Origin of the sequence: Fontibacillus panacisegetis, assembly GCF_900102215.1 — a bacterium.
Classification (GTDB): domain Bacteria; phylum Bacillota; class Bacilli; order Paenibacillales; family Paenibacillaceae; genus Fontibacillus; species Fontibacillus panacisegetis.
Map to the genome: position 1 here is coordinate 1 of NZ_FNBG01000005.1, position 54,131 is coordinate 54,131.

Genomic DNA, 54,131 nt, shown 5'->3' on the forward strand with positions numbered 1-54,131 from the left:
CCTGATTTGTACATCTGGATGACCGCCTCCTCCAGCCATCCATCCCGTCTTTGGTACGGCTCAAAGACTTGCGTCTGGAACAGACCTTGGCGGTCACGGGGAACCTCTAGATCCTCCAGATTGCCGTATTTCGTGTGCAGGTTTCGAGTGTAGTATCCGTTGCGGCTATTACGTGTACCCGCTTCCTCGCTCGACATGAAGGCCCCAATTTCAGCACGCATGATCGATTCTAGATTGTCCTTAACGAAGTCAGTGACAAGTTTTTCAAATAGATTATTAAGCATATTTTCGGGTATAATAGTCATCGAGTAGGGTTCCTTTCTTGGTGGACTTTGACAATCCCGAGAATACCCTACTTTTTTGTGCCTTGACTAGGCTCCAAATCTTGGTACACAACTTATTTTACGCCATCCATGCTTGCCAATATGAGTTAAAGGAGTGGTCATTGTGGCGGCTCTTTTTTTTATGAACAACAACAGTTGTGGTAAGTTTTGACTGTTCTCGTATTAATGCGAATAAGCATGGAAAAAGGAACGTTAATAAATTAAGGTCTTGAAAACGAGAGTATATATTGATTTGCAGTTTTAACTCTATCTTCCGCAATAATTAGTGCTTTTTCTTCAAAATGCGTTATTTATTCCGTAAATACCGTAATATCGCTATGGGAATCGACAGTTTTGGTGTCGAGGCTATTTCGTGGATACAGTGGACGAAACAGGAAAGTCATCACCGAATACATTCGGAATTAACTAACAGAAGATAAGAACTACGAACAAATCACCATGAAAGAACTGTTCGACCCGTTAACGGGTGAGTCGGTAGGAAAGGGTAAATAAAGAAGCCCCTTTAAGGGCTGGGCCCGGAACAGCTTTGCGGTTGGAAGACTTTCAGTGCGCCTTCTTAGGCGGCTTGCTAGTACCATGCCCTCGGAGCCGATCTGGGGGTTATTTGAATTGGGGTGATGGGATGGAATGGACTGTAGTGTGCTTGCAGCCTTAAGCGATATGGCTCTTGGGTGGGCAAGTCGTGCCAGATCAGTACGACAAGATATTGTACAAGAGTCCACTAGTGAGGCTATGCGTCGAGCAGACGTTGAATACATCAAGCGAGGTGTTGATGATTTCCGTGTTGATGTGCGGATGCAGGGGCAAAAAGTGACGGCCTAGCCGAACGTGTGACGCGAGTCGAGGAATTTGCTAAACAAGCGCACAAGCGACTCGATAGATTGGAAGAATAGAATGATAGGGGGTGATTAAATTGAGGTACGACACACGTAACAGAGCCAACTTGGATAAACTGGCTCCTAACACTCGCAAGGCTGCTTATGCTTGGTATGAGTATTGCATCAAGATCGGAGCTGACATTCTCATTTACGAGACGATCCGGACGATTGAGACGCAAAAGAAATACTTAGCTGACGGTAAGAGTAAAACACTGAAAAGTTACCACCTTGTAGGGCAGGCTTTGGACTTTGTTCCCGTGACTGCTGCCGGATCTGCGGACTATAACGGGTACGGAAATGCTGCAATTAAGAAAGCCATATCTGAAGCGAAACGGCTTGGCTTTGAGTGGGGCGGCGACTGGAAAACTTTTGTGGATAAACCTCATTTGCAGTTTAATTACGAGGGCTATGGCACTGACAAGGTGCTAGATGTTGTTAAGGAATCAGATACCGAGGAGGATGAGGATAAAATGAAGCTGACTACATCTCAAAAAACCATATTGGTTGCAGCTCTTAAGGGACTGCTGGAGCAGAAGGTCATAACGGACACATCATGGATTGAGAAAGCTGAGAAGGGAACGCTGACTGTATCCGAACTTACTTGGCTTAATACTATTATTCTAACTCGTAAGGAGACTAAATAACGATGAATAAGAAAAGATGGCGGAACTATGCGTTGTGGATTAGTATCGTATCTCAGGTTTTGTTGTTGCTGCAGTTGATCGGCAGTACCACCGGAGCATTTACACTCACCGACCTGATGCGTGAGGACATCCTTACTATCGTAAATGTGTTCCTTGGATTGTTGGCTACGCTTGGGATCATCTCTAATCCGACAAAGCCAGATAGTTCAGGATACAATCTTTAAATTTGGGAATATTGTTTACAGATAGTTCCAAATTGATTTAAATATCCATAACATATACGGACGCACCTTTGTGCAATCCGATAGCATCGGTAAAAAAATCCCACTAACCTCTAAGGTCGATGGGATTTTTGTTTTTCACCATTTAACCACTAAGATGATTGTATTCACTATGCCGCTCGCATGAACGACGCATAGGGTGAAGCTGCTCATCACATAATACTACTTGAGAACCAGTGAATTACCGATTCTCACGACATGAGGAGGTGTATGTGATGAACAAGCAGAATAATGCGAAGCATAAATCCAAGCAAGTAAGAAAGAAATTAGGCGTTCCAAATCCTGATGCAGAATTTGCGGCAGAAACAGGCGCTGCTGTAGCTGGTGCAGATGCAAAAGCCTCTAAAGGAGCGACCCAAAAGGCGAAGCAATAGGCAGAATGAGCAAAAGACCACCGAGAAATAACCTTAGTGGTCTTTTGTCGTCAATATAGTTGTTTATGTAAATGTAATTAATATCGAACCATTTCAATATCTATCAGTTTGATATCGGTATGAAGCTGGTTATTTTTCTGATATGTTCGAGTTACTTCTAAATAGATGGTTACACCATTTAAACTATCAACAACCTTGCATTTACCATCCAATCCTTGTAATAATACTTCTTCCTCGATCCATTCCCAGACCATTTCCCCATCTGAGAAACCATAACCTTTTTTTGAAAACATTTTTTCAAATTCTTTAGCTCTGTCCAATGTATATCGCTCCTTTGTTCTGTTAAAAAGGATGTTGCTACCTTATTTAAGATGTAAACATTAGTCTATCAAAACTAGGAAAAGATAACTACCCTTCTTATACATTTGGTACACTGGTTTTACTTTTTTATTAACAAGATCATTGAAATAACATCCTTAGTGGTCTTTATTTCTTATTGCATATAAAACATTCGTCAGCGTATAATACAAACAAACGTTCGTATTATTTGAGGTGATGAAATGTTGAATGATTTGGAAAGGAAGTTGTTAAGGGTCTTATATAATTTTAGTACTCAAAAACGGAGGATGCCTTTTAAACCAGAGTTAGAAAGACTGACTGGGCGAAGGTACGCTGATATAGATAAGGCCTTAAATGAACTCGTCCAGCAGCAGTATATATTTTGGCCGGATCGACCTCATCTGCAAACTATAGTGATCTTGGAAGGCTGGGAAAGAGATCAGCCTTTAAAACCTAAGACGCAGCTATCTAGCAACCTGGATTATTGGACAAAGTACTAAGGAGACAAAGGCAAATATGTGGACATTAATAATCAATGAAGTTCACATATGTAGATTAATAGAAATAAACTGGATCAGGAACATGAGTTAATCCCATACAATGACTTTCAAATTTGCTAACCAAAGCATCAAAATAGACAACAACTAAATTTATATAAATAGCTATAATTACAGAGGAAAATAAACTTAATCTATGACGAAGGTTTGCAAATATCTTGTATGGGATTATGAAGCCACCAAATATGAAATGCCTGAATCTTATTGGGATTAACATCAACCCTGGCATTATCACTTTGAATTACTGAAGGAAGATTAATAGGGTTGAAAAAAAAGTAACAGCGCGTTAATATGATGTATCCAAATTTTTAAGGGGGATTCACATGAAGGATATATTAACGTTTGCGGTCTTACTTATCTTTATTGTCATGTCTCCTGGTATTGATTTTGCTTTAATAACAAAGCGAACACTCACTGGAGGAAAAAGGGATGGGATCAAAATTGCTTTAGGAATAACAAGCGGAGTGCTTATTCACACAACCGCTGCCGCCCTAGGACTTTCGTTAATTTTGATGAAGTCAGCACTCGCATTTGAAGTGATAAGGTATGCAGGTGCTATCTATCTAATATATATGGGAGCACTATCCTTCATAAAGAGAGGAAAGCAAACCACAAAAGACGATCACGATCTAAATATAGTGAACACAAAGAAATCAGCTTTTTTCAAGGACTTGTTTCAAATACCTTGAATCCCAAAGTGGCAATATTTTTCCTAACATTTTTACCGCAATTTGTTGTATCTGATTATGATCCAAAACTACAGTTCTTACTAATGGGATTGTGCTATGCAGCGCTTTCTATAGTTTGGTTTACTACCATTGTATTGTTACTTAGTGTCGTTAGAAAATGGTTATTGTCTCCTAGAGTTCAGAATGCTATTGAAAAGGTAACAGGAGTTGTCCTGATTGGCTTTGGACTGAATATGATCTTTAAGGTTCAAAGAACAGGGCATTGAAATAGAAGAGCTAGTAAACTGGACATGGTTCAACCGACATGAGGCGGGAAAAGCTATGAAGGTAGTTCAAAAGGTTTAGAACTACAGTTGAAAGTGAGAGATGAGCGCCAGCTCCACCAAATTTTACGGCTAGTGCGGATTGAGGTATATTGTACGATATGCTAAGATAACAATAGAAGCAAGGAGGCTGCGCCACAGCCTCCCCGGTACAACACTTGGATGGGAAACCTCCAGAGATTGATCAGAGATATAACCCGCACCTTGGCGCTAACCTGGGCGGGTTATTTTCGTTTGTTCAGATAGGTGAGCAGAGCAAGGACAAACATCCCTAGCATCAGCACTTCTTGAAACGAAAATTGCATAGGCATCACCTCCAATCCGGAGGCAATACTTTTCCACCCAAGTTCAGTTGTACATGTTAAATTATACCACATAGGTAAGTGCTTTCGAATCCTTGCATTTTTTTTATTTCGAATATGTAGAAGATGCTTCGCTCCCTATAAGCAGCAGTTCATCATGTGCCTACTACTTATAGGGATGAAAGCTAATCATTATTTTCTTTTCTTACGTTTTTTAACGCTCGACACATGACACATAACATCTTTGACACAGTATTTGTAAATGTGATTAGGCACAGGTACACAATGATGTTGTTTGATAATTTCGATAGGGTGGATAACATTAACTACTTGGGGATGGTAATAGTTTTCGTAAAACGTTTGAGGTGGGTCGACGATTTCTTGCTCCGGACATGTTGGACAAAAAGCCATTTGAACTCATCTCCTCTATACTGGATTTACCGCATTATATGCTTGGAGAAATAACCTGACTGTTCATTTGTCCATGCTGTTGCAAAAGCCTTTGTTTATATTATAGATCAGTTAGTTAATCATCCATTTTTATTGTTTAATTTATAGTCATTTGGGGAGGAAACAGGAACATGAAAGCCATCACGATTATTCAACCCTTCGCGACATTGGTAGCACTTGAAGAGAAACAATTGGAGACACGTAGTTGGTCTACTAAGCATCGTGGACCGCTTGCTATACATGCTGGTAAGAAAATAGACAAAAAAATTTGTCAGCAGGAGCCTTATAAATCTGTTCTAGCGAAGCACGGTTATACTGCAAATAACTTGCCGACCGGAGCTGTTGTGGCTATATGCCAGTTGGTGGATTGTCATAAAGTTTTAGTCGATAAGGAAGATCACGCAATATTAGAAGACAATACGGTGGTAAGCGGGCATGAGTATTTGTTTGGTGATTATAGCCTTGGACGCTATGCGTGGAGATTAATCGATATGAATAGACTTCAGGAACCGATCATGGTGAAGGGAATGCAGGGACTTTGGAATTTCAGCAATGGAATCAAGTGAAACGCGGAAAGAATCTTAGGGCTTTTGTCTAAAAAAATGAGCATAATAAACATCCGTTCACAGACAGATGTCTATTATGCAGCTTCATAGTTATTTTGAGCCTTTGTTTTCCGTTTTTTCATACGCGATGAGCGTAATTTTGTTACCCGTAATTCGATTGATAGTTGCTTCAGCTTCCTGAATCACTGTTACTGCTTGCTCGTCATTATTAAGTGAAGCGAGCTTGTAGTTGTCAGTAAGAATATTCATGCTGCTCTCCTCCTGTAGATGAAGTGTTTGGTTTGATTTTAGCTTTGCCAAAATAGTGATTTAAAATTATACAATACGAAATGATTTGTCTCTTGCGTGATTGTGAAGAAATATGATACAATCAACTTCGCAGGATTTTTTCAAAAGTATCGTTTGAATACAAATGATTTTGGGAAGATTTTGTTAAGTAAAAGGCACTTTTTGTATATGCCGGGGTGGCGGAATAGGCAGACGCACAGGACTTAAAATCCTGCGGTACGTGAGTACCGTACGGGTTCGACCCCCGTCCTCGGCACTAGAACAACAAGGGTTTCAGCTCTAATGAGCTGAAACCCTTGTTTGTTTTTAAGCTGGTTTGCTAACATTTTGCTAACGGTGCCTCTTTTTTGGTGTGGATTCGAGGTTTCCGGTACGCTCGGAATGATGCTTAAATCGACTTCACGACGAATAGTTCTAGCTCATGCTTTACGTTCGAGAATTCTGTCACGCTCCATTCTCAGTCGCAGGATTTCTGCTCTAATGACTTCTTTACGACAAGGTAAAGTATTCTTGTTGCTATGCTCCAATGCAAGCTTTACGTGGAGTATGGCAATGCTCAGCAGCTCAGATTGGATGGCTGCATCATCTAATGCTCTCCATACTGTGCGCTTCATTGAGTCGCTTCCTTTGGCTTTTTGGAAAATAGATCGTTGATCTTTTGTGCTGTATCTTTTTTAGTCTCCATGTCGATGTGTGTATAGGTATTGGCTGTAATGCTAATGGTTGAATGCCCAAGCCATACCTGAATTTCTTTCAGGCTTACTCCATGCTTAATCAAATAGCTGGCTGTTGAGTGCCTGAGATCGTGGAATCTGATATGCGGCAATTCATTCTTTGCGAGTATGTCCTTAAATTTGTGGTTCAGGTATTCTGTCTTCATGGGACTGCCATCAGGCCAGCAGCATACAAGACCGCTATCGACGTAATCTTTGCCGTATTGCTGTTTGTATTTTTTTCTCTGTTTTTTGAGATGTAATAAGTAATCTTCGAGTTTTTCCATTAAAGGCAGAATGCGCTGGCTACTCTCGCTTTTTGGTTTTTTTATGACAACTTTTTTGCCGATCTTTACACGAACTTCTCTAATTGATATAGTCTTATCTTCGAAATTGATGCAATCCCACTTTAATCCAAGTACCTCGGAACGTCGAAGTCCATAATGAGCTGCGAGATATACTGCCGATTCTATCGGTGTACCCAAGCAAACCTCAAATAGCTTTTCAAGCTGTTCGACAGTGTAGTAGCTGGCATCGAACTTCTCCTGCTTCGGAAGTACGATTCGATCAGCGGGATTAAAGAAGATCAAGTTCATTCGTAATGCGAATTTTAATGCACTTCTGATATTAGCGTGGTGTCTTCTTAATGTTTTAGCGGATAATCCTTTTTTGCCAGTCGATGGATCATCTTGAAACTTTGTCTCATAATATTTTTGCAGATGCATGGGTTGTAATTCTTGTAGGAGTATATCATTCTTACTCATGAAGTATGGGATGATATGCTTTGTTACGATCATCTCATAACCTTCCCAAGTCGTTTCCTCGACCTCGCTTTTAATAACGTTATTAAGCCAATTCAGCATAAATTCAGTGAATTTGAGTTTTGGCTGTGGCATAACGAAACTGTTGTTGTCTATCTTCGTAAGTGTTTCTCGCAGAAACTTTTCTGCATCTGATTTCTTCTCGCACTTGGTATTAATCCACTTTGGCTTTCGCTTACCGGACTCGTCCTTCATTTCAACAATGATGTACCAGTATTTATTGCGTTTAAGTAAACTGCCTTTCATGTGCTTCAACCTCCAATGATTTATTTGGATATGAAAAAGACAGGAGCGTAATTGCCCCTGCCTGCGAAACTGCTATTTGATTACATGTATTTAGATAAGTCCATTCTTGCTTTGCTTAGAATAAATTCTTTAACACTTAGTATGGGGATTCTGTACGTATGTCCAATTTTTATCGACTTAATTTCGCCAGATTTCAGTAGTCTATAGGCAGAGTTTCTGCCAATTAATAATATGTCTAAGAGCTCTTCGACAGTAATAACTTCTGGATAATCTTGCAGCATCAATGCTAATCACCTCCTGTTCGTGGTAATAATATATATTTGTCTGTTACGACAGTACGGTTCTGAAATCGTTATCCCGTACCTTATGTTATTTGTTCATGCCTTTTATTGTTGTTTTTCACCTTTCTCGGTTATTGTCTGTATGTCATGGACTTCAAAAACATATCAAGTTATAGTGAAAATACGGATTCCCAAAAATCCCAAGTATCCCGGAATTCCCAAAAGAATTTGAGCTCCAGTTATTGCTGTAAAATGTATACGATAATATGCTTGCAAACATAAATCTTATTTGATTATCTCAATGTAAGAGGATAAATTATTTATTACTCACGACGACAAAAGGGTGACATTATGGTTAATGACGTAGGTATCTATTGCTCTGAGAAGTACGTGCATTATATCAATCGAAAAAAGAACCGAGAAGCATTCAGAAGAGTTGAAGAGAATATGGCTGAAATGAATGCTATCTTCTCGGAAATGAGCGAGGATTTTCTTATTGAAGATTACAAGATGATGAAAGTAGTACGCAAAAGGATTAATCAAGCAAGAAATGAAATAGAGGATATTGATGAATCGAAGTCGGAGGTAAAGAAGGGTAAAGGAACAGCACAAGGTGTATTTTTTTGTAACTTCTTCGTTGTACCAACAAACCGTCTTCGTGTTTATGATTTACAACAGGATAAGCTAAAAGAAATCGGTTTAAGTATTAAAGTCTTCACTCGGATCAACAAGAAGTTATATAAATGTGTCGAGCTGGACTTATTGAATGAAACCTTAGCTAACTCAAAGTGGATTGACCCTAATTATCTTGATTATGATTTCTTTCTCTACAGAGAGAATATATACCCTTATTTATTACGGGCTATTAGACTTGCTACTCGGTTGTTGGATGACGATGATGCAAAAGTTATATTCAATGATGAAATTGGTTGGGTAGATAACTTTTATGGAAGAGACGATTCGGGCTATTTGCGATATATAAAAGATTTTAGAGGTTATAAATGGATGGAATCAGAAGATATGCCAATTGAGATTGATCCTCTGAAATTCAATGCGGTTATCTTTTTAAAAGCTGTTCAAGGGCTTATTCATAAATCTGAATTTCTTGAAATGGATAATAGCTCAAAGCTTCAAGAAGGCTTTATAGGATGGGAAAATGAAACAACATGGGCTATAAAATTCAGTTTGGTTAAGTCACATGTAGCAAGCGAAGTAAAGAGAGCAGGGCGGAATTTCAAAATTGACTCTAAAATTTACGCGTTCCTGTATAAACAAGGCATACTATTTATTGATGGGGATGTTAAAGGCGATTTTCGACCTGACAAGAAATTTGGGAATGGTAACAAAAGGGCTTTTGTTTTGGATAAAATGCGATTCCATGAGTTTATAGAGGAGAACCAACATATTATAGAATAAATAAATGAAGTACATGACAGCAATAGCCTGCTGAAATGTGCTTTTTTATTTTTCTTGTAACAGTACCTTGACTTAGATAATAATACCCCTCCGCCAACTAGATGTTGTCATGTAGGCTTTGGGGGTGTTGGAGGTGCTGTTCATTCATGGTGGATATGATGTATCTGGTATATGCAATGACTAGGAGAGAACATGATAAAGCCTTTACATTAATGCAAACATACTTAAAAAAATACTTCAATACGGGCCAACTCCGTAAAGATAAGTATGATAAAAATGCCCGTATCACAAATGCATTCTCTGAGTTTGGTTTTCAAGAAATTCGACTGCGAGCTGCGTCTTGGGGCCACTATTCTATAGAGGTGCGTTTACGTCCCAAACTTACTATTGATAAAGATGGATACTATTGCGTAACAAAAGTATCTGAATTTGAAGGGGTTCGTAATGTCTTTAATTATGTATTACAGGATATTCTCTCCTTGAAAGTCCCCGATTTTTTTGATTGGACAGCTAAAAGAATAGAAGCTGCTGTGGATATAAAGCTACCAGAACAGTTAATTCCCAAATATTTATCCTTATTTAAAAAGGGATTCATTCCAGATTACTTCTGGAATAATCATAAAACCAAGGCATACTTCTCTTCCATTACTAACTGTTACTTGATGTCAGAGAATAAAACGGTCAATTGGTATAATCGTTATGAGACACTTTTAATCAAAGAGAAGGAATCAAGCAAGAAATTCAGAGATTTTACAATGACAAAGGGAATACTCCGATTTGAAACACAAGTTCGAGATGGAAAAGAAACTGTGAAGGAATTATTAAGCCAAGAAAGATTGAAAAATGAAGTCATAAAGTTTTACAAACTGATCGTTGGAAAAGGTGATTACCATACCTTAAAAAGGGCAGAGCAAATAATAAATCAAAGGGTAAGCAATTTTCAGAAGCGTCGAACACTCATTTCTTTGCTTAAATTTATCGAACATTGCGGTGGAATCACTAAAGCAAAAGAAGCTTATAATAATGCTGGCAATGCTAAGAAATCTGCAGATAAATTTGGTAAGCTTCTTAAGAAACTTAGGGATTTGAATATTAATCCTGTGCTAATTCCTGAGGATTGGGAAATTAACTTTATTGAAAATCTTTACGCAAAAATTGAGGAGGGATTTGAATGAAATGAAGCCCGCCAAATTAATTCGCGGGCTTCAAATGAGCTAATTCTGGTTATTCTTCTTCTCTATACTTATCATTCAAATCTTGTGTAGTTTCGACCACATCGAAATTGTTTTCAATCGTTTGGTTCACTGCATCTACAGCAGACTCTACTACACGTTCCCAAAAATCATTCATCGTTTAATTCCTCCAATTACTTTATTTTGATTAATGTTTCCAAGATTTAAGTCCGCTGAGTGTTCCGTATCCAATACCTAATAAATAACCTATGGCTGTTCCTGCACCAGGGAATATTGCTGTGCCAAGTGCTGCTCCTGCTCCTCCTCCGATTAGTGCGCCCGCTGCGGTCAGCGCTGTCTTCCCGGCAGTTTCAATTACTTTATCCATAATTCTCACCTCCTCTCAGGGATTAACGCAAAATAAACGGGAAGAGCGTTGCTCTCCCCGTTGCATTGATGATTCTATTTTGTTTGCTGCTTAGTCTTTGAGGGTGAATTAAACATTCGAACAAACTTAAAGAGGTATCCGATCAAGTAAAACGGTGTTACCGCCCAACCAACAAATACAGACAAGATTATTTTGTAAACGATGTAATTAGAAATTGTCGTAAATACGGTGATGTTACGTTGTAGCTTGCTTATGAATTTCCAACCAAACGGTATAGAAAGAAAAACGTATATTTCAATCATGGCTCTATATCCTCCAATACAATCTGAATTAGGCTTTTTGAAGAATAGTAGCTTCTTGTTTTTTGAAGGATAGAGTTGCTGAATTAACGGCATTTTGAATAATAGGGTTGGCATTATAGGCATGTATGTATTCTTTGATACCGGAATTATGCCGATTAGTGATCATACTCTTTTTCTTGAATTTTGAAATGACAGAATAAGTCTGCTTTTTCTCGTCAAGCCAGATTGTATGCACAGTCTTATTTTTAAATACAAAGCGAACACGTCCCATCCCTTTTTCAACTGTGAAATCAGGATGGGCGAAAGTACCCAATCGCTCGTATAACTGTTCATTTGTAATCAGTGCCGACATAGGATGATTTGCGAAGTTTAACTTCAATAATCTCACTCCGGCTATTCCGTTTACAATCATATAGGCCAAAGCCCATCCAATAATAAAACCAATAAACAAACCAAATCCCATACCCCCGATTATCATAAAAGAAATGCATGATACAGGAATTATGCTGTAGTACCATTTTCTATAGCCCTTCATAGGATTCTCTAAGACTATAAGTTCTTGGACAAATGTATGTTTCTCTGAAACGCTGTTCGTCATTATAGTGCCTCCAATATGGTTGATATGCTATTTTTCAATAACTAAATGACTAAAAGCCCTTTAAGTTTCTTTCTTGTTTTCAATAATCATATTTGTGTTGTCCATCAATACTTCCAGTAGACACTGCTTAATGGTTTCAGGGGTTATAGTTAAAGCTGACGGATGGCAACCGCTTCTCACACCTCCCTTCGGATCATATAAAGTCAATAAGTCAACTAAGGTGATCTCCAGAGCAGCAGAGATTTGTTCTAGTATTTTGATCGTAGGGTTCTTTTCTCCACGTTCGATCTGCCCAATGTAAGATGTGTTTACCCCTGCACTTAGTGCAAGCTGCTCCTGACTGAAACCATTTTTCAATCGCAAAATCCTGATATTTTCCCCAATAGATTCGATGCTGTTCATTTCCCTTCACCCCTAATCAAACGATAGATTTTTTTGGTAGGAGGCTCAACAGGATATAGTGTGGATTTCAATGCTTATAGTAGAGAATTGATACGGAGTGTGGTTAAACCGTGGATAAAAGCATTTAAGAGGAGTCTTTTTACATCTCATTATCTGAGGGACAAACAAATAAAAGCTGTTAGTGAATTTTAGAAATGGCCATGCTCTTTCAAACTGTAGAAGCGATTGCCGCCGATGATTACATGATCAAGGACTTCTATTCCTATGATTTCCCCAGCGGCTATGAGCCGTTTTGTTAAATTAATGTCCTCCATGGATGGCTCCGGGTCTCCACTCGGGTGGTTGTGAGCACAAATGAGCGAGGCGCTACAGCGTCTTATAGCTGCATGGAATACTTCTCTGGGATGGACGATTGCGGCGTTCAGAGAGCCTATTGAGATGGTTTCTTTGAAGATGAGGCGGTTCTTGGTATTGAGGAAGAGGCAGATGAAGTGTTCTTTTTGCTCATGACAAAGTTCTGCTTCGAGGAGTTTAAAAACATCTTGGGGTGTGCGAATAATACAGTTTTTTTGATCTTGGATGGTGATAGATTTAGCTAATTGGATCAGTGCGTATATTTGTAGTGCTTTCTTTTTACCAATACCTTTTATAGATGTTAATTGTTGCTCAGATGCATTTATAAGTTCTGCTCTAGTTGGAAAAATATCTAGTAAATTACCAATTTCATCGTTATCATGCTTATCTCTTAATATTTGAGCCAATAACTTAATGATATCTTCTTTTTGCTCACTACACATTCAAGCATTCCCTCTCCTTAGGTTAATAATATATTAAATAGTTAATGCAAAGTTATAATATAGATTTAAAATCCATGAATATACTCTTGGGAAAGATACGATTGTAAATTTTTTCTTGTCGATCTTTCTGTTTATTAGTATTATTGAACTAGTTTTTATCAAAGGAACGTAGAAAAAGGAGCTGGATTCTCTATGGATATAACTATGTTGATTATCAGTATCGCATCAATGATTGCAACAATCATATCGACAATATTTGCGATCAAAGCTAAAAATGAAGCGAGACTAATATTAACTCAAATCAAAAATACCGAGATCAATTCTGATCTTCAAAAACACGACATAAAAAATAGTGGAAAAATTGATGTTGAAAATAGTGGGAAAAATAATGGTATAATGGCTGGTATTGTCACAGGAGGAATTGATAAGCGTGATAGATAAAAAACGCAATTTCACAATTACCAATACAGGAGAAAACAACGGACTTATGACAGGGGATGTGTATGGTGGTATTACATACATACAACCAGAGAATACCGTCAGTACTTTTTCTTTAATTCCATCCTTAATTGAAAAGTTAGCCGAACTAGCAAATGTTGATGATGAAGACATGGAACGGTCTTACAAATTGAATCCGATTGACTTGATGAGTTATACCATTGAAGAAAAGATAAAATACAATGATGTCATAAAGTATAAAGAGTTAATTAGGGAATATAGCTTATATGGAAGTATTTGTGAGCAAGCATTTAATATAATTGACAATAACAATGTAGGGATAAAAAGAAAGGTTTTAAGAAGCGTTTCTGTTCTTTACAGAGAATGCAAAGGTGGGATTTTACTTGAAAATAGAGCGAGTACACAACCTGAAATGGACATTGTCAGATTAAATGCGGATAGAATTTTAGATTTTGTCAAGAGGGACTTAGAAAGTCGAATTACTAGAAATGATAATTTATTTGTTGAAGAAATTGATGAAGCACTAATGAGAATAATTTGTTATGCTTTTGTGGAATGTAAGATATTGGAGAAACCGCAGGTGGTTTGAAAATGATAATAAATATAGATAGAGAACCGAAATATTCACTGTATTACATTGGTGGAATAATTTTAGATTTATTAAAAAAACATGACTCCTTATCTATTGACGAGCTTTATGAAAAGACTAAATCTATCATAGATAGTAATCTGTATATTGATTTTATTTATTATTCATTAGATTGGTTATATATGCTTTCTCTAATAAATATTGAGCAAGATAAGGTGAAAATATGCTAATTCATAGGCTAATCGTAAGAAAAACGAAACCCGAAATTGAGATTATTAGGGATATTTCCTTCAATCATAAAGGGTTAAGTCTTATTGTTGATAACACAAGTGATTCAGCAAAAGACAGCGGTAATAACGTCGGTAAAACCACAGTTGTTAAAATAATTGACTTATGCCTTGGAGCTAAATCGGTTAGAAGTTTATATTTTGATGTAGACACAAAAAGTGAGAATCATGAAATAAGAGAATTCCTAATGGAGCATAAAGTTGAAGCTGAGTTAATTCTAGTTGATCCGAATAAAAAAAAGAAAAGCAGTATTGTTAGACAATTATTTAATAGAGGAAAAAGAATCATTGATTCTATTGAATTCACCCAAGAAGAATTCTGGGGAAAACTGAAGCTTTTATTGTTTGATTTAGATGAGCACAACCCCACTTTAAGACAGTTGATCCCTAAGTTCGTTAGAGTTGATAATATAACCTCTGAAAATATGATTAAATATCTTGGAAATACAACATCTAACGATACATATGATTCAATCTATCTGTTCCTCTTTAGAATAATAAAAAATGATTTACTCAGTAAAAAAGACACTCTTTCAGCAAATCTAAAAGAAGTAGAAACAAAAATTAGACTTTTACAACATGACGAGAATATCAGTTCGCTCGATATTTTAGAGCAACGAAAACAACTTATAGATAGCGATTTAGTAGAACTTTCAACAAAAAGAAAAAACCTTGATTATATGGAGACCTATAAGGAGGAATTGAAAAATAAAAGAAATATTATTAATTCAATTAATGAAGTAGAAGCTGAAATGCAGATGTTACAATTTGAAATAAAACAAATAACTGTAAATATAGAAAAATTAGAGAATGAAAAAAGCAATATAAATCATAGTCAAATAAGTTATATTTATAATGAAGCCAAAGCCTATATTGGCACAGTTAATAAAACATTTGAAGACTTACTCCTATTTCATAATAAGATGATTCAAAATAGAATAGATTTTGTAAAGGATCAATTAACAATCAAAGAAAAGCGCTATACTGAACTGGAATACGGAAGAGATACACTGTTAGAACAGAATAAAAACTTAACAATTGATTTACTTGATGAAGGACTACTTGAAGAGTTGAATTCTATAAACCAAAAAATAGAAGCACTTGTCCTAGAAAAAGGTGCTATAAACCAAACTATAAAAATATTAACAAGTGCTGAAACCTTAAAAGATAATTTGACTAATGATATCAAACAAATTAGCCAACAGATGGATTCAAATAATATCAATGATATTATAGGTAAGTTTAACGTATATTTTTCGGATTACTGTGAAAAATTGTATGGTGAAAAATATTTATTTGTATACAATAGCAAATGGAAGGAACAGAATAAATTCCCTGTTTCGCTGGATTTATTTAAGGGGAATGTAGGAACCGGAATGAAAAAGGGCATAATTGTAGCCTTTGATTTAGCTTATATAAAGTTTGCAGAAGAAATGAGCATTGTTTCTCCAAGATTTGTAATACATGATAAGTTAGAGAATACCCATATCAATCAATTGAGAACAATATTTGAATTATCTAGAGATATCAATGGCCAGTATATTGTTCCTATTCTTAGAGAAAGGGTCGACAAAATCGAATCCGCGCTAATTGAAGAGTGTAAAGTACTAGAGCTTAGTAAGGATGAAAAGTTCTTTAAAGTATAGTGTTTAAACTGGTTCAAAGATCTACATGCTTAATTTAGAGAAAAACCCTTAATACTTAAGGGTTTTTCGTTTGTTTAGGGTAAGTTGAAGTATGGAAAGACGAGTGAAATCAAGGTTTTTAAAAAATGTTTTCTTGAATGTTTTTTTGGTGAAAACTGCTTTTATATCAGGCTTTATTGCTTGAAAAAACAAGCTTTTACAGATGAGAAAAGCCGATCTTAGAGGGTCGGTCTTCTTTGTTTTGGTATAGTTGTTCTAATTTAATTTAAAATAAATTAAATTATCGCTGAAATAAATAATTTTTTAATCCCGTTACTCAAATTACATACAACAAGCATATCAGCCATTCCTCGCTCGACAAATACACTGTTAACTCTTTTATTTTAGAATTTGCTCTGAATAATATTTATTAAGCAAATCTTCATCTAGATCGTTAATTTCATTTCCCATATAAACTGTTTTATTTGTTTTAGCATGTCTACAAATGTCAAATAAATCAAGTTTCATAACCCGCTTTGAATAAAATGACTTTAATATTTCTATTTGAGGAGGTGATTTAAGAAAATCAATTATTTTATTTACCGTTATACTGCCATGATATACATCGAATTTTTGAGTGAAGTGCTGTTTAAAAGCTCCTTCATTAATCAACATCAATGAAGGAGGAGTCCTACTTAAAAACATATTAAATGAAGACTCATCAATTATGTATACTCCATTAACCTCTAGTGGTCTACCTATCATAGAAGTTGTTATTAAAATGCGATGATAATTTTCAATTTGAAAATCATTATCTAAAGTTAATTGCTCTTTAATAAGAGTAGGATTGTTACTGAAAAAGTCAGCTATTCTATTAATTTGCGCTGTCTCTTTATAGAGTTTAAATAAATGATTAGCATGTTGTCTTGTAGTGTATGGCTGAACATGGGCTTTACATTCGACAAAAAATATATCATTCTCCATAACAAAAGCCACATCACATTCATATTCAGTATCGTTTACTCTTTTGTACAAAGATGAATATTTTATTTTATTTATTTTAAATCCAGCTTTCAATCTATCTTCAAACCCTTTTCCCTTAAAATTCAGTTTACTATTTCTGGTTAAAAAGTTTGAAGAAAGTGCTCTTGCCGGGTCAGCATATATCATTAGCGAAGGTATTAGTACAAACTGATCATCCACTTTAATTAACGGGCAATCCAAGATATCTTGCGATTTGTTATTAAATGTAAATATATTAAAAATACTTTCAAATTCTATGTTTGAAAAACCATTTTTTAAATATAATTCTTTCCACATTTTCTTTGTTTTACTAATGCAATAATTTTTAATTCTATATCCATTTCTTCTAGCATGTGTAGCAAGAAATCTTTTGCATTCATTAATGAGTAATTGATATGCCTTAATCCATTTTGAAAGTTTAATATTTTCCACCTTTTCTTCCAAGGTTGGTGTACCGAAATACAACGTAGAGAATAGATACGTTAACTTTTCTAGCTCATCAGACAATTCATAATCTGATTCCTTATTCAATACTTTTCCCACAGCACTCATTTGCCAACCTTCACGCAAGTTAACAAACCTTTCATTTGAAATGATATTATTCAACTCAAATTCATTGTCTGAAATCTCAAATGTTATTTTGTTGTGAATTTCACCTAGAATATTTACTTTAGAATACTTCCAGTACTCAATCATATCGTTTATTTCGTTCCAGTATGTACTAAAGAATATATGTTTACTTGATATATCAAGATATTGAGCTTCAATAAATTTATTACTTCCGCAAAATTCATAGTTATTGAACATAAAGAACTTTAAAATCATTCCTGTAGACTCGATTGCAGAATCCCTCAACGCAACTTTTAAATTGAAATTTTTACTTTTATCTGTATTCCCACTTAGGCCATATAGATATCTTTCAAGAGAAAGCAAATAAGAAACCACTTGATATTTATCTACTTCTTTCCCTAGTTTATCGAAATATGCTGAACGCATTTGATTAAATTTAGCAATAATATCTTCAATAATTTCTGATTCAGTAATTAAGTTATTTACTTTTCTTTTTTCATCATCTTTAATCAATGGCAAAAGCGTATCAATTATTTTATTAAATATCTCTTTGTTTTTTGTATCTTCATAAAAACTAACAGCGATACCTGATGCCTTTATAATTGATATTACCTTGTCAATTCCTTGAGATTCTAAAATACTTAATAAATATGCCAGTATGTTATCAAAGCCTTTTTTTATTTCGTTTTCAAATTTATAAAAATTATAATTGTCTGGATCTAAAAGATTCATTTTTACCACTCCTATAATAAAAATTTATTGGAGAATATCAAATAAAGATTGATTATTATCACCCTGAAAATAATATCATGCAAATATTTAATTTATACAATAAGAGATTGAATTAAATTATACAGACCCTTAGATATTCTTACTATGATCAACTACCTTTATCTGATCTAAAAAAGGAAAATGCCGGAAAACGTCGAATTTAGTTCTTAAGTTTATGTAGAATAAAACGTTTTTCATAGTGGGATGCCTTGCTGAATATCTTGATTTAGAGCTAATAGAAAAAGCAGTATTAAAAATAAGAAACCAAGTTATAAAGGTGAAGAATAAAGAGAAATCGGGGTGTTATCTTGAGTAAAATTATTATTAAGAGGCTTTATATTAACCCGCAACTTACAATAAATTTCAATGAGGGACAAAACTATATTATCGGATTAAATGGTTCAGGTAAAACAACTTTGTTCAACTTGATTCAATATTTATTAGGTCTGAAAGGTAACTTTACGAGATTAATAAATTACTGGTCATTCGATTCCCCTTATCTGGAATGCAAGTTTAAAGATAAGAGTGTGCGTATTTCGAGAAAATCACCTTCTAATATGATTTTTTTTGAAGGGGATATACATAGGCAAGCCAAAGCAAACTCAATTGAGTTAAATCAAATATATACTGAATTAATGAATATAAAATTTGTTTCACCATTTAATGAGCTTGCTACGCTTGATATATTGGGACATTCTTTTTATGCTGAACTGGATATTAAAGGGAATAGCAAAGAGAAGCAGGACACATACCATAAGATTGTTGGCTATAATTCAGAATACCTAGACTCAATAGAAAAGGATATTAAAACAATTGAAAATGAAGTAGCATTTGATAACCATGGATTGAAAATGGTTGAGAAATACAAAAACGGCGTAGAGAATTCCATAGCAAAAATCATCGAAGATAATACATTAAACAAGTTGAATGACATAATAGGTTTTGAATATAAAAAAATCAAAGAAAAAATAATAGAAAATTATAATTTAATGGAAAGAGCACGTACTATATTAATACAAGAAAAGGAATTTAGCGAAGAGTTTATCAATGAACAATTATCAATTATTGATGCTTTTTTTTATCATACTATAAATCATTTAACCAAACGGAACGAGAATTTCTATAATTTTAAAGACGTCATGAAGCAAAGGAATATTAATGTCTTTTCATATGGGGAGAAGAATATTATTCTTTTCGTTTTACGGTTAACTTTTTGTAGAGATGTAAAAGATTTAAAATATAATAATGGTGCGGGAATATTAGTAACAGATGATTTGCTTTCTGTAAACGATGCTGATTCTTCTACAGGAGTTACTGAAAAAATTACTGAAGTTGTGAATGAAGGGGCGCTCCAATATATCAGTTTCAGCCGTTATAATAGCTATATTCCCAAGGAGCATGTGGTTTTTGAGATGCCTGGCATACAAGGAGGAGGTATCTTTGAAAGATAAAAGTAAACTTTCTGTGATAGTTGCTATTATAAGTTCTTTCATATCTTTATTAGTATTATTATTTGGTAATAATATATACGATAGATTAAATAATAACTCTACGTTAATAATTGAAACTAGTAAGACCAACCAATTTTTACCTGACAAGCTACTCGAAATAATGAATGATAATACTCTCAAGAATAATAACAGGCCATCTGCTGATTCATTAAGAGTCATAAAAATTAAAAATAAAGGAATTTCTTCGAAAAATTTAAGAATCCAGTTAGATTTAGATGGTTCAATATTCGATTATAAAATAGAAAGTACTGAATCAATTAAAGACAGCAGCATTAGTTCTAACTCAACAGTAATTGTTAATATGGATAGGTTATCTCAAAATGCTTCTATAGAATTAATAATATGGTTTCATGAAGACTATAAAAACTTCTATGCCTCTTATTCCGATGATATTTCGAGTAATATAATTCCATATAACGAGAATAAAAATACAACTAAAAGGTCAATTGTTATCATAATTTTAGTTGTAATATTTATTGAGTCTGTATTATTTATAATAAATTCACTTAGACGAATGAATATAGCTAAAAAAGAACGAGAAAAGACTGAACTTCTAGACTATGTTTTAACTGGAATCAATAATAGCTTTTCAGAAGAAGATACAACAATTAGTGAATCTGAAAGTAAATCACCTGGTCCATCAGAGAAAGACCACGCTTTGGAAAGATTAAGTAAATTAATAGAGAAGAAAAGCTAATCTTATTGGATTGGTAGATTAAGATGGAGTCTTTCCAGAATACATAATAGGGTACCTCGGGGTTACGATGCCATTAAGAAAAAAATGCTCAATGATACTAACCGTTGAGAAACGGGTTCATCTTGACCGCAAATAATTATTCAGACACTTCTTTTCAAGCCATTCCAGCATAGAAAATGTTGCTTGAATGAAGCCAGCATTCACAGGTACAAAGGTGGCATCAGCGCATGCAAGGTCGCCAAGTTTATTGGTTTGCCGGAATCCCTTGTCCAGACTGTATCTACAGTCGATGATTCCGATACTTAGAACAAGCTCAAAACACCAATTTTAAAATTCAGGATCTAATTGATGTGATTCAAACAAGGATAAAAAAAGAGCAGAAGCATTTAGCTCCTGCTCAATTATTTGCTAACATTTTTGCTAACATGGCTGCATATCCCAATCCTCGAACATAGAGAGTATGGAACACAAAAAAGTGCCTTAAACCAGCATGGCTAAAGGCTTTAAGCTCGATTTTCTCGTAGTGTAGAAAAGGCACTAAAAGAACTACTTCAAGACTTAAAATCCTGCGGTACGTGAGTACCGTACAGGTTCGCCCCCCGTCCTCGGCATCAATGAAATCAAGGGTTTCAGCTCATTTGGGCTGGAACCTTTGTTCGTTCAAAAAAGGTTGAAGAGGGGATTTTGTTATGCTGAATTCCTGTTATTCAGACTTTTATGACAAAAAGCAACATTACTTAATATATAAGAAATGCTACTTTTTTACTATTTACATAAAATTTAGCTAGAGTTATTGTTGAATAGGAAATAATTAACTTACAGAAAATTTCAAATTTTTTCGTAATGTAACAAGGAGGGATGTAAGAACAATAAAGCGTGCGAATCTATGTCTTCTTTGTCGGCAGACTGTGGTGTAAAAATCTGAATTAGAGGAGCGAGAACTGTGAAAGCAATGAAAAAACTATTTGCTGGATTAATGCTGTTTACTCTGATTTTTGGTATTTCTTTTGCTGGATCGGCATTTGCCAGCGGCAACGAGGTCAAGCTTATCGACTCTGAAGTCAGCGTTATTTATAAACCTGGGTATGTCGGATTCAGCGGCAATATTGAAGTTGCGAATCTGGGACCCGTGAAGAATGTAACTGTCCATTACACAACAGATGACACAACTTGGTATGATACGAGTGCGTATTATGTAGGGCCGACGGATGCAAGCAATGAGAAATGGCATTTTAGCATCTCCACAAATGGTTCTACCACAGATCATTCCGAGTTGAAGAATCTGAACTTCATAAAGTTTGCCATTAAATACGAAGTGAATAACCAGACCTATTGGGATAACAACGGGTCAGCGAACTATTACAATGAAGTGAATAGTACATTTCCCCTAAGATCCGTCATTTTGGGCGCACCAAATGTGCTTAACGCCAATAGTACTCTGAGCAATGGTACATTCAGCGGCAATATCTATGTGAAAAACCTGAATCCGACGAAAACAGTAAAAATACGGTACACCACGGACAACTGGGCAACGACTCATGAGGGCTACGCCACTTATAATGGCTCCTTGAATAATTTCAACAGTGTTGAAAACTGGAACTACAGCATCAACGTTCCGGGTGCTACAAATGTTAAATATGCGATTGAGTATACAACTGGCGGGCAAACCTATTGGGATAATAACTATGGCAATAATTACGAGGTACAATAATTCATTTTAATATTCAATAAGAGAGGATCACAGGCGGTAACTATTCCGCTCTGTGATCCTTTTCTCTGTGAATTAACGCATGTTTGTTTCTGAGTTTATTTAGGGAAGGTGTCCTTTTTCTTCACCTGTAGACCCTCTGCCTTTGCGCAGGGCTTCCTCCTCATGGCTTAGTTCCCGTTGATCATGCCCAGAAAAAGGGTGAAATGGTAGATTCCCATCGGCATACTGTACTGAGCTCTGCACATCCTAGTCCACTCTCAGCTAGAAGAGGTTTTTTTAGGACCAATGTATTATTTTTTTCATATGTCTTACGAAATTTAGCCCATTTGCCGATAAAGTACGCATAGGGCTGGATGAGTCTCCGGCAACGATGACTACCAAATTAAAGGAGAGAAATGAATGACTGTTAACAGGAAGTTTACGAAATGCCTCCTTGTTATGGCGCTAATCCTTGCCGCAGTATTTCCTGCAAGCGCCTTTGCAGCTACTGGAGATGTTATTTCTATTGAAATTGAAGGATCAAGTTCAGGTTTGGAACTAACGATTGGCAAAACGACTAAGCAGTTAAAGGTATGGGGAACAGTAGAAGGTTCATCTACTAAACGTGATGTTACTGGAGTTGTAGACTGGACTTCCAGTAATCCCGAAGTTGTAAAGGTGCTTAATGGCGTAGTTACACCATTGCAGAGTGGTAGTGCAGTTATTAAGGCAGTTTATAATGGTTCAGCAGTATCAACGATTGAAGTTAAAGCAATCGATACTTATAAGGAATTAAAACTGGAATACTTGCAAAGCGGCAATTACGTACTTGGCGATGATGAAGCATCATTGAAAGCTACTGCGATTGCGATTATCGATAATGCTACTGGTTCAAATAAAGATGTTACTAAGGATGCAACATGGTCTTCATCCAATTCCGCCGTTCTTACGGTTGATAAAGGGATTATTAAACTTTTGGGTGAAGGTTCGGCAACCATTACTGTCAAATACGCTGGTTTGACGGCTACCTTTGAGGCTAAGGTAACCTCGCCTTATTCCAAACTGAAATTATTCCAAGGCACTTCAAGTGAGCCGGCAAAAGATATTGAGCTTCTTGTTGATGACACTGATGTTCAGCTAAAAGCTCTATCAACTCTAGTTAGTGACCAATCGACTTTAGATGTTACAGACAAAGCAACTTGGACATCCTCGGATACAGCAGTTGCAACAGTTGAGAATGGTAAACTGAAAGTACTGTCGAGCGGTAAAACAACAATAACGGCTGCATATCATGGAGTTAAAGCACAGGTAGACGTATATGTACGTTCCCCATTTGAAGCAATTCTGCTTGATCCTTCCTCCGATCAAATTATGTTTATCGGTGAGAAGATTAACGCAACTGCAGAAATGAGAAGCCATGCCAATGCAAACGAACAAGTGACTGCTTCAGCCGAATGGTCCTCCTCAAATCAAATGGCGGCTACTGTATCATCGGGAGAGATTACTGCAAAAGCTGTTGGCTCCTCAAACATAAAAGTCAATCATCTTGGTATTAGTAAAAGCTTTAAAATTACTGTCTACCCTACGATTACAAAGTGGGTTGTAGAGAAAACGAAATTAGAGATGTTTAAAGGTGAGACTTTAGCATATCCAAAGGTAAAGGCAACAAAGCTGGACGGTGAAGAAACTGATTTCAGTAAGGAAGTTGTATGGACATCCAGCAATGAGGAAGTAGCGAAGGTTGAAGATGGCAAAATCGTAGCCAAGGGATCTGGTACGGTAACACTAACTGCCAAGCTTCCTGACTCAAAAGTGGTAGATAGCACCAAGCAATCGATTCGCGGTGAATCTGTAAGTGTTGAAATTACCGTGAAAGAAAAAGTACTTGCCTTGATTACACCTGTCGAGAAGATGAATATTGTGCTCGGCGAAGAAACAGCACTTCCTGAAGTAACTGCTGTTTGGGAAGATGGTGGTGAAGCTGTTGTCACTAGTGATGTTGAATGGACATTGTCCGGTTCTAATGCAGTCATTAAGAGTGGAGCTTCCGGTAAAGTCATCAAGGGCTTGACGAAGGGGTCGGCTACGTTAAAAGGAACCTACAGCAACAAAACGATTACGATTCCAGTTAGCATTGAACAGAAAATTACGAAAATTGTTGTTGATCCATCAGCGATCGAATTGAACATCAAGAAATCGAAAGCTATTAAAGTAACAGGCTATTATACAGATGGAACGAAAGTAGTGTTGTCTAGTAAAGTAGGCTGGAAATCTTCTAATGATGAAATAGCCACTGTGACTTCGACTTCCGTTAAAGCGATTGCTGAAGGTACTGCCACATTAAGTGGTTCATATCAAGGACACAGCGTAAGTGTAAAAGTAAATGTTGTGCCAAAATTGACGAGTCTGACTGTAAATGAGAAGAAGTTAGCTCTGGCGCCTGGTGCTTCCAAGACGCTCGTGCTGACAGCTGCTTATGATACAGGTAAAACCTCTTCTGTAGCTAGCAGCGCAGTTTGGACAAGTTCGAAGCCTTCTGTAGCAACTGTTACGGATGGCAAAATAGTAGCTGTGGCAAAAGGAAGTACAAGCATAAAGGCTAAGTTTGGCGGAAAAACAGTTACAATACGAGTTACGGTTAAATAGTGATATAAATACAGATTTGCTGTAAAATAAAAGAACTGTTTGCCTTCATTGTAGAGGGTAAGCAGTTCTTTTAAATTAAGAGTAACTAGAAATCTATACAGAAAAGGAATATTTCATCTATGATCAAACGCAATGTAAGGCTTCCCGGAAAAATGAAGCGAGTAAAACAGATGTTTTTATTGACGGTATCTACTATTCTATTAAGCCTTTCACTATCAGGCTGTGCCATTGATGAATGGGTGCTTGAAGGCTCTACAAATTCGGTCTCACATGAAGAGCTGCCTCAGCAAGATCGACTCAGAGTGATTTTTCTAGATGTTGGACAAGGAGCTTCTCAGCTGTTGATCAGTCCTTCTGGAAGGACGATGTTAATTGATGCAGGGAATAATGATCAGGAGCAAGTCATGGTCGATTATTTAAAGCAGTATGGTGTAAAGCGCCTGGATATTGTTATTGGAACGCATCCGGATGCAGACCATATCGGAGGCCTTGATCGAGTAATTGACAACTTCGAGGTCGGAGAAATCTATATGCCGAAGATTCAGGCAAACACAAAGACGTTCGAGTATTTACTGAAGTCGATTAGCAACAAGGGGCTTAAAGTGAAGAGTGCAAAGGCCGGGCTAACCCTAAATTGGGATGAGCAGGTTCAGGTTAAAATGATTGCTCCCGTGAATACAAGCGACGACAAGAACAATATGAGTGCTGTTGTTAAATTGACCTATGGCAGTACTTCATTTCTTTTAACAGGTGATGCTGAACGCGAGAGTGAACAGGATATGATTTCTTCTGGTGTTGATTTACAGGCAGATGTAATGCTTGTTGGACACCATGGCTCCAAATCCTCAACAACTGCTGCTTTTTTAAAAAAGGTGAGTCCTGAATATGCAGTAATTCAGGTTGGAGAGAATACTTACGGGCATCCGAAACAGACGATTCTGGATCGACTTAGCAAGGCTGGGGTTGAGGTATATCGTAATGATTTGCAAGGTACAATAGAAATTGATTCGGATGGTCAAAAGTATACGGTTAACACGGAAAGGTAGCACAGAAAGGTGATGAACTCATGACGGGTATCATTGAGGAGTTTGAAGGAAACCTCTGCATTATAGAGGTTGATGGGAAAACGCGCGACTTTAGCAGAGATTTAGTAGATTCTTCTGCGAAAGCGGGAGATGTGGTAGAATGGAATGGAACAAAATGGGTAGTGAACTGTGAACGGACCGTGGAAAGAACAAAAGAAATTAAAGATTTAATGGATCAGCTTTGGGAAGATTAGTCACCGATTCAACTATCAATTAAAGATTTATTGTGAGAGGAGATCATGTCTATGCTGGCAAGACCGCTTACGGGAGAATTTCCTGATCATTTTGAAGGCTACATTAATGAAGTTCCGGAAGGTTCAGTGCTAGCGTTGCTTCAGGCACAGATTGAAGAGGCACGAGCTTCTTTGGGCAGCTTGACTGAAGAGCAAGGTAGCTTCCGTTATGCAGAAGGAAAATGGAGCCTGAAGGAAGTGCTGGGGCATATTGCTGATACAGAAAGAGTTATGAGCTATCGACTGCTTCGGATTGCGAGAGGTGATACAACACCACTGCCTGGATTTGAAGAAGAGTTATTTGTTAGCCATGCGAATTTTGATAATCGTACGGTACAGGATTTGTTGGATGAGTTCGCAGTTGTGCGGACATCAACTATATCACTTGTGAAGCATTTGACCGATGAAGCCTGGCTGAGAGTAGGAAGCTATAGTGGTGATAACGGCTCCGCCCGTGGCTTAGTCTATATCATTGCAGGTCATGCACTTCATCATTTTAAAATCATTAATGAACGTTACATACAGGCATAAAAAAACTACGAGGAATAAAAAAGAAAGAACCACTGGAAAATTCCTTTTCCGATGGTTCTTTCTTTAGTTCCAGCCTATTCGTGAGATATGATCAGCTCAAGCTGACCGTCCATTTGATAAGGGCCGAAATTAGCAGGGAGGATGAAATGATCCCCTTTGCTCAGTGGATAGGTTATATCTTCCAGCGTTAACTGACCTTGTCCATCTAATACACTGCAGATTATATATTTGGGTTGCTCCTGAAAATGAGTTAAGCTGCTAATGTTCCATTTCTCTACAGTGAAGAAGGAATTGGAAACAAAAGTAGTTACGGAAAGACCTTCTTTTTGAGCAACTTTGTATTCTTGTGGCTGATAGGACTGAGGGATCGTCGTTACATCAATTGCTTTGTTTAAATGCAGCTCACGTGAGTTCCCGTCTTTATCTTTACGATCATAATCATATACACGGTAGGTCGTATCGGAGCTTTGTTGGGTTTCAAGGATAACAATCCCTTTGCCAATAGCGTGAATGGTGCCGCTTGGTACGTAGAAGAAGTCTCCTGCCTTGACAGGTACCTTGGTCAGAAATTCATCCCAATGGCCGTTTTCAACCATTTGCACGAGCTGCTCTTTACTGGTTGCTTCATGACCGTAAATAATTTCTGCTCCTGGGTCAGCTGCGACAATGTACCAGCATTCGGTTTTGCCAAGCTCACCATTCTCATGTATTCCAGCGTATTCATCGTCCGGATGTACTTGAACGGATAGATCGTCGGAGGCATCCAAAATTTTAGTCAAAAGAGGGAACACTGCTGATTGCGAACGGAACAGCTCAGGCCGGGAAGTCCATAGCTCACCAAGAGTTTTGCCCTCATAGGGTCCACTTTTAATTACGCTTTGACCGTTAGGATGAGCCGACACTGCCCAGCATTCGCCAGTGCGCTCATAAGGAATAGAGTAACCGAACAGATCCTTCAGCTTTTGTCCTCCCCAGATTCTTTCTTGAAAAACAGGTGTTAGAAATAGAGGCGTAGTCATTTTAATGTCTCCTTTAAATTTAATAAGGTATATGAACAAGAGCTGCTGCCCCAATGAGTCCGGCATCCTGCAGCAAAGCGGCTGGCATAATTAGCGTATTACGGCCGGTAGGGTTCAGCGCATGTCGTGATACATAATCTCTAATACAATCGAATAATGGATCTCCTACTTGTGAGACTCCACCGCCAATTACCAGTAGTTCTGGATCAAATGTATTAATCAAAGTAACGCATCCAATACCGATATATCGGAACACTTGATCAACTAGAGCTTTCATCTGTACATGCCCATCATCAGCAAGATCAAATACCTCTTTGGTGGATACGTCCCGTCCAAGAAGTTGACTGGCTTGTCTTGCAATAGCTGTCCCAGACGCGATATATTCCCAGCATCCTTGTTGACCGCATACGCATGCACCTGCTGCCGGATCAATGACGAGATGCCCAACATCGCCAGCGTTGCCTGTAGACCCGGTTATTAGCCGTCCATGACTGTAGATGCCGGCACCGATTCCCGTACTAATGGTGATGTAAACAAAGTTTTCTGCTTCTTTAGCAGCTCCCAGCCATTTTTCAGCAAGGGCTGCCGCTGTGGCGTCATTCTCAAAATGTATAGGCACAGTAAAATGCCGCTCAAAAGAGGACACTATGGCAAAATCCCACCATCCCCGCAGATTAGGCGGCTTCACGATAGTGCCTTTTTTTGTGTTAAGTGGCCCTGGTGCTCCAATCCCGATACCAATAAGCTCTGCTTCATCTATTTTTGTATCCTGAATGAGTTCTTTGAGAGCATCAGCGATTCTGTCCACCATAACATCTGGAGTAACGGATTGGTCGGTGGGTAAAGTCCTTTTTGCAATAACGGTTCCTTGTTGATCAACAATACCTATGGCAGACTTAGTTCCGCCAATATCGATACCAGCTGCATACCGCATGTTTTATTCCTCCATAAAACAATTCAATTTACTTGACGAACTTGACAAATTATTATTTTGTAAAGTATATTGAGCTTAGTTTATCATGTTTTGAAGGGAATGAAAAGAATTTGGCCCGTAAAAAGAAAATATCTATGCAGGACATTGCGGAGAAATTGCAAATTTCTAAAAACGCTGTATCCCTCGCCTTGCAAAATAAGAAGGGGGTCAGTGATGAACTTCGCTTACAAGTTATAAACACGGCCAAACAATTGGGTTATGGTCATTTTGCCGAAAAAGAGTCATTAGTGTCTAACATTTTGGTAATTGTTCCTGAACGGATCATGAGCTATCAGGATAACGATCATTTTCAGTTTTTTCATGACATGATATGGGGACTTGAGAAAAGTATTCGCAAAAAAGGATTAAATGCTGTGATCACACCGATTGATCAAGAGATGGAAAAAGATTTGATTTTGCCGGGAGTATTTAAGGATATTCCATATCATGGTGTAATTTTGTTCGGAATTGTGGATAAGGAATATGCCCGGTTGATTTGGGAAATGGACATTCCACTTGTTATTTTGGATTCCTATTATCGGGATTTGTCTTGTCCAGTCGTTACTTCTTCCAACATCGAAGGTGCGTGTGAGGCGGTGTCGTACCTGATTTCTGAGGGGCATCGTGATATAGGTTTTATTGGGCCGACGAACTTGACGACGAGCCATGAAGAGCGGTGGTTTGGATATTGGTTAGCTATGCAAAATCATAAGCTGCGAATTAATGATTTATTCTGTCTGAAGTTTTCGGATGGATTTCATGATACAGAAAAAGAAATTGCAGCTTTTTTAGATGGATTAGAAAAGATGCCTTCTGCATTTTTTTGCGGGAATGACCGGATTGCCTATATTTTGTCTCAGCAGCTCAGACAGCGTAATTTATTAGTACCAGATGACATATCCATTGCAGGTTTTGACGATCTTCATTATGTGGAAGAGGCGGGGCTTAAAATGACTACGATGAGGGTGGAGAAGGCGGAAGTATGTGATGCAGCTGCGTCATTGCTGCTTTCAATAACTGATCGCAACAGAGAAACTGTTCGTGTATACGTTCCTCCAACACTTGTTGTTCGTGAATCGGTGAGAAGAGTACAATCAACAAATTAAAAAGGATACCCCGGGATCAAAAACGATCTCTAGGATATCCTTTTTATTAGCGATGTAAGTTTCTTATATTTGATTCTTATTTGTTCAAAGCTGCTTCGTAACGCTTTTCAACCTCAGACCAGTTCACTACGTTGAAGAAAGCTGCAATGTAGTCAGGGCGTTTGTTTTGATATTTCAGGTAGTAAGCATGCTCCCACACGTCCAAACCAAGGATAGGAGTTTTGCCTTCCATGATGGGGGAGTCTTGGTTAGGCAGGCTGTATACGGACAGTTTGCCGTTAGCATCTACAGTAAGGAAAGCCCAGCCGCTGCCAAAACGAGTTGTAGCTGCTTTGGAGAAATCTTCTTTGAATTTGTCAAAACCGCCGAGCTCATTATTGATAGCGTCAGCAAGCTTGCCGGATGGTTGGCCGCCACCGTCAGGACCGATTGTTTCCCAGAACAGGGAGTGGTTAGCATGACCGCCGCCATTGTTACGAACTGCAGTACGGATGCTTTCAGGTACGTTGTCCAAATTTGCGATTAACTCTTCAACAGATTTGGATTGAAGCTCAGGCGCTGATTCCAGTGCAGCATTCAGGTTAGTTACATAAGTGTTGTGGTGACGATCGTGGTGAATCATCATAGTAGTTTCATCGATATGAGGTTCAAGAGCATTGTTAGCGTAAGGTAGTGCAGGCAATTGATGTGCCATTATTATCATCCTCTCCATTAGATATGTAGTAATTATCTCAACAATACCTATTATAGATATATTTAGTAACTTAGTCAACATAAATGTATGTTAAGTATGTTAATTCATTGTTTAGTTATTGACAAATAGTATGCTGTTCATCATAATGATTGATCGAATAAGAATATTTAGATTAAGCGGGGTGACAGTAGAGTGGGTATGGGCATCGTTGTCGTAGAAGTCTGCGACAGCAATCTGATGAGCGCGCTTGATTTGGAAAAGCTGGAGGAGGAGTATCCTGAGATTGCGGTGCTCCGAACTGACTGCCTGAATTTATGCGGCCTGTGTAAAATTAGACCTTATGCTATGGTTAACGGTACTCGAGTCTTCGCGAAAACGACAGAAGAGTGCGTAACGTTGATCAAGCAAAAAATAGAAGAAGAATTACAGGCTTTTCATGAGCTGTAATGAACAAAACCTCCGGCTGCTTAAGTGCGTTAATATGCGCATTAAACTACCGGAGGTGTTTATTGTTAGGCTCGACTGCGAATAACGTATACACATCGATTGCCATCCTGAGCGAGACATTCTGTTCTTTCCACGCTTGCCTCCAGCAAGGATTCAAACAATTTTAGCTCACATTGACAAGCGTGAGTATATTGATTCGCAATTTGCGAGATCGGACAATTGTGCTCTTTCAGAATAAAGTGACCCTCTTCTACCTGCTCACATTCGGTCATATATCCATTTTCATTTTGAATTTCAGCAAGCTTGCGCACTTTGTCTGGAAGGGATTTGCCCTGCATTTGTGGTTCATATTTGCGATTCAGTTTATCTTTACGCCGCTCAAACAGATGATTGACGTATTCTTCGCCTGACTCATCAGCTAGTTCACCGAGTAAATCCAAGGTTAAAGTATGATATTTCTTAGGAAATATATTTTCAGCTAATTCGGTCAAACCGTACACGGCTGTAGGTCTACCGAGTGTTTGGCGGATCATTTTGGATTCTATGAGTCCATCTCTCTCCATCGTACCGAGATGACGACGAACAGCCATTTCTGTAATCCCAAGCTGCACGGTGATCTCCCTTGTACTTAGAGGACCGGATGTTTTCATCATTTGCATAATTTGGTCTCTTGTTGAGAGATCTTTCTCTTTTGGTTGATTCATACAGACACTCCTTTCGGGGCGTAACTATTAGTGCTGCCTGGCTGGCTGAGCCGCATCTCTACAGGCATCAGAGCAAAAACCATGATGCTCATGCTCGCAATCGTCACAGCAGATATATTGCAGATTGCAGACTGGACAATTTATATATCGGTCATTGCTTACTCCGCAATGGTAACAGTGTCCGATGACTACATCCTCATCTGTCCGGTTAATCGGTACGGAGATGCGTTCATCGAAAACATAACATTTGCCGTCAAAGAGACGGCCTTGAACCTCTGGATCTTTACCGTAAGTAATGATTCCGCCATCAAGCTGGGCTACATCCTGAAAGCCTTCATGAATAAGAAATCCGGTCAATTTTTCACAGCGGATACCACCTGTACAATATGTCAGCACTTTTTTGTCCTTGAATTGTCCCATGTTGTTACGAATCCATTCCGGAAATTCGCGGAAGGATTCTACATCTGGACGAATCGCACCACGGAAATGACCGAGATCGTATTCATAATCATTACGTCCATCGATTACGACGACATCCTCGTCTTGCAGCTGTTCGTAGAATTCTGCAGGAGATAATCTTTTACCGCTAATTGTGTTAGGATCAAGCTCACGTTCATATCTGAAAGTAACGAGTTCTTTTTTGTGGCGGACGAACATTTTTTTGAAGGCATGACCTTCAGATTCATCGATTTTAAATACAATATCACTAAATTGCGGCATATCACGGAGATCAGCCATATAGCGATCCGTTTGATCAATCGTTCCGGATACCGTACCATTAATTCCTTCGGAAGCGATGAGAATACGTCCCTTTAGGCCAAGCTCCTTGCAATATTGCAAATGCCGGGCGGTAAACTCTTCTGGTGCTTCGATAGGTGCAAATTTATAATATAAAAGAATTCGATATGCATTTTGGTTCATTATTTTATCACCTTACTATTATAGATTCTACTGAATTGTAGTGAATTTTAATAACTTAGTCAATATTAAAGTATAGTAAGTATGTTAAATTAGTCTACAGGATAATTTAGGGGGAGACTTCATGAATAGAAATAGAACCGTAGCATTCATATATGCACATCCAGATGACGAGACGTTTGGCTGTTCTTTTTGGATAAGACATATTGCAGATGAAGGAGGCTATCCGATTTTGCTTTCCGCTACACTTGGAGACGCTGGAAAGTCAGGACGCCTCGGTGAAATGAATAAAGAGCAGCTAGCTGTTAAAAGAGAACAAGAACTGCGTAATGCGGCTGGAATTCTCGGGCTTGCTGAGATCGAACATTTGAGATTGCCGGATGGCAAGCTTAAGGAAGTTGATCCTGTTAAACTGAGGGAGTCCATTGCAGATTTTTTGCGTCGTCATGGGGCGGATATCGTAGTTACTTTTCCTGAGGATGGTATTTCAGGTCATGCGGATCATATTGTCATTCATCATGCAGTGAATGATGTGGTTTTTAGTGGGGAAGTTGCTACGGTGCAGAAACTTTATTATAACGGGATTAGACCAGAGACGAACCGGAGCTGTATGAAAATGTCGGGGGATCAATATTGGGAAATGAAGCGCCGCGCGCTGGAGTGTCATGAATCCCAAGTATTCTCCATTGAACGTGCTTTTGGAGACATCGCTAATTTTGGAGCAGCATCCTTCTCACCAGAATATTTAGTGTTAGTTTGGGAGCGGGGCGAGCATTTTCCTAAAAAGACAGAATCGACGATTTATGATGATTTGAACTCATAGTGACGCCAGGATTTAGAAAAAGGGACCTGCCTCACTACTGCAGCAATTTTTTTGTACGCAGTGGAGGAGTCCCTCTTTAGCTAATGATTGACTTTAATGTGGTTACGTGGAGCAACTTTGTGAGATAACAGCTCGGATACTGTGACAAAGGAGTAGCCTTGTTTTTTGAGCTCTGGCAAAATGATCTTCAATGCTTCAGCCGTTTGCGAGCTTCTGTATACAAAATCGTGCATCAGAATGATATCACCGTTTCTGGCATTATTCAGCACTTTGTTCACGATTCGTTGCACACCGGGAGCACGCCAGTCATTAGTATCCTGATGCCAAGACCAAAGAATCAGCTGCAAATGATTTTGCTTGGAAATATTGATGAGTCTTTCATTATAAAATCCCCCAGGTGGACGAAATAGCGTAGGAGTATGTCCGGTTGCTTGAGTGATAATTTCTTGGGTTCGTGAAATTTCCTTTGACATGGAGTCCTGATTCAAGCCTTGAAATGAGGGATGGTGAAGGGAATGGTTAGCCACCTCATGCCCTAGTCTCAGCTCTTCCCGAACGATTTCCGGATTTCGTTCTACTCTGTCTCCAATGACAAAGAACGTAGCTTTGGCCTGATATTCCTCTAGAATTTTCAATATTTCCGGGGTCTGTCTGGGAGCTGGTCCATCATCAAACGTAAACGCAATGAACTTGTCCGTCGTCGGCACTTCCCAGACAATATCTCCACGCTCCTCGTAGTACCTTCTGTCCTTCAACTGGGTAGCGGGTTTAGCCTCAGTACTCACAGGAAACAACGCCCAAACCACGGCAAATGCCAGAGCCAGAGCTATTTTTGTTTTCAGCATCGGTGCACATCCTCCAACACAATATTTGTATTATGTTGCTTCCAGAGGGGAAATTTTATGCTGAGTGAAATGAATGGATGGATGTCGGTATTCATTTTCTAATGTATCTCTTTACAATTGGCTGTATTCACTGTATATTAAATATTAGTCTCCTTTGTAAAAATTAATAATTTGATCTGTTAGCTCAGCTGGGAGAGCACTATCTTGACAGGGTAGGGGTCAGTGGTTCGAACCCACTACAGATCATAGAGAAAAACCCTTGTGTATCAAGGGTTTTTGGCTTTTTATGGGTTGTTTTTGTACTCAAATAAGCATCCAAAACAGTCATCTGGTGCCGAATTGGTGCCCTTTATTAGACTAAAGCGTTATTTTTTATGTTTTTGGTGCCATCTGGTGCCGAGAAGAACATTTCCCCGAATGCATCAGCTGTCTCTTGCTGCATGTGCGGCGTGATATGAGAATAACGGTCAAGCATCTTGATACTGGACCAGCCCATACGCTCGGCAATGCGCTTGCTATTCTCCCGCATCTTAAGCAGCATGACTACATGAGTATGCCGGAGATCGTGGAAACGGATCTTCTTCAATGGCTCAATCTGTTCTCCAATTGCTCGGCGCTGTTCAAGTCCTACATTCACCTTTTCAATAATACGGTAGAACGATCGATTCAAGTTGCGCGGTGAAAGCGGCGTTCCCAATGACGTGCAAATCAGCAGACCATTGTCTTGGTATATATCCCTATTCTTCATCTTTTCTTCCTTCACCCGATGGCTCAGCTTCTCCAGCTCTATGGACGTGACCTTATCGATTCCAATAGCTCGAACCCCTGAGGCCGTCTTTGCTCCTGGTTCAATACTCTTCCCGTTATGATTTAGCACCTGCCGGACAGAAATGGTTCTGTTCTTGAAATCAATGTCCTGATACCGGAGCCCAAGGATCTCACCTTGTCTCATGCCGGTAGTTATGGCCAGAAGGAAGGCGCAGAATAAATTGTCACCTCGGGCAGCCTCCAGAAATAAATGTGACTCCTCATCGGTCCAGTACATCATTTCCTTAGGAGTAGCCTTAGGTCGGTCAACCACCGCGGCGGGGTTCTTGATAATCATATCCCAACCTGCAGCTTTCTTTAAGCTCTCATTGATCAGGGTATGAACCTTTTGCAGATTTTCTCCGGATAGACGGCCAGATTCCAAAATGTCGTTGTATAGGTTCTGAATATGGCGAGGTTTGATCTCTCCCAGCTGTAGGTCTCCAAGTGTAGGTAGAATGTGCTTGTTTACTAGAAAGGTGTAAGTGTCCAGTGTCTGTTGCTTAATCTTAGCCTTCTTATCCCGGAGATAGTCCTGCATAAAATCGCGGTAAAGTGTCTTAGAAGCGTTCAGGTCAAGCCCCTTCTTCAACTCATTTAGCAGCTCTCTTTCAGCGTCTAGAGCGTCCTGCCTAATACGGAATCCCCTGCGCTTTATTCTTTTCCGATTCTTTCCATCACCGACTTCAATGACAAAGTACCAGGCATTCTTTTTGACGTTCTTGTCTTTAATTACGGTCATTGTCTTCACTCCTCTCACTCATCTAGTGGCAAATCAATCTGCTGCTTCTGCAGCCGTCTCTCAACTTTCTTCACATCCTCATGCGTTGGGAGCTCCTCCGGCATGGTCCCGCCCAGTTCCTTAATGGTTTGTCTTACCTTGGCACCTACATCAAAATGAGCCTGGTTAGCTTCGTCCTTGCCCTGAATGTTCTCTCTCCGGATCTTCTCCTCTGTCTGAGTAGCTCGGAACAGATTAGCGGCCAGTTCCGTGCTCCCCATGTGGTCAAGAATCTTTTGGCTCTTCTTCAAACCCTTGCGGGCATGAATACCCTTGGCATCCAAACCACCATACAGGCCCTTGTAGCCATGATTTTGAAATACGCCAAAGTCAACGGTGGTGAGCACACCAGCTTGGTATGCTGCATCTGCAAGCTGTGAATTATGCTTGCGCAGCTCATCACGCAGCATGATACGTCGCTCGTCTTCCGTAGCCTGTTCGAATACTTCTTGCTTGCGAGTTTGAACAGCGAAGTATGTTTGTCCAAGAGCTACGATCTCTTTCGAAGGGTCTGCATTCTGAATGATGAGGTAGCAGGCGTAGCGGGATAAGCGATAGTCCTTGATGGATCGCTTTGCCCCAGATCCGATCTCAACCATTTCGTTGGACTCAACAAAATGGTCAGGAATGTTCTGTCCGCTGTTTTCACAGGCAACTTGGGCCTTCTTTATAGCTTTCTCAAAGTTTCGAAAATCGGTGTAGTCCAGAATCTTTGCCAGAGTACGGGCTGTCCAATATTCATTACCATACTCATCAATCTGCCGAGCCTCTTCAAATGGTGAAATATGCTCATTGATAGGCTTATCTGTCATTCTCAAATCTCTCCTCATAAATAGAATAGATAATCTATGATTGCAGCATTCATAATTAAATGCGTACAAATTTGGTAGCGATGCCCCAGCCTATATATTTATCCCTTCCAGCCATGTCATGTTGAATTTCCTATGTTCATTATCATGAATCTCAGCTTAAACGGCGTGTTAGTAACTATCATATAGATGGCATAGGTTTTAAACATTCTCCTTTGCAACATTCTCCTTTGCAACATTCTTCTTTAATACCTTCTTCTTTCTGTGGACGCTCTGCTGGTCAGTGTGCTGGTCACTTTGCTGGACATTCATGTACATACCTGGAAAACGTATGAGGTGCATGATTGCTCCCCTCATGAGGTGCATGATCGTGCACCTAATAGCGTTTTTGAGGGACACGATTGTACCCCCATAAATAGATATAAAGATTTAAAGATAAGTATTAAAGATAAATATGCTCGTTGTAATAGGCAAATCGTCATTTTTACGACTAGCTTACCCGAATTAATCGGGGAACAGTACCATCTTCAAAACGAGAACAATTCAAGAGAATTCATTGCGCCTTTTAGACTAGTTCTTTACGGTATAGAGCTACTTAGATCCACTAACCCATGATTTATATTCCCTCTTGAATTTTACCTCTAAAAACCTCTCAGAATGGCTCATAGAGCGTCTGGTGATATGCCATTCCAATCACGTTAGATTTACGTGATATATTTATCGAGAATCTCTTCAAGATTGTGACAAACGACTCCATGCTTCGCAAAAACTTTATTCGTTTCAACCCGTACTAAATTTTTGACTATTTCAACTGATAGTGAATGATCCTCTACGCATTGGAAATGGAGAGTAAAAGCTTCTTTCCTCTTCTTCATGATCTCAACTCCCGTCAAAACACTATATATATTTAAATCTTTTTCTTTTATATACATTGTTATTATTGTTCCGCGTTTGTTCCAAGTTCCGTTCCAAGTCCATCAGACCAGCACAGCAAAAGCCCTATCAATACAAGCTTCTATCCTTGATAGGGGTGTTTCAAGTTAGGACATTTTCGGGCACGTGATGTGCAACAGTTGGGTGATTTTTTGCGTATGTTCGCAAAATAGATTCTCGCAAATTGCGAAGAACTAGCCAGATTAAACCATAATCGTCTGCATTCCCCGCACCCCGCAGCATGTTCTCATTTGGAATTGCACCAATTGATCAATTGGTGATGGCGTCGATTGAAACTAGATCATCTATTAAGTGGGTTCTGTATTCTGAATATCTTCAGTAAGCTTTCTTTCTTTAACTACCTTAATGACATTTACAGTGATATTCAAACCGTATTCACGCTTAGCGAATTTTTCAATGTTGCGTTCAAGCCATTCGTTAATGGGCTTTGTACCGTTAATTTCAATGATGTTGAACTTCTTATCCTTTTTCATTAGAAAAGCCCTCCTTGGATATAAGTGTTGAAAACATTGTTTAGGTAAATCATGTTCCATTAAGGCTGCAAATTATCAACAGCTATTGGTGGATGATTGTCTACCACTAATTTTTCGCTTACTGGAGGACAGTACTCTACCACTAGCAGAGAGATGGTTGTCCACCAAGGAGCTCATCGATAAGCCTACTGATTGATTCAGGGATGGGGTATGAACGGTACCTTCAAAAAGAATCTAGTCCCTTATTCTTACGGAACTGATTTGAGACGATCCTATGAAGTTCATCAATTGGGCTCATCATCAAAACCGAAGAAATATCCCCACTTTTTACTGTTTTACCGTTGATTCTATATCCCTTCTCATTGAGCTTCTCTGCGGCAACAGCTACATTCCCATGTATTGCGTACTCATGAATGATGGCCGTTTCAAGTGAATATGGCTTGTACGTCTCGATCATATCAACATAACTCTGAAAAATAGAGGCTTGTCGTTTTGCATAGAACAGGCTTAATGATAGTTGGCTGCTTTGTATGGACATGATGTCTTTTACATTTTGGTTATCATTATTTGGTGGAGTTAAAGGTTCAAAATAATATACAGCATCGTATAGACCTATTTCTCTAGCTATTACTTTGCGAATGTATTCTTCACGCGAGATTGTTATTTTGTATCGATTCTTTTTTGCTACCTCCATAAGACAGAAGTCATAGAAAATCCCTAAAACAATTTCTTCAGAGCTCTTGCCCGATGGGTGAGGGGAATAAACTACTTCGATCTTGATGTCCGCCTTTTTCTTCTTCATCGTAACCTCCAATCAATATCGGCCTGAGGCCTCGAATCAGATCCATCAAGTGGTGACGGATTAGACATCGCTAGGTGTCCTGGCGATCTTCAGGGAGGATTAATTCTAGCTGCTCTCCTTCTCTTTTTGCAAATAGCCCATCGAGGTAAGCCAGAATCAGTTTTCTCTCTTCGTTTGTAATTAAGAAATCTCTATAAGTAATATGCGGCTCCTTAGTAAGAAGGTTGTTAAGATCTGTCCAATAGGGCTCTTCATCATCAAAATCATCCATGTCCATATTCTTTTCTCTGTCATATCGTTCCATGTCCAATTGTTCATTATAACCATCCAGATCTTCGTCCCAAAGATACCCCGCATGTTTAAGAAGTTCAGCGTAATAAACACCAAGAGGACCAGAAAGGTTTATTAACATTTCACTTGAAGGGAAGTTTTGCTTTTTACCGTTTTCAATTTGTGAAAGATAGGAATGCGAAGTCTTTGCTTCCATAGCTAACTGCGAAAGAGTAAGTCCTCTGTTTTTTCTGAGCTTTTTTAGATACTGACCAAATTCCACTAAATCCAACCTTTATCACTCTCCTTAACTATCATAATACACTAATTATCGCTACAGGAACATTATTTATAAATACAGTGTTGCCCCAAGAACATTATTGTGATATCTTTATTTCAGGAACAAAAATGTTACTACAGGAACATTTATAGAAGTGAACGGGGGTGATTACATGAGAATCCAAGTAAAAAGTATAGAACATTTGAATCAACTTATTATTATGAACGGTTTCACTAAAACGGACTTTGGCAAGGAGATCAAACTATCAACTCCTATGACCATTCAAATCACCAATGGCGACCGTCATCCTTCACCGAGAACAGCCAAACGTATCTGCGAAGTTTTGAAATGCGAATGGTCGGAGTTGTTCGAGATCGTCAAAACGCCGCAAGCTGCCAGGAAGTAACCATGTACCTGATCTTTGAAAACTGAACAGCATCACAAATCAATTTCCCAGAGAGGAGAACGCAAATGAACAAACCACAAATATTCAACAATCAAATTTTTGGTGATCTACCTGTACTCATTGTAGAAGGAACTGAATGGTTCGGAGGGACGGAAGCTGCGCGATCATTATCATTCTCTGATCCGCACAAAGCAATCCAAAATCACGTTGAGGAGGATGATTCGACGATCCATCCAGTGGGGGTAACGACAGGGAAAAAGACGGACGGTAGCGATGCTGTCCAAACTGTTCAAAAGAAGTTTATTAATGAATCCGGTCTATACAGTCTGATCTTCGGAGCAGCCAGACAAGGCAATAATCCAGAAATTCAAGCTAAAGCTAGGGAATTTAAGCAGTGGGTAACATCCCAAATCCTCCCGACCATCCGGCGAACCGGTGGCTATGTTTCGAATGATGATCAGTTCATGGAAACCTATTTGCCTTTCGCCGATGAGCAGACCCGCAGTCTGTTCCGTTCAACTCTGGTTACGGTCCGGCAGCAGAATGAGTTGATCAAGGAGCAGCGTGCTGAGATCGATCATAAGGAGAATGTGATTGTTGGGCTGGTGGATGATATCGACCTTGCAGCCAAGCGCCAGGTATTGAACCGGGTTGTTCGCAAGGCAGGGAATGACAAGGTACAGCTCCGCTGGAATGAACTGTATCGGCAGTTTGAAATGAAGTACCACCTGAACCTGAAGAGCAAGCTGGAGTCCTATAACGAGAGCCATAAGCCTAAGTTGAAGAACAAGCTGGATTACATCGACAAGGTCATGGACAAGCTGCCCCAGCTTTACGAGATTGCCTGCAAGATATACGAGGCTGACGTAAAGGAACTGGTTGCTGAGCTATATGAACTGCAAGGGGCCAATTAGCCAGAAAGGAGTTCACTATGCAAAAACAAGGATTAAGCCTGAAGCAGGCCCGAGTCAATCTCGGCTACAGCATCGAGCAAGTGGCTCAATTAACAGGTATTCCCACCCATGAGATCAGCGCATGTGAGGACAACAGCAGCAAGGCCGATGCTTATCAAGTTCATGCGCTTCTGAAGCTGTATAAGATTGACCTGGCTCACATCGATTTGAATCCAGTACAGAGTGTGGAAAGATCGCAGGATTTAAAGGGTAACTTGGAACTGACGTGCATTAAGAAGCGGATCAAGTTGGAGAATAAGCATTTTCCTGATGGAATGTACCCGAAGGATATCAAGTTGATGGATGATGTTCAGGATCTGCTGCAGCAAGCATATCAAGTAGGGGCCGGTTCACCGGAAGACTCTCAAACTTGGTTCAATCAAGCTGCATTCGGATATGCGATCTTGGCGGCCGAGCGTGTCGGTCTCAGCGAAAACGATATTCATCGGCTAGTCCGGGTAATGAACAGCCAGTTCGATATGAAGACATTGGAGGAAGCATTGGAGCATTATCGCAGATCGCCTTATTGATTCTTAGCTCTAATTCGCAACTACGAAGTCACGGAATAGATGGCGTTACAGTTATCGGCTCCATTGTATCCCTAAGTACTATGTATTTCTAAAAAGCTACTCGGAAGTTTTGAAATTCAGATTAGAAAGGAAGATAGCGCATGTACACATCAGAAGAACGCGAAACTACAGCGGTTTTTGACTACGTGAGCAATAATTTGGTTGATTTACACCTGCGTTCCACGGCATATGACAAAGCTTCGGAAGATCGCTAAACCAATTTGGGAAGAGATTACCGACGGGAAAGTCACAGCAGCCAAATGGGAGCTCAAGGGCAGTCAGGTCATTTTTGCTAACGAGAGAGTTTCAAATCTGAGCCCTGAACAAAAGGAAGTTGCTAGGTTGAGAATGAAAGAACGGCAAGCAAAACGTGGCTTGGAAGTTACAAATTAGCACTTATATCTCGATTTGAGGAGGTAAGGAACAATGTCTCTTTCTGAGAAGAACTTATTAACTGTTAAAGAAGCTCGTTCTGAATTATTCGATAATGCCATTTCTGAATACAAGCTTTATGAAATGCTTCGCCAAGGAGAATTGCCCGCGGTAAAAGTAGGAGCAAAATACCTTCTTCGCCGGAGCTCGATCATTGAATGGATGGCAGCTCAAGAACAAAGCGCTCTCGCTGGAAAGTAGGTCTTATATGAACATCAAACGTACCGTAACCCTTCGCCTGCTGCAGCTTATCCGCGATCTGACCAACAAAGCCGCTGAGTTTGAAGGTGTAGGAATTAAGCTGGCCGCCACGGATGAACTGATTGAGCAAGTCGCTTCAACGCTCTTTGAAATCAATGGCATTGTTCCAGCGGCCGCTGGTCCGCTGTATATTTCCTTATCAGATTACTCGAGCGGAGCTATTGAAGCAGCTGACTTTATGAGCTTAATGCATGGACAGGCGGTGAGTCTGCAATGAACGACAAGGCAGATATTGCAATCCCATTATTGATTGCTTCTGAGCATTTACTTAGGGTGGCCCGGGATGTGGAAAGCAGAGCGGATCGGGATTCGGAAAGTAATCAGGTCTATCACATAATTGATGCCATCGATCGTGAAGTGCTCATGACCTATGGGATTAATGTTGACGAATTGGTCCCTGTGGGTGTTGATGCTGCACTCGGCATAATTTTCAATTATCGCAATGAGGAATTGACGATTAGTGAGTGTCTGAATCAGTTGGAGAAATTTGCTGCTCAGGCATGTAGGGGGTGAGTTCATTGAATGAAATTGCAAGAAAGGCTGGTCGTGATCTACTCGAGACAACGAAAAAGCTTTGCCAGTTGAATAACGTGATTCGCTCTGAACCGATCGAAGGGATAATCGATGACATGGACAGGATTGTATATGAACTTCTTGACATTCAACTTGATTCCTTTCCGTGCCCTGATTGTATTCATGAAACGGTTCATGCTTATCATTCCGGAGAAATCGGAATCGATGAATGTCTAGATTATATCGCCGAGCTAAAAGAAGAGCTTCTGGAGGATAGAAGGTGAGGTGAATGGCAAGCGCAAAATCAAAGGTTCAGAAATTAAAAGCAAAGGACTATGGATTCAAGCCATTCCAGAAGATGCCTGGAACCCAGCAGAAGAAATTCCACAAGTTTCATGAATCGCTGTTTGAATCGCCCGCATGGAATGACTTAACTATCCATTCCAAAATGCTCTACATCGAGATGAGCCGCAAATTCAACGGTACAAATGAAAATGAAATCTTGTTTCTCCAAAAGGAAGGCATTCAGATCATGGGCAAGAACACGTTCCACAAGTGTATCAAGCAACTTGAAGATCATGGATTCATTGATTATGTGCAGCGGAATAAGTATAACTGCCTTGCAAACGTGTATGGACTCAGCACACGATGGCACACGTTCATTCCTGAACAGACTGGAAAGTCCGATAGCTCATAATAGTGCAACTGAAATTTTTTACGAGTCACCAATCAGTGACACAATGTGTCTTCAATTTGCGACACTAAACCTTACATGAGGACTCAAATAGTGGTTTTTGTGTCTTCAATTAGTGACACGTGTAAATCCCATCTTCCCTTACTGCGTATGGGCTGGACGGCATTTTTTGAAATTATCCTAATTCTCTGTTTTGTGTCTTCAATTAGTGACATCTTTATATATTACCATCCCATAGGGCATTTTACGGCTTCTTAGAGGGGGTGAGGCAATGAAATGAAGGGTGGAAATAAAAGCGGCCCGACCGGCATAAAAAAAGCTCTTCCAAAGTGGAAAAGCGGTCTCGACAACCACAATTCTACCACAGGAGGGCTCGAAAATGCCACCACTTGATAAAAAGACGGAAGAAACGGTCGTTTCGCTTCTCAGTGAGGTCAATTTAGCGCTTTTTCTGGAACGTTCGAATGACCAGGTAAGTCGAATTCTGGAGCTTGTTGAAAAAATGCCGGAGCTTGAGCGGGAAGTTATCACTCGTAGGTATCTTAGTGTGAATGCTAATTATACCAGTCATCAGGAGATTTACCGCGGCATGGGCATATCCAGCCCGTTTTATACAAAAATTCGGCGTTCGGCCATCGGAAAAATTGCTGCAGAGTTTGGGAGCTTGTCTTAGGGGAGGTGAATACCGGCAAAGGGTAAAAGAAAAGCACCCTTGGTAGGATGCGGATCAGACAAGTCCATTCTACCGCAAAAAGGGGTTGTTGTCATGAAATCTATAGATAGATTGTCTGCTGCTGTTAAGAAAGAGATTAAGAGGACGTTGGAAGAGTTGCTGGAGCGGTACCATCTGTCAAAATACACGCTATTCAAGGCTCGTGAATCAAACATCACAACTAGCTATTCGGACAGACCAAATGGGCCAACAAACGTGATTAGCGACCCGACAGCTCGGATTGCAGTGTATAACGTGGATGAACCAGCTCGCCGTAAAGCCTTCTGTGAGCAGGTAGAACAGGCAGTAAGCCAGCTTCCAGAGAAGGAACGGTTCTTGATTACTGAACGCTACATGCAGCGTGATCTTCCCTATGACTTTGTGGTCTATGAAATGAGGATGGACCCACCGATCGGGGATAGAACCTACGATAAAATGAGAACTCGAGCCTTTACCCTACTCGCCTTAATGTTCGGTCTGGAGATCGAGGGGCTTGAGCAGTTCTATAAAAAAACCATATGAAAAGGATGATAAACCATGAAAAAATTGAGCGAACTGGCACCAAAGATTGTTGAAAAGGAAACCGGCAAGGAGATTACTTTTGAAGAGTTTTTAGAAGGTCAATCCGGGAACGGCGAACTATATTCCCCTTTGATCGGCAAGATGCTTATAAGCGCCTCAGACCCGGAAACAGGCTGGATAGAAGCGGATGATCTCCTTGCTCCAATTGCTCGCGAGATCATCTTGGAAGCAGTGCAGTTGGATAATAAGGGAATTTATCGCAAGCTGGTAGCTGCCCTCCATGATGCTTGGCAGTCGCTTTGCTTTCAGCCAGAGGTAGCTGATGGGATTGCAAGGGAATATCTTCTCAATGAATCGGCTCCGGACTATGAAGCTCAGGCGAAGGCTCTGGCAGAGGATATGGCATACACCAAGACAGTTGTAAAAGTCTTTGAACCAGTCTCAACCGGTGGGTTCCGTGCGGTGGTTGGTTATCCGGTGGGTGTGCAGGAAGGTGACAGCCATGTCGCTGAATGAGCTGGCCAGACTGTGGCGGGATCGCAGCCCCCTGCAGCATCGGGTGATTCTTTGGAATTTGGAGAGACAGGAACGCGGATATTCCCCTGCTAGCCGCGATGGTCACGATCAATAATGTACTGCGTGATTCAGAAGGTACAGAACAAACGGCCCGATCCCGATGCTGCTTACAAAGAAATACTGTCTGATGAGCAAGAGGTTTTCTTCGACTCCAAACACCGCATTAAATACAGCTATCGGTATAGCTACGAACGGTTTGAGCGCCCAATTCGCGACGCTTACAAGATAAGTATTCATGAAAGCAGCCGGGAAAATGGAAAAGTGAAAAAGCGCCAATGGTCGATTTGTACGTTGGGTTATTATGACCTAGCTACATCCCGGCTCAAGGATCTGATCGATCCTCAAGTTTTTCACAGCAGGCTGCTGGAATTAGGAATCACGGAGCGTCAGTTGATGGAAATGATCCATCAAAAGCTTGATCCAATCATCGCTGTTATCAAAGCTGAGTTTGAAGCCACTGAGGAATATCGTGCTATTGAGTATCAGAAAAAGCAATTGAAAGCCTGGCGCCTTAGAAAAACGGTATTCAAAAAGTCACATGGCGTGGATTATACTGCTTCGATTTCTTCAATAACCCAAAGGACTACGAATACGAATGGAATCTGCGAGATGCCTATGACAGGAAGAAACGTCAGGAGGCGCGGGAGCGGGAAGCTCAGGAAGAGGAGAAACGAAAACAGAGTAACTACTACAGTAACTACAGTTGCACGCCCCCTTCCTACTCTTTACAGAAATATACGGATGCGGAAAAGTCCATACTGAAGAAATTTTATCGTCATCTGGCCAAATCCTTTCACCCTGATATTGCTCAGGATGATGGAGAAATGATGAAGCTGATCATCAAGCTTAAGGAAGAGTGGGGATTATAAAAGTTCGTCAACTGAAGATTCAATGAATGACACCATATACCCAAATGAAAAGGATGATGAAAATGAGTAAATTGAGAGAAGTAATTGCCCCAATGCTGGCTGAATCTGGTGAAAAAACCTTTGAGGATTATATGATCCCTTTTTCGAATAGCGGTGAGATATATGAGTCATATTTCTCCACTATTCTGGAGACCGCTTTGCAAACAAAACATGGTCAGGATGATGCTTATGAAATTCTTGCTCCAATTGCTTCTGAACTTTTGAGATTTACTAAGGATGACCAGCCGGAGATTTATCGATTGCTGTTATTGGACATTAAAAAGGCACATGATCGATTACTGGCATGCCAGGAGCGCAAGGAAGTCGTAATTGACTTGAACCTTGATTCGGATGAAGTAGCACAGTCCAAGTTCAAGAGCATTAATAACGATTTGGACAACGGTTGGATTCTCGAAGTGTACGAAGACCGATTTGAAGAGTCAGGACGTGTTCGTGCTGTACTGCTACGAGTAGTCAAATTCCAGGGTGATGCCCATGAACGCAACTGATAACCTTTGCTCTAATTGCAAAATACTTCTCCCCGGTTCTGCCTCCCGTTATTACACGGAAGACGGTACTGCAATCGATGCTGAGAAATTGCTTGAAGGCATACGGGAGTTGGGAGCTGATACTACAGAGATCGAAGCATATTTGAACAGCTTGGATACGGGAGAGGATTGTCATGGGAAGCTTTATTGATGCCTTGGCCGAACTGAACGGTCATAGCCGACAAGAAGTGCTGCACGTATTTCAATCCTGTGCTACCACAGATCCGGATCGTCCAGATGCTCGCCTAAGCATAGAACTGACTGATGTGGAGAAAGCATTGGGGATGCCTCCAGGGTGCTTTAGAATTGCAATTGGGAGAGCATAAGACGCTGTAGGTAGTATGACAGGGTTATCGCCTGTCAATAGGAAATTCCTATTAATGAAGTCACGTTTATTGGGAAAGGCGGTGAGAAAAATGCAAACTGAGAGTTATGGCGAAGTGGCCCGGCCGCCTCCCAATTATGGGAATTTAAATGCAGGTCAACTTCGTAGGTATCTCAATGAAATGAGAAAGGTGGATAACATGAGCAATCCGCAGGAAATTGAAAAAATGAAGATTGAAGCTCAACGTCTCACCGCTTTAGAGTTGCTTCGAACTTCCGAAAACAGTCACTTTATCGATGCCGGCATAGTTTCTGGTGAAGCTGCTGGTGATGTAGCTTTGAAAATTGTCAACGAAGCCATTGAAGAAGAAAAATCAATTGAAATGATGGTGGAAGAAGCTAAAAGAATTATTGCAAGCAGAGGGTAACCCTAATAGCTCAATTTCTCTGCCCATTGAAATAATAATTTATTAGGAGTGATATTCATGTTTGAGAAGAAAACTTTGCAGCAGCATATCAATGAATTTACACGCAAGGTAGATTCCAGGGAGTCGAAAATCCATTCAAAGATCAGAGAGCTTGGAGAGCAAGCCGCATCCATTCAATCTCAAATCAAATTGCAGGCTGATAAAATTGTAGAGCTCGAGTTGAACAGCGGAAGTCCGGAACAGATTGATGCAGCGAAGAAATCCAATCGTGAGTTGCGCCTTCAATTGGATGAGCTTCAAGATTCAATCGTTGGCTATCAGAATCAATTAGAACGTGACCCTTCCCTGTATGCCAAAGATTTAGAGGGCATTAGACAAGCTGCAAATAAGGCTGCTGCAGATCGAAAAAGGGAAATGGAAAAGCTTAGTTCAACGGTAGATGATAAGAAGGCTCAAATTCAAGCATTAGAAAAAGAGCTGGCGCAAGTTAGACATGAATGGAATGTCTTGTATCATCATGATGATTACTACACTTTCAGTTCGATGCTTTCTTACATCGATCCCCGCGTCACTAAATTAGATCATTCAAAAAAGGAGCAATTCCTTAAAGATTGGTTGTCTGGCTCATCTTCACTCGAAAGATACTTTAAAGAACAGCCACTGTCACATCAAGGTATTCAAAGAACAGTGATACCAAGGCAATAGAAATTGTTAAAGGCTTCATAGGGCCTGAGGTAAAGGAGGAAACAGCTAATGGCATCGACACGTGAGCAGAAAGATGTCTCTCGTAAGAGTTTTGCGCAATGGAAAGCCAGAAACATGAAACGGTTAGCTAGCGGACCGCGGCACCGTGGCTATCCCAGTAGGAAAGAGCTTGAGGATCAGCATCAGCCTGCATCGAAATTATCTTCCAAACGTTCTTTGGGTCCTTCTGGGAGTTAAAATTGACTGCGGGTGCGCGTGACCCCGAAATGGCGCTAGATTTTAATTAAAAAAACCACTTTCGCTTTCCTTTACAATTTTTTTGAAGAGATGGCCGGAAAAAATCACTTCGAATTAAGTCGTCAAGTGATTCCGGCCTTCTTCCATATCAAAAGCGAAAGTGAGTGTGTTTCAAAAATGAAAGTTGATAGGAGGGAAATAGATGGCATCAAAAAACAATATGAGATGTCCTTTGAACTAAATGGAGATATCGACCCCCGACTCACTTGGTTGTTTGACGATCTTTCCCAGATGTGATCACACGGAGCTACCAAGATGATGATGGAGAATATGATTTTATTAGTTGTTGAGAAATGGACTTGAAGTTACTATTGGCACTGACGGTGTGGTGTATAGCGTTTCCGGTTAATTACCGAGAAATTACCTTATCGTTGCCATGCGTTGGACTTTCTGGGTGGCATATTTGTATTGTAGAGAACAGGCGAGAATAACACGCACGGCTGCATGAATACGGCATTGAACCGGGGCGCAACTCTTCTCGCCTGATATTTACTGGATGAAAGGAAGTAAGTAGTCTACAAAATCATTGTATTTCTCATCTGAAGGCCTCTTTTTACCATCGTCCGGTTTGCCTCTTGAACTCAAGTTAAGCCTAATATGAGCTGTATCAATTTTTAGTTCTAGGTTGGCGTCAATGAATCCAGAAGGTATTACTGTACCAATTTTTAAAAACTCAATTTTTCTTTGTTCAAGTAATGTGGCTAGATTACTCCAATATAATTTATCCGTTGATATGCATTTAAAACCTTTATCTGAAATGGAGACCTCTGCAAAGCTAGAATTATCCTCAGTTCGTTGGTTTCGAAATTTTATGCCTACAACATCTCCTAACTGCTCCAAATTTAAGGAAGAGGATATAATAGCCAGCACAGTATTTGAAATGTAATCCGATGTAGTAACGTCATTTTCATGTTCGGTAGGAAATTTTGAATCAATAAGGTTAGAAAAATCATTAATATGAGGCTGAAAATGGACTAATTTGGAACGTGCCGTATCTCTTTTGGGTTGTAATACATGCTCCTCTAGATTAAATAAAGATGTCCTGAAATTTGATATTTTTTTATAGCTAACGGTTGGCTTTAAGCTATCAATAAATTTTAAGGTTCGTTCAATGCGTCCTTCTTGAGTTCTAACTTCTGTAGCACTACTTTCAATTTTATCAACATCTTTTATTCTGATATGGATTAAATCCCGCTTAAAGTCAAATTCAATCAGTGTTGCATATACAACATACTCAGGATCTTTGTTTTTTTCTTTTATGGTTATCAAATTTTTATCAAGTAGCAAAATTCTGAATGAATCAGATTCGTTAATTCTGTAACCTACAATCACAAAATTTTCAACAGTTGCTTTTTGTGCCAATCCCTCGAGTATAACGTTCTGTTCAGGAGCTCCCCATTTCTTCAGAGCATTCTTAATAGAACCAGGATCATTAGGTACTATACTTGTAGCGTCAAGCTTGTATAAGAAGGAGTCGAACAATCTGTCCTCAATTAAAAGGAACAGAAGCTCATCGAGATCTTTTCCATTTAATTTAGTGGTTTCTAACCCAGCTGCAAGTGTCATGCAAATATTTTCAACCACGTCTATATTTTCATTATCCTGTCTATTCTTAGAATAGTCGTTCTTAAAATCCGGATATTTGCCCATGATTCTCAAATGATCTTGAACTAAATTGTACTTTAGGAATGGTTTAAAATACATCAAGCTATCGAAAACGTCATTTTGATTCATTTTCACCCCACCTAACTATTTTTTATAAAGGAGAACGATACCATGAATTTTGAAATTTTTAAAAACAACCAATATGTAGGGACTATTGATGGTCAAATGATTTTTAACGAAAATACAAATATTATAGCTGTCGGTTCCTTGATCCACATCCACGAAAAAAAGCATGTTGTAAAAGATGTCGTTGTTAAAAAAGATGGAAATATAACATTAATCGTATAGTGTAGTATCCCCTCCTCTTTCAGGTCTTTCGACACACATAGAGGGAAATCCTTCCTTATCGACAATTATCTTGCTATCTTGCATACAGTTGTTTTTTCGAAGATTTATTTCTGTTCAATTGATTTAGTAAGGAATTTGAAGATAATAAGCAGGATGAAATAGCTTTTACATGAATTGTTTGATGGGGGGAGATTGATAGTTATTTGACCCCTCATTAAAATGCTTCTGATTACTAGAATAACAAAGTACGTATTCTTTTTAGCAAAGAGCAAGCGTTTTTGCTGCGACCGACACAGTCGCAATGCTCTGGACGGCCCTTTGTACACATGAATTCAATATATAAACTCAGGTCGTTCCTTTCTGGGAACGACCTTTTCTATTTCCATAAACGGAGCTGAGGATCGTGAAGGTCATTAAGTGGCTGGTCAGCATTGCATACGGACGCTCAGGAGATACGCTGAGAAATCGAGATGAACGGACGACATGGCAGGGAAACGTAATAATCTTCAAAAGTCACGTTCGAAACCCAAGCAGCGAGAGCGACGCAAATCTTGTTATTTGGGGAACTTGGACGGGCACGAAGCAATTTTGTATGTAAAGGAGGGGAATCCTTCCTGATGTCGAAATATGATGACAGGAGGGATATGTTTGAAAGAATGGATCGCATTGTATGCAGCGATTGTATCAACAGCAGCGCTTATCTGGAATATCACGTTATGGGCACTGAGTAAAAAAGTTCTACGTTTAAGGTGTAGTATAATAAATAGATTTGATATTCGAGATGATGAATGTCGCCCTAATAGTTGGAATGCTGTTGAATACCAAATTATAAACAGGGGTGACAAACCGATAAAGATTACTTACCTCGGTGGCACTTTTTTTACTCCGTATGGAGAAGGGAAATTTGCACTTTCACCTAATGATTTCCCTAAAAAAATTGAAGCTATGGATTCAATAACTATATTTAGGGAAGCACCAGACGTATTCGATGACCACTTGAAAGAAATATATGTTGAAGATTCGATAGGCAGAAGATACTCTCTATCTTCTAGAAAAATCAGAAAGATTAAAAATCACGTAAAAAGAATGGACGAATACCTAGAACATTAATTACTCCTCTATTTATGAACCAATAGGAGCTAATTTCAGACGTCAAGTTTCTGAACGTCCGAATACAAGCAAAAGCCCATGGGATAGGGCAGCAGCGTTGTTGCACGGCTCTATTTTTTGCATAGACGTATATTAAACTATCCAACTTAAATAAATTCCGCAAAATGACTTTAATGATTTAGAATTAGGTTATTAACCGTTAAGGGGAGATTGACTGGATGGATATTCAACTGAAACTTGAAGAACACTTGAAGAAATTTCACGCTGCTCCTTTTCTTTTTGTGGGATCTGGTTTTTCTCGAAGATACCTAAATTCTGAAGACTGGGAGGGACTTCTGAGAAGGTTTGTTGAGTATATTCGACCTGGTGGATTTGCTTATTATAAATCAACGGCTGAAGGAAGATTGGAACGGGCTGCTGGACTTATGGCCAAGGAGTTTCATCAAAAGTGGTGGGATGATGAACAATTCACAGATAGTCGTGAAGAGTTTGGTGAGAGAGCTACAGATACTTCTAGTCCTTTGAAAATTGAAATTTCAAAGTATTTGAAAGAAAAGAAATATGAATATGGTGAAAGTACACAAAATGATATAGAGATTGAAGCACTTAAAAAAGTTGTTATTGATGGCATAATAACAACCAACTGGGACACATTGCTTGAACAGATTTTCCCTGATGAATTCCATAAGTATGTTGGTCAAAAGGAACTGTTGTTTTCAGCAACACAAGAAGTTGGTGAAATTTATAAAATCCACGGTTGTTCTATGGATCCAGATTCGATTGTATTAACAGATAATGATTATGGAGATTTCCAAAAAAATAATCCATATTTAGCGGCTAAATTACTAACCATCTTTATTGAACATCCCGTGCTCTTTATTGGATATTCAATGTCGGATGAAAACATTCAAAATATACTTACATCAATTACTTCTTGTTTGAGTAAAGAACACTTGGACAAGCTTCAAGACCGGTTGATATTCCTTCAACGAAAAGACAAAGGAGAAGAGGATACTTTTTTTGCTGGACCATTAACTATTAATGGGAACTCAATAATTGTAACTACAATAAAAACAAATGATTTTTCTCTTGTGTATAAGGCACTATCCAAATATAAACGTAAATTTAGCGCAAAACAATTACGCCAGATAAAATCACAACTTTATGAAATTGTTAAGACTAGCGATCCTCAGAATCAAATATATGTAACAGATGTTGAGGGGAATATAAACTCTCCGGAAGTGCAATTTGTAATAGGTGTAGGTGTTGCTTCTAAACTTGGTGAAATTGGTTATGAGCCAATTCCAATCAAGCAGTTGTATGAAGATATTGTAAACGATAGTCCATCCTATGATTATGAAAAAGTGACACTAAATTTGAGTACCTTTTTGAGAATAGACCGTTACCTCCCTATGTTTAAATTTATCTTATTTAGTGGTGTGGCTGTGGAGGAGTTAGATGAGCGAGTAAAAAAAAGACTGAGTGAGATCACAGGTGATAGTTTTATTACGCTGACTAACAGAAAAAAAATAGGCCATATTCAAACTAATTGTAAAACTATTGAGGGTTTAATAGAACAATATGATGAAGTAGGTAAGGTTATTGAATATATTCCTCTCTTGGATAAAGAGTCAATTGACCAGGCGTTGTTAAGTGAGTTTATTCAGGAGAATATGGAGATATTGGAATATAAGTCTGGTTAACGTATAGTAACTTTCGAAAGTTAATTCGTTTTTATGACTGGTTAGTTTATGGTAAAGATGTCCAAAACAAATTAGTATAAACGAAATTTAAGAGACGACCTAGCGACAGGCTCGTCTCTTTTGTTGGTAATGATCAGAGAACGAGTCCCAAAAGGGATAAGAAAAACAAATGCAAAAGCATGGGTCCTTTCAGCACTTAAAATCGAGTGCGGGTGCGCGTGACCCCGAAATGGCGTCAGAATTATTTTCAAAAATTCACTTCCGTTTCCGCTTAAGGTCCTTTGGACTGAGGCATTTTGATTTTTCGCTTCGAATTTATACCCGGAAAATCAATCCTCTGATTTCTAATCAAAAAGCGGAAATGACATGCAGACTCTAAGCGGAAGGAAGGTGTAAAAATTACAGTGTCTGCAGCTGCTTGACAAGTGCGGCTAGTTGTAATCCCTCCACATCTGTCTTCTGCCGATTTATGTAAATGTAAAGTGAAAATTTTAATGTGTATCTATCCTTGTTCGGGGGGCGTTCGCACCCGCACCTCGATTTATTCTCCAGAAGAACCTATGAAGCCCAAATCCGCTGCATTAATCACTCAAAAACGAAATGTCTTCCACTTCAATGTTCTGTCGTTCCGAGATTGTTTTCCTTGCCTTCTCTCCTAGTTAAATATCCTCATATGCAAAAGCTGTTAATATAGACCTCTTAAAAGCCGATAAAAATATAAAATACTGGAGGTCAAGTATGAGTTATGAACAGGTGCAAGAAATTGAGAAATACCTAAAATCAAAGAAGAGCAAATCTCCTGAAGATATTAGTTTTGCTCGATCTCATTTGAAATGTATTAAGAAGGAAATTGGGAAAGAGGAGTTAATGAATATAAAAGTTCTCTATCAAAGTAAATTGTCTGCTTCTCCATTTGCAGCGAAT

The 54,131-nt window shown here is 39.1% G+C and carries 71 protein-coding genes, 2 tRNA genes and 3 pseudogenes (1 of these 76 running past the window's edge); 50 read left to right on the forward strand and 26 right to left on the reverse strand.

The annotated features are described in order from the left end of the window. Positions 1 to 305, reverse strand: a 305-nt coding sequence (locus BLS49_RS06215) for a transposase (RefSeq protein ID WP_175471332.1), incomplete at its 3' end; no start/stop codon positions are given. Between the two features lie 349 nt (positions 306 to 654). Here BLS49_RS06215 and BLS49_RS25180 point away from each other — a divergent pair. The 5 genes and pseudogenes from BLS49_RS25180 to BLS49_RS24750 form a co-directional block, all read left to right on the forward strand. Continuing rightward, positions 655 to 836, forward strand: a pseudogene (locus BLS49_RS25180) (IS200/IS605 family transposase); the annotation flags it as partial. 135 nt (positions 837 to 971) lie between these two features. Beyond that, complete coding sequence (locus BLS49_RS06225; protein WP_245742284.1) at positions 972 to 1,166, forward strand: hypothetical protein; 195 nt, start codon at positions 972 to 974, stop codon at positions 1,164 to 1,166. Positions 1,167 to 1,257: 91 nt separating this feature from the next. Beyond that, positions 1,258 to 1,641 (forward strand): annotated as a pseudogene (locus BLS49_RS25585) (M15 family metallopeptidase); the annotation flags it as partial. A 227-nt stretch (positions 1,642 to 1,868) separates the two neighbouring features. Next, complete coding sequence (locus tag BLS49_RS06235; protein ID WP_091227625.1) at positions 1,869 to 2,090, forward strand: phage holin; 222 nt, start codon at positions 1,869 to 1,871, stop codon at positions 2,088 to 2,090. Positions 2,091 to 2,362: 272 nt separating this feature from the next. Beyond that, the gene (locus BLS49_RS24750) at positions 2,363 to 2,521 is read left to right on the forward strand and encodes a hypothetical protein (protein WP_175471333.1); all 159 of its coding nucleotides are present in this window, start codon (positions 2,363 to 2,365) and stop codon (positions 2,519 to 2,521) included. 77 nt (positions 2,522 to 2,598) lie between these two features. On the opposite strand, the gene BLS49_RS06240 is transcribed toward BLS49_RS24750, so the two are convergent. Continuing rightward, on the reverse strand, positions 2,599 to 2,841 hold the full coding sequence (locus BLS49_RS06240; RefSeq protein ID WP_091227627.1) for a hypothetical protein: 243 nt from the start codon (positions 2,839 to 2,841) through the stop codon (positions 2,599 to 2,601). A gap of 944 nt (positions 2,842 to 3,785) precedes the next feature. On the opposite strand from BLS49_RS06240, the pseudogene BLS49_RS25735 reads away from it, so the two are divergent. Both BLS49_RS25735 and BLS49_RS06260 read left to right on the forward strand, forming a co-directional pair. Further along, positions 3,786 to 4,372, forward strand: a pseudogene (locus BLS49_RS25735) (LysE family translocator). Between the two features lie 940 nt (positions 4,373 to 5,312). Further along, positions 5,313 to 5,747: an ASCH domain-containing protein gene (locus BLS49_RS06260; protein WP_091227632.1), complete on the forward strand. Its 435-nt coding sequence runs from the start codon at positions 5,313 to 5,315 to the stop codon at positions 5,745 to 5,747. A gap of 90 nt (positions 5,748 to 5,837) precedes the next feature. On the opposite strand, the gene BLS49_RS24755 is transcribed toward BLS49_RS06260, so the two are convergent. Beyond that, complete coding sequence (locus BLS49_RS24755; protein WP_175471334.1) at positions 5,838 to 5,996, reverse strand: hypothetical protein; 159 nt, start codon at positions 5,994 to 5,996, stop codon at positions 5,838 to 5,840. Positions 5,997 to 6,205: 209 nt separating this feature from the next. On the opposite strand from BLS49_RS24755, the gene BLS49_RS06265 reads away from it, so the two are divergent. Then, positions 6,206 to 6,291, forward strand: a tRNA-Leu gene (locus tag BLS49_RS06265). A gap of 163 nt (positions 6,292 to 6,454) precedes the next feature. On the opposite strand, the gene BLS49_RS06270 is transcribed toward BLS49_RS06265, so the two are convergent. The 3 genes from BLS49_RS06270 to BLS49_RS06280 form a co-directional block, all read right to left on the reverse strand. Continuing rightward, a complete protein-coding gene (locus BLS49_RS06270) occupies positions 6,455 to 6,649 on the reverse strand; it encodes a hypothetical protein (protein WP_091227634.1) in 195 nt (64 codons plus the stop codon). Then, positions 6,646 to 7,815, reverse strand: coding sequence for a tyrosine-type recombinase/integrase (locus BLS49_RS06275; protein ID WP_091227636.1), 1,170 nt, complete (start codon positions 7,813 to 7,815; stop codon positions 6,646 to 6,648). The genes BLS49_RS06270 and BLS49_RS06275 overlap by 4 nt, the downstream gene beginning before the upstream one ends. An 80-nt stretch (positions 7,816 to 7,895) precedes the next feature. Beyond that, positions 7,896 to 8,096, reverse strand: a complete 201-nt coding sequence (locus BLS49_RS06280; protein WP_091227637.1) for a helix-turn-helix domain-containing protein — start codon at positions 8,094 to 8,096, stop codon at positions 7,896 to 7,898. A 351-nt stretch (positions 8,097 to 8,447) separates the two neighbouring features. Here BLS49_RS06280 and BLS49_RS06285 point away from each other — a divergent pair, with 351 nt between their 5' ends. Further along, the gene (locus BLS49_RS06285) at positions 8,448 to 9,512 is read left to right on the forward strand and encodes a hypothetical protein (protein ID WP_091227639.1); all 1,065 of its coding nucleotides are present in this window, start codon (positions 8,448 to 8,450) and stop codon (positions 9,510 to 9,512) included. Positions 9,513 to 9,658: 146 nt separating this feature from the next. Continuing rightward, the gene (locus BLS49_RS06290; RefSeq protein WP_091227641.1) at positions 9,659 to 10,687 is read left to right on the forward strand and encodes a hypothetical protein; all 1,029 of its coding nucleotides are present in this window, start codon (positions 9,659 to 9,661) and stop codon (positions 10,685 to 10,687) included. Positions 10,688 to 10,736: 49 nt separating this feature from the next. Here BLS49_RS06290 and BLS49_RS25495 read toward each other — a convergent pair whose 3' ends face one another. From BLS49_RS25495 to radC, 5 genes are all read right to left on the reverse strand, one after another. Continuing rightward, on the reverse strand, positions 10,737 to 10,862 hold the full coding sequence (locus BLS49_RS25495) for a hypothetical protein (RefSeq protein WP_281243705.1): 126 nt from the start codon (positions 10,860 to 10,862) through the stop codon (positions 10,737 to 10,739). A 30-nt stretch (positions 10,863 to 10,892) separates the two neighbouring features. After that, positions 10,893 to 11,072: a hypothetical protein gene (locus BLS49_RS06295; RefSeq protein WP_091227643.1), complete on the reverse strand. Its 180-nt coding sequence runs from the start codon at positions 11,070 to 11,072 to the stop codon at positions 10,893 to 10,895. Between the two features lie 330 nt (positions 11,073 to 11,402). After that, positions 11,403 to 11,972 (reverse strand): hypothetical protein, encoded by a 570-nt coding sequence (locus tag BLS49_RS06305; protein WP_091227646.1) that lies wholly within the window; start codon positions 11,970 to 11,972, stop codon positions 11,403 to 11,405. A 60-nt stretch (positions 11,973 to 12,032) separates the two neighbouring features. Next, the gene (locus tag BLS49_RS06310) at positions 12,033 to 12,374 is read right to left on the reverse strand and encodes a helix-turn-helix domain-containing protein (RefSeq protein ID WP_091227648.1); all 342 of its coding nucleotides are present in this window, start codon (positions 12,372 to 12,374) and stop codon (positions 12,033 to 12,035) included. Positions 12,375 to 12,562: 188 nt separating this feature from the next. After that, positions 12,563 to 13,171 (reverse strand): RadC family protein, encoded by a 609-nt coding sequence (gene radC, locus BLS49_RS06315; protein WP_091227650.1) that lies wholly within the window; start codon positions 13,169 to 13,171, stop codon positions 12,563 to 12,565. Between the two features lie 192 nt (positions 13,172 to 13,363). Here radC and BLS49_RS06320 point away from each other — a divergent pair, with 192 nt between their 5' ends. Genes BLS49_RS06320 through BLS49_RS06335 form a run of 4 tightly spaced genes read left to right on the forward strand, consistent with a single transcriptional unit; the run spans position 13,364 to position 16,152 of the window. Beyond that, positions 13,364 to 13,612 (forward strand): hypothetical protein, encoded by a 249-nt coding sequence (locus BLS49_RS06320; RefSeq protein ID WP_091227651.1) that lies wholly within the window; start codon positions 13,364 to 13,366, stop codon positions 13,610 to 13,612. Next, positions 13,602 to 14,219, forward strand: a complete 618-nt coding sequence (locus BLS49_RS06325) for a hypothetical protein (RefSeq protein ID WP_091227653.1) — start codon at positions 13,602 to 13,604, stop codon at positions 14,217 to 14,219. Before BLS49_RS06320 ends, BLS49_RS06325 begins: the two co-directional genes overlap by 11 nt. Before the next feature lie 2 nt (positions 14,220 to 14,221). Then, positions 14,222 to 14,449, forward strand: a complete 228-nt coding sequence (locus tag BLS49_RS06330; RefSeq protein ID WP_036598453.1) for an ABC-three component system middle component 6 — start codon at positions 14,222 to 14,224, stop codon at positions 14,447 to 14,449. Continuing rightward, entirely contained in the window at positions 14,443 to 16,152 is a 1,710-nt protein-coding gene (locus BLS49_RS06335; protein WP_036598452.1) for a DUF2326 domain-containing protein, read from the forward strand. The genes BLS49_RS06330 and BLS49_RS06335 overlap by 7 nt, the downstream gene beginning before the upstream one ends. Positions 16,153 to 16,530: 378 nt before the next feature. Here the strand turns inward: BLS49_RS06335 and BLS49_RS06340 are convergent, their stop codons facing one another. After that, a complete protein-coding gene (locus tag BLS49_RS06340) occupies positions 16,531 to 18,456 on the reverse strand; it encodes a hypothetical protein (RefSeq protein WP_091227655.1) in 1,926 nt (641 codons plus the stop codon). A 347-nt stretch (positions 18,457 to 18,803) separates the two neighbouring features. Between BLS49_RS06340 and BLS49_RS06345 the strand changes: the two genes are divergently transcribed. From BLS49_RS06345 to BLS49_RS06375, 7 genes are all read left to right on the forward strand, one after another. Continuing rightward, on the forward strand, positions 18,804 to 19,946 hold the full coding sequence (locus tag BLS49_RS06345) for a hypothetical protein (protein WP_091227657.1): 1,143 nt from the start codon (positions 18,804 to 18,806) through the stop codon (positions 19,944 to 19,946). Further along, the gene (locus BLS49_RS06350; RefSeq protein WP_091227658.1) at positions 19,936 to 20,703 is read left to right on the forward strand and encodes a hypothetical protein; all 768 of its coding nucleotides are present in this window, start codon (positions 19,936 to 19,938) and stop codon (positions 20,701 to 20,703) included. Before BLS49_RS06345 ends, BLS49_RS06350 begins: the two co-directional genes overlap by 11 nt. 952 nt (positions 20,704 to 21,655) lie before the next feature. Next, complete coding sequence (locus BLS49_RS06355) at positions 21,656 to 22,414, forward strand: carbohydrate-binding protein (protein WP_245742289.1); 759 nt, start codon at positions 21,656 to 21,658, stop codon at positions 22,412 to 22,414. Positions 22,415 to 22,813: 399 nt separating this feature from the next. Continuing rightward, a complete protein-coding gene (locus BLS49_RS06360) occupies positions 22,814 to 25,039 on the forward strand; it encodes an Ig-like domain-containing protein (protein WP_091227662.1) in 2,226 nt (741 codons plus the stop codon). A 119-nt stretch (positions 25,040 to 25,158) separates the two neighbouring features. Next, positions 25,159 to 26,085 carry a ComEC/Rec2 family competence protein gene (locus tag BLS49_RS06365; RefSeq protein WP_091227664.1) on the forward strand — a complete coding sequence of 309 codons (927 nt, stop codon included), beginning with the start codon at positions 25,159 to 25,161 and terminating at the stop codon, positions 26,083 to 26,085. A gap of 20 nt (positions 26,086 to 26,105) precedes the next feature. Then, positions 26,106 to 26,318, forward strand: a complete 213-nt coding sequence (locus BLS49_RS06370; RefSeq protein ID WP_091227666.1) for a DUF3006 domain-containing protein — start codon at positions 26,106 to 26,108, stop codon at positions 26,316 to 26,318. A gap of 51 nt (positions 26,319 to 26,369) precedes the next feature. Continuing rightward, positions 26,370 to 26,888: a DinB family protein gene (locus BLS49_RS06375; RefSeq protein ID WP_091227668.1), complete on the forward strand. Its 519-nt coding sequence runs from the start codon at positions 26,370 to 26,372 to the stop codon at positions 26,886 to 26,888. A 74-nt stretch (positions 26,889 to 26,962) separates the two neighbouring features. On the opposite strand, the gene manA is transcribed toward BLS49_RS06375, so the two are convergent. Together manA and BLS49_RS06385 are read right to left on the reverse strand one after the other, a co-directional pair. Continuing rightward, positions 26,963 to 27,907 (reverse strand): mannose-6-phosphate isomerase, class I, encoded by a 945-nt coding sequence (gene manA / locus BLS49_RS06380; protein ID WP_091227669.1) that lies wholly within the window; start codon positions 27,905 to 27,907, stop codon positions 26,963 to 26,965. Between the two features lie 19 nt (positions 27,908 to 27,926). Continuing rightward, positions 27,927 to 28,841 carry an ROK family protein gene (locus BLS49_RS06385; RefSeq protein ID WP_091227671.1) on the reverse strand — a complete coding sequence of 305 codons (915 nt, stop codon included), beginning with the start codon at positions 28,839 to 28,841 and terminating at the stop codon, positions 27,927 to 27,929. Positions 28,842 to 28,951: 110 nt separating this feature from the next. On the opposite strand from BLS49_RS06385, the gene BLS49_RS06390 reads away from it, so the two are divergent. After that, positions 28,952 to 29,986, forward strand: coding sequence for a LacI family DNA-binding transcriptional regulator (locus tag BLS49_RS06390; RefSeq protein ID WP_091227673.1), 1,035 nt, complete (start codon positions 28,952 to 28,954; stop codon positions 29,984 to 29,986). Positions 29,987 to 30,062: 76 nt separating this feature from the next. Here the strand turns inward: BLS49_RS06390 and BLS49_RS06395 are convergent, their stop codons facing one another. After that, entirely contained in the window at positions 30,063 to 30,680 is a 618-nt protein-coding gene (locus tag BLS49_RS06395) for a superoxide dismutase (protein ID WP_091227674.1), read from the reverse strand. A gap of 198 nt (positions 30,681 to 30,878) precedes the next feature. Between BLS49_RS06395 and BLS49_RS06400 the strand changes: the two genes are divergently transcribed. After that, positions 30,879 to 31,127, forward strand: a complete 249-nt coding sequence (locus BLS49_RS06400; RefSeq protein WP_091227910.1) for a YuzB family protein — start codon at positions 30,879 to 30,881, stop codon at positions 31,125 to 31,127. A gap of 65 nt (positions 31,128 to 31,192) precedes the next feature. Here BLS49_RS06400 and BLS49_RS06405 read toward each other — a convergent pair whose 3' ends face one another. Continuing rightward, positions 31,193 to 31,831 carry a helix-turn-helix transcriptional regulator gene (locus tag BLS49_RS06405; protein WP_091227676.1) on the reverse strand — a complete coding sequence of 213 codons (639 nt, stop codon included), beginning with the start codon at positions 31,829 to 31,831 and terminating at the stop codon, positions 31,193 to 31,195. 27 nt (positions 31,832 to 31,858) lie between these two features. Beyond that, positions 31,859 to 32,752 (reverse strand): oxygen-dependent tRNA uridine(34) hydroxylase TrhO, encoded by an 894-nt coding sequence (trhO, locus tag BLS49_RS06410; RefSeq protein ID WP_091227678.1) that lies wholly within the window; start codon positions 32,750 to 32,752, stop codon positions 31,859 to 31,861. Between the two features lie 121 nt (positions 32,753 to 32,873). On the opposite strand from trhO, the gene BLS49_RS06415 reads away from it, so the two are divergent. After that, complete coding sequence (locus BLS49_RS06415) at positions 32,874 to 33,572, forward strand: PIG-L deacetylase family protein (RefSeq protein ID WP_091227680.1); 699 nt, start codon at positions 32,874 to 32,876, stop codon at positions 33,570 to 33,572. An 80-nt stretch (positions 33,573 to 33,652) separates the two neighbouring features. Here the strand turns inward: BLS49_RS06415 and BLS49_RS06420 are convergent, their stop codons facing one another. Next, positions 33,653 to 34,417: a polysaccharide deacetylase family protein gene (locus tag BLS49_RS06420; protein ID WP_091227682.1), complete on the reverse strand. Its 765-nt coding sequence runs from the start codon at positions 34,415 to 34,417 to the stop codon at positions 33,653 to 33,655. A gap of 173 nt (positions 34,418 to 34,590) precedes the next feature. On the opposite strand from BLS49_RS06420, the gene BLS49_RS06425 reads away from it, so the two are divergent. Continuing rightward, positions 34,591 to 34,663, forward strand: a tRNA-Val gene (locus tag BLS49_RS06425). Positions 34,664 to 34,769: 106 nt separating this feature from the next. On the opposite strand, the gene BLS49_RS06430 is transcribed toward BLS49_RS06425, so the two are convergent. The 7 genes from BLS49_RS06430 to BLS49_RS06455 form a co-directional block, all read right to left on the reverse strand. Then, positions 34,770 to 35,966, reverse strand: a complete 1,197-nt coding sequence (locus tag BLS49_RS06430) for a site-specific integrase (protein ID WP_091227683.1) — start codon at positions 35,964 to 35,966, stop codon at positions 34,770 to 34,772. Between the two features lie 14 nt (positions 35,967 to 35,980). After that, on the reverse strand, positions 35,981 to 36,817 hold the full coding sequence (gene dinD, locus BLS49_RS06435) for a DNA damage-inducible protein D (protein ID WP_175471335.1): 837 nt from the start codon (positions 36,815 to 36,817) through the stop codon (positions 35,981 to 35,983). A gap of 198 nt (positions 36,818 to 37,015) precedes the next feature. Continuing rightward, positions 37,016 to 37,213 carry a hypothetical protein gene (locus tag BLS49_RS06440; RefSeq protein ID WP_091227685.1) on the reverse strand — a complete coding sequence of 66 codons (198 nt, stop codon included), beginning with the start codon at positions 37,211 to 37,213 and terminating at the stop codon, positions 37,016 to 37,018. 305 nt (positions 37,214 to 37,518) lie between these two features. Continuing rightward, entirely contained in the window at positions 37,519 to 37,689 is a 171-nt protein-coding gene (locus BLS49_RS24760; RefSeq protein ID WP_175471336.1) for a hypothetical protein, read from the reverse strand. Positions 37,690 to 38,055: 366 nt separating this feature from the next. After that, positions 38,056 to 38,241 carry a hypothetical protein gene (locus tag BLS49_RS06445; protein WP_091227686.1) on the reverse strand — a complete coding sequence of 62 codons (186 nt, stop codon included), beginning with the start codon at positions 38,239 to 38,241 and terminating at the stop codon, positions 38,056 to 38,058. Positions 38,242 to 38,464: 223 nt separating this feature from the next. Beyond that, complete coding sequence (locus BLS49_RS06450; protein ID WP_091227688.1) at positions 38,465 to 39,043, reverse strand: hypothetical protein; 579 nt, start codon at positions 39,041 to 39,043, stop codon at positions 38,465 to 38,467. 70 nt (positions 39,044 to 39,113) lie between these two features. Then, entirely contained in the window at positions 39,114 to 39,596 is a 483-nt protein-coding gene (locus tag BLS49_RS06455) for a helix-turn-helix domain-containing protein (RefSeq protein WP_245742290.1), read from the reverse strand. Positions 39,597 to 39,765: 169 nt separating this feature from the next. Here BLS49_RS06455 and BLS49_RS06460 point away from each other — a divergent pair, with 169 nt between their 5' ends. The 20 genes from BLS49_RS06460 (at position 39,766) to BLS49_RS06550 (ending at position 48,381) form a co-directional block, all read left to right on the forward strand. Further along, positions 39,766 to 39,999 carry a helix-turn-helix transcriptional regulator gene (locus tag BLS49_RS06460; protein WP_091227691.1) on the forward strand — a complete coding sequence of 78 codons (234 nt, stop codon included), beginning with the start codon at positions 39,766 to 39,768 and terminating at the stop codon, positions 39,997 to 39,999. Between the two features lie 65 nt (positions 40,000 to 40,064). Then, complete coding sequence (locus BLS49_RS06465; protein WP_091227692.1) at positions 40,065 to 40,913, forward strand: BRO-N domain-containing protein; 849 nt, start codon at positions 40,065 to 40,067, stop codon at positions 40,911 to 40,913. A 17-nt stretch (positions 40,914 to 40,930) separates the two neighbouring features. Beyond that, on the forward strand, positions 40,931 to 41,482 hold the full coding sequence (locus BLS49_RS24990; RefSeq protein WP_217640041.1) for a helix-turn-helix domain-containing protein: 552 nt from the start codon (positions 40,931 to 40,933) through the stop codon (positions 41,480 to 41,482). Between the two features lie 228 nt (positions 41,483 to 41,710). Continuing rightward, positions 41,711 to 41,914 (forward strand): hypothetical protein, encoded by a 204-nt coding sequence (locus BLS49_RS06475; RefSeq protein WP_091227694.1) that lies wholly within the window; start codon positions 41,711 to 41,713, stop codon positions 41,912 to 41,914. A gap of 33 nt (positions 41,915 to 41,947) precedes the next feature. Beyond that, a complete protein-coding gene (locus tag BLS49_RS06480; protein ID WP_091227695.1) occupies positions 41,948 to 42,154 on the forward strand; it encodes a helix-turn-helix domain-containing protein in 207 nt (68 codons plus the stop codon). 7 nt (positions 42,155 to 42,161) lie between these two features. Further along, on the forward strand, positions 42,162 to 42,431 hold the full coding sequence (locus BLS49_RS06485) for a hypothetical protein (protein WP_091227697.1): 270 nt from the start codon (positions 42,162 to 42,164) through the stop codon (positions 42,429 to 42,431). Beyond that, a complete protein-coding gene (locus BLS49_RS06490; RefSeq protein WP_091227699.1) occupies positions 42,428 to 42,727 on the forward strand; it encodes a hypothetical protein in 300 nt (99 codons plus the stop codon). The genes BLS49_RS06485 and BLS49_RS06490 overlap by 4 nt, the downstream gene beginning before the upstream one ends. A gap of 5 nt (positions 42,728 to 42,732) precedes the next feature. Next, positions 42,733 to 43,011, forward strand: coding sequence for a hypothetical protein (locus BLS49_RS06495; protein WP_091227700.1), 279 nt, complete (start codon positions 42,733 to 42,735; stop codon positions 43,009 to 43,011). Positions 43,012 to 43,016: 5 nt separating this feature from the next. After that, complete coding sequence (locus BLS49_RS06500; RefSeq protein WP_091227702.1) at positions 43,017 to 43,424, forward strand: hypothetical protein; 408 nt, start codon at positions 43,017 to 43,019, stop codon at positions 43,422 to 43,424. A gap of 376 nt (positions 43,425 to 43,800) precedes the next feature. Continuing rightward, positions 43,801 to 44,094: a hypothetical protein gene (locus BLS49_RS06505; RefSeq protein ID WP_091227704.1), complete on the forward strand. Its 294-nt coding sequence runs from the start codon at positions 43,801 to 43,803 to the stop codon at positions 44,092 to 44,094. A gap of 93 nt (positions 44,095 to 44,187) precedes the next feature. Continuing rightward, positions 44,188 to 44,655: an ArpU family phage packaging/lysis transcriptional regulator gene (locus tag BLS49_RS06510; protein ID WP_091227706.1), complete on the forward strand. Its 468-nt coding sequence runs from the start codon at positions 44,188 to 44,190 to the stop codon at positions 44,653 to 44,655. A gap of 15 nt (positions 44,656 to 44,670) precedes the next feature. Next, positions 44,671 to 45,171: a hypothetical protein gene (locus BLS49_RS06515; protein WP_091227708.1), complete on the forward strand. Its 501-nt coding sequence runs from the start codon at positions 44,671 to 44,673 to the stop codon at positions 45,169 to 45,171. After that, on the forward strand, positions 45,158 to 45,286 hold the full coding sequence (locus BLS49_RS25500; protein WP_281243707.1) for a hypothetical protein: 129 nt from the start codon (positions 45,158 to 45,160) through the stop codon (positions 45,284 to 45,286). Before BLS49_RS06515 ends, BLS49_RS25500 begins: the two co-directional genes overlap by 14 nt. Further along, positions 45,286 to 45,993, forward strand: coding sequence for a hypothetical protein (locus tag BLS49_RS06520; RefSeq protein ID WP_091227709.1), 708 nt, complete (start codon positions 45,286 to 45,288; stop codon positions 45,991 to 45,993). Before BLS49_RS25500 ends, BLS49_RS06520 begins: the two co-directional genes overlap by 1 nt. Before the next feature lie 169 nt (positions 45,994 to 46,162). Next, positions 46,163 to 46,648, forward strand: coding sequence for a hypothetical protein (locus tag BLS49_RS06525; RefSeq protein WP_091227711.1), 486 nt, complete (start codon positions 46,163 to 46,165; stop codon positions 46,646 to 46,648). Next, entirely contained in the window at positions 46,635 to 46,838 is a 204-nt protein-coding gene (locus BLS49_RS06530; protein ID WP_091227712.1) for a hypothetical protein, read from the forward strand. Before BLS49_RS06525 ends, BLS49_RS06530 begins: the two co-directional genes overlap by 14 nt. Further along, entirely contained in the window at positions 46,822 to 47,013 is a 192-nt protein-coding gene (locus BLS49_RS06535; protein WP_091227714.1) for a hypothetical protein, read from the forward strand. The genes BLS49_RS06530 and BLS49_RS06535 overlap by 17 nt, the downstream gene beginning before the upstream one ends. A 54-nt stretch (positions 47,014 to 47,067) precedes the next feature. Then, a complete protein-coding gene (locus BLS49_RS06540; protein ID WP_091227716.1) occupies positions 47,068 to 47,439 on the forward strand; it encodes a hypothetical protein in 372 nt (123 codons plus the stop codon). A gap of 57 nt (positions 47,440 to 47,496) precedes the next feature. Continuing rightward, a complete protein-coding gene (locus BLS49_RS06545) occupies positions 47,497 to 48,144 on the forward strand; it encodes an HlyD family secretion protein (protein WP_091227718.1) in 648 nt (215 codons plus the stop codon). Positions 48,145 to 48,192: 48 nt separating this feature from the next. After that, positions 48,193 to 48,381 (forward strand): hypothetical protein, encoded by a 189-nt coding sequence (locus BLS49_RS06550; RefSeq protein ID WP_091227719.1) that lies wholly within the window; start codon positions 48,193 to 48,195, stop codon positions 48,379 to 48,381. 549 nt (positions 48,382 to 48,930) lie between these two features. Here BLS49_RS06550 and BLS49_RS06560 read toward each other — a convergent pair. Then, positions 48,931 to 50,175: a hypothetical protein gene (locus BLS49_RS06560; protein WP_091227722.1), complete on the reverse strand. Its 1,245-nt coding sequence runs from the start codon at positions 50,173 to 50,175 to the stop codon at positions 48,931 to 48,933. A gap of 42 nt (positions 50,176 to 50,217) precedes the next feature. On the opposite strand from BLS49_RS06560, the gene BLS49_RS24765 reads away from it, so the two are divergent. The 5 genes from BLS49_RS24765 to BLS49_RS06575 form a co-directional block, all read left to right on the forward strand. Continuing rightward, entirely contained in the window at positions 50,218 to 50,394 is a 177-nt protein-coding gene (locus BLS49_RS24765) for a hypothetical protein (RefSeq protein WP_175471337.1), read from the forward strand. A gap of 403 nt (positions 50,395 to 50,797) precedes the next feature. Next, positions 50,798 to 50,992, forward strand: coding sequence for a hypothetical protein (locus BLS49_RS24490; RefSeq protein ID WP_139173106.1), 195 nt, complete (start codon positions 50,798 to 50,800; stop codon positions 50,990 to 50,992). Between the two features lie 50 nt (positions 50,993 to 51,042). Further along, positions 51,043 to 51,504 carry a hypothetical protein gene (locus BLS49_RS06565; RefSeq protein ID WP_091227724.1) on the forward strand — a complete coding sequence of 154 codons (462 nt, stop codon included), beginning with the start codon at positions 51,043 to 51,045 and terminating at the stop codon, positions 51,502 to 51,504. Between the two features lie 218 nt (positions 51,505 to 51,722). After that, positions 51,723 to 53,207 (forward strand): SIR2 family protein, encoded by a 1,485-nt coding sequence (locus BLS49_RS06570; protein WP_091227725.1) that lies wholly within the window; start codon positions 51,723 to 51,725, stop codon positions 53,205 to 53,207. A 738-nt stretch (positions 53,208 to 53,945) separates the two neighbouring features. Continuing rightward, positions 53,946 to 54,131, forward strand: the 5' portion of a protein-coding gene (locus BLS49_RS06575) for a hypothetical protein (RefSeq protein WP_091227727.1). 219 nt of this gene lie beyond the right edge of the window; the window shows 186 of its 405 coding nt (coding positions 1-186); the start codon lies at positions 53,946 to 53,948; its stop codon lies off the right edge, out of view.

What these genes read in the sequence shown, in the direction of transcription:
- BLS49_RS06225 (WP_245742284.1), top strand. Translation starts at nt 972, where the DNA reads ATGGACTGTAGTGTGCTTGCAGCCTTAAGCGATATGGCTCTTGGGTGG.
- BLS49_RS06235 (WP_091227625.1), top strand. Translation starts at nt 1,869, where the DNA reads ATGAATAAGAAAAGATGGCGGAACTATGCGTTGTGGATTAGTATCGTA.
- BLS49_RS24750 (WP_175471333.1), top strand. Translation starts at nt 2,363, where the DNA reads ATGAACAAGCAGAATAATGCGAAGCATAAATCCAAGCAAGTAAGAAAG.
- BLS49_RS06260 (WP_091227632.1), top strand. Translation starts at nt 5,313, where the DNA reads ATGAAAGCCATCACGATTATTCAACCCTTCGCGACATTGGTAGCACTT.
- BLS49_RS24755 (WP_175471334.1), bottom strand. Translation starts at nt 5,996, where the DNA reads ATGAATATTCTTACTGACAACTACAAGCTCGCTTCACTTAATAATGAC.
- BLS49_RS06270 (WP_091227634.1), bottom strand. Translation starts at nt 6,649, where the DNA reads ATGAAGCGCACAGTATGGAGAGCATTAGATGATGCAGCCATCCAATCT.
- BLS49_RS06275 (WP_091227636.1), bottom strand. Translation starts at nt 7,815, where the DNA reads ATGAAAGGCAGTTTACTTAAACGCAATAAATACTGGTACATCATTGTT.
- BLS49_RS06280 (WP_091227637.1), bottom strand. Translation starts at nt 8,096, where the DNA reads ATGCTGCAAGATTATCCAGAAGTTATTACTGTCGAAGAGCTCTTAGAC.
- BLS49_RS06285 (WP_091227639.1), top strand. Translation starts at nt 8,448, where the DNA reads ATGGTTAATGACGTAGGTATCTATTGCTCTGAGAAGTACGTGCATTAT.
- BLS49_RS06290 (WP_091227641.1), top strand. Translation starts at nt 9,659, where the DNA reads ATGGTGGATATGATGTATCTGGTATATGCAATGACTAGGAGAGAACAT.
- BLS49_RS25495 (WP_281243705.1), bottom strand. Translation starts at nt 10,862, where the DNA reads ATGAATGATTTTTGGGAACGTGTAGTAGAGTCTGCTGTAGATGCAGTG.
- BLS49_RS06295 (WP_091227643.1), bottom strand. Translation starts at nt 11,072, where the DNA reads ATGGATAAAGTAATTGAAACTGCCGGGAAGACAGCGCTGACCGCAGCG.
- BLS49_RS06305 (WP_091227646.1), bottom strand. Translation starts at nt 11,972, where the DNA reads ATGACGAACAGCGTTTCAGAGAAACATACATTTGTCCAAGAACTTATA.
- BLS49_RS06310 (WP_091227648.1), bottom strand. Translation starts at nt 12,374, where the DNA reads ATGAACAGCATCGAATCTATTGGGGAAAATATCAGGATTTTGCGATTG.
- radC (WP_091227650.1), bottom strand. Translation starts at nt 13,171, where the DNA reads ATGTGTAGTGAGCAAAAAGAAGATATCATTAAGTTATTGGCTCAAATA.
- BLS49_RS06320 (WP_091227651.1), top strand. Translation starts at nt 13,364, where the DNA reads ATGGATATAACTATGTTGATTATCAGTATCGCATCAATGATTGCAACA.
- BLS49_RS06330 (WP_036598453.1), top strand. Translation starts at nt 14,222, where the DNA reads ATGATAATAAATATAGATAGAGAACCGAAATATTCACTGTATTACATT.
- BLS49_RS06335 (WP_036598452.1), top strand. Translation starts at nt 14,443, where the DNA reads ATGCTAATTCATAGGCTAATCGTAAGAAAAACGAAACCCGAAATTGAG.
- BLS49_RS06340 (WP_091227655.1), bottom strand. Translation starts at nt 18,456, where the DNA reads ATGAATCTTTTAGATCCAGACAATTATAATTTTTATAAATTTGAAAAC.
- BLS49_RS06355 (WP_245742289.1), top strand. Translation starts at nt 21,656, where the DNA reads ATGAAAAAACTATTTGCTGGATTAATGCTGTTTACTCTGATTTTTGGT.
- BLS49_RS06360 (WP_091227662.1), top strand. Translation starts at nt 22,814, where the DNA reads ATGACTGTTAACAGGAAGTTTACGAAATGCCTCCTTGTTATGGCGCTA.
- BLS49_RS06365 (WP_091227664.1), top strand. Translation starts at nt 25,159, where the DNA reads ATGATCAAACGCAATGTAAGGCTTCCCGGAAAAATGAAGCGAGTAAAA.
- BLS49_RS06370 (WP_091227666.1), top strand. Translation starts at nt 26,106, where the DNA reads ATGACGGGTATCATTGAGGAGTTTGAAGGAAACCTCTGCATTATAGAG.
- BLS49_RS06375 (WP_091227668.1), top strand. Translation starts at nt 26,370, where the DNA reads ATGCTGGCAAGACCGCTTACGGGAGAATTTCCTGATCATTTTGAAGGC.
- manA (WP_091227669.1), bottom strand. Translation starts at nt 27,907, where the DNA reads ATGACTACGCCTCTATTTCTAACACCTGTTTTTCAAGAAAGAATCTGG.
- BLS49_RS06385 (WP_091227671.1), bottom strand. Translation starts at nt 28,841, where the DNA reads ATGCGGTATGCAGCTGGTATCGATATTGGCGGAACTAAGTCTGCCATA.
- BLS49_RS06395 (WP_091227674.1), bottom strand. Translation starts at nt 30,680, where the DNA reads ATGGCACATCAATTGCCTGCACTACCTTACGCTAACAATGCTCTTGAA.
- BLS49_RS06400 (WP_091227910.1), top strand. Translation starts at nt 30,879, where the DNA reads ATGGGCATCGTTGTCGTAGAAGTCTGCGACAGCAATCTGATGAGCGCG.
- BLS49_RS06405 (WP_091227676.1), bottom strand. Translation starts at nt 31,831, where the DNA reads ATGAATCAACCAAAAGAGAAAGATCTCTCAACAAGAGACCAAATTATG.
- trhO (WP_091227678.1), bottom strand. Translation starts at nt 32,752, where the DNA reads ATGAACCAAAATGCATATCGAATTCTTTTATATTATAAATTTGCACCT.
- BLS49_RS06415 (WP_091227680.1), top strand. Translation starts at nt 32,874, where the DNA reads ATGAATAGAAATAGAACCGTAGCATTCATATATGCACATCCAGATGAC.
- BLS49_RS06420 (WP_091227682.1), bottom strand. Translation starts at nt 34,417, where the DNA reads ATGCTGAAAACAAAAATAGCTCTGGCTCTGGCATTTGCCGTGGTTTGG.
- BLS49_RS06430 (WP_091227683.1), bottom strand. Translation starts at nt 35,966, where the DNA reads ATGACCGTAATTAAAGACAAGAACGTCAAAAAGAATGCCTGGTACTTT.
- dinD (WP_175471335.1), bottom strand. Translation starts at nt 36,817, where the DNA reads ATGACAGATAAGCCTATCAATGAGCATATTTCACCATTTGAAGAGGCT.
- BLS49_RS24760 (WP_175471336.1), bottom strand. Translation starts at nt 37,689, where the DNA reads ATGAAGAAGAGGAAAGAAGCTTTTACTCTCCATTTCCAATGCGTAGAG.
- BLS49_RS06445 (WP_091227686.1), bottom strand. Translation starts at nt 38,241, where the DNA reads ATGAAAAAGGATAAGAAGTTCAACATCATTGAAATTAACGGTACAAAG.
- BLS49_RS06450 (WP_091227688.1), bottom strand. Translation starts at nt 39,043, where the DNA reads ATGAAGAAGAAAAAGGCGGACATCAAGATCGAAGTAGTTTATTCCCCT.
- BLS49_RS06460 (WP_091227691.1), top strand. Translation starts at nt 39,766, where the DNA reads ATGAGAATCCAAGTAAAAAGTATAGAACATTTGAATCAACTTATTATT.
- BLS49_RS06465 (WP_091227692.1), top strand. Translation starts at nt 40,065, where the DNA reads ATGAACAAACCACAAATATTCAACAATCAAATTTTTGGTGATCTACCT.
- BLS49_RS24990 (WP_217640041.1), top strand. Translation starts at nt 40,931, where the DNA reads ATGCAAAAACAAGGATTAAGCCTGAAGCAGGCCCGAGTCAATCTCGGC.
- BLS49_RS06475 (WP_091227694.1), top strand. Translation starts at nt 41,711, where the DNA reads ATGACAAAGCTTCGGAAGATCGCTAAACCAATTTGGGAAGAGATTACC.
- BLS49_RS06480 (WP_091227695.1), top strand. Translation starts at nt 41,948, where the DNA reads ATGTCTCTTTCTGAGAAGAACTTATTAACTGTTAAAGAAGCTCGTTCT.
- BLS49_RS06485 (WP_091227697.1), top strand. Translation starts at nt 42,162, where the DNA reads ATGAACATCAAACGTACCGTAACCCTTCGCCTGCTGCAGCTTATCCGC.
- BLS49_RS06490 (WP_091227699.1), top strand. Translation starts at nt 42,428, where the DNA reads ATGAACGACAAGGCAGATATTGCAATCCCATTATTGATTGCTTCTGAG.
- BLS49_RS06500 (WP_091227702.1), top strand. Translation starts at nt 43,017, where the DNA reads ATGGCAAGCGCAAAATCAAAGGTTCAGAAATTAAAAGCAAAGGACTAT.
- BLS49_RS06505 (WP_091227704.1), top strand. Translation starts at nt 43,801, where the DNA reads ATGCCACCACTTGATAAAAAGACGGAAGAAACGGTCGTTTCGCTTCTC.
- BLS49_RS06510 (WP_091227706.1), top strand. Translation starts at nt 44,188, where the DNA reads ATGAAATCTATAGATAGATTGTCTGCTGCTGTTAAGAAAGAGATTAAG.
- BLS49_RS06515 (WP_091227708.1), top strand. Translation starts at nt 44,671, where the DNA reads ATGAAAAAATTGAGCGAACTGGCACCAAAGATTGTTGAAAAGGAAACC.
- BLS49_RS25500 (WP_281243707.1), top strand. Translation starts at nt 45,158, where the DNA reads ATGTCGCTGAATGAGCTGGCCAGACTGTGGCGGGATCGCAGCCCCCTG.
- BLS49_RS06520 (WP_091227709.1), top strand. Translation starts at nt 45,286, where the DNA reads ATGTACTGCGTGATTCAGAAGGTACAGAACAAACGGCCCGATCCCGAT.
- BLS49_RS06525 (WP_091227711.1), top strand. Translation starts at nt 46,163, where the DNA reads ATGAGTAAATTGAGAGAAGTAATTGCCCCAATGCTGGCTGAATCTGGT.
- BLS49_RS06530 (WP_091227712.1), top strand. Translation starts at nt 46,635, where the DNA reads ATGAACGCAACTGATAACCTTTGCTCTAATTGCAAAATACTTCTCCCC.
- BLS49_RS06535 (WP_091227714.1), top strand. Translation starts at nt 46,822, where the DNA reads ATGGGAAGCTTTATTGATGCCTTGGCCGAACTGAACGGTCATAGCCGA.
- BLS49_RS06540 (WP_091227716.1), top strand. Translation starts at nt 47,068, where the DNA reads ATGAAGTCACGTTTATTGGGAAAGGCGGTGAGAAAAATGCAAACTGAG.
- BLS49_RS06545 (WP_091227718.1), top strand. Translation starts at nt 47,497, where the DNA reads ATGTTTGAGAAGAAAACTTTGCAGCAGCATATCAATGAATTTACACGC.
- BLS49_RS06550 (WP_091227719.1), top strand. Translation starts at nt 48,193, where the DNA reads ATGGCATCGACACGTGAGCAGAAAGATGTCTCTCGTAAGAGTTTTGCG.
- BLS49_RS06560 (WP_091227722.1), bottom strand. Translation starts at nt 50,175, where the DNA reads ATGAATCAAAATGACGTTTTCGATAGCTTGATGTATTTTAAACCATTC.
- BLS49_RS24765 (WP_175471337.1), top strand. Translation starts at nt 50,218, where the DNA reads ATGAATTTTGAAATTTTTAAAAACAACCAATATGTAGGGACTATTGAT.
- BLS49_RS06570 (WP_091227725.1), top strand. Translation starts at nt 51,723, where the DNA reads ATGGATATTCAACTGAAACTTGAAGAACACTTGAAGAAATTTCACGCT.